The organism is Deltaproteobacteria bacterium, assembly GCA_020848905.1.
GTDB lineage: Bacteria > Myxococcota_A > Polyangia.
Genome location: JADLHG010000015.1, coordinates 1 through 49666, shown reverse-complemented (window position 1 = coordinate 49666; position 49666 = coordinate 1). Strand labels below are relative to the sequence as shown.

Annotated in this window: 38 protein-coding genes, 1 rRNA gene and 1 pseudogene; 12 read left to right on the top strand and 28 right to left on the bottom strand. The window is 69.5% G+C overall.

Annotated elements, in window-relative coordinates:
- The 3 genes from IT371_07100 to ftcD form a co-directional block, all read right to left on the bottom strand.
- Positions 1 to 735: ribosomal RNA gene (locus IT371_07100) — 16S ribosomal RNA — on the bottom strand; the annotation flags it as partial.
- Between the two features lie 462 nt (positions 736 to 1197).
- Complete coding sequence (locus IT371_07095; protein MCC6747407.1) at positions 1198 to 2241, bottom strand: hypothetical protein; 1044 nt, start codon at positions 2239 to 2241, stop codon at positions 1198 to 1200.
- Positions 2242 to 2346: 105 nt separating this feature from the next.
- Positions 2347 to 4023 (bottom strand): glutamate formimidoyltransferase, encoded by a 1677-nt coding sequence (gene ftcD / locus IT371_07090; protein ID MCC6747406.1) that lies wholly within the window; start codon positions 4021 to 4023, stop codon positions 2347 to 2349.
- A gap of 163 nt (positions 4024 to 4186) precedes the next feature.
- On the opposite strand from ftcD, the gene IT371_07085 reads away from it, so the two are divergent.
- Positions 4187 to 6748: a hypothetical protein gene (locus tag IT371_07085; GenBank protein ID MCC6747405.1), complete on the top strand. Its 2562-nt coding sequence runs from the start codon at positions 4187 to 4189 to the stop codon at positions 6746 to 6748.
- Positions 6749 to 6867: 119 nt separating this feature from the next.
- Entirely contained in the window at positions 6868 to 8130 is a 1263-nt protein-coding gene (locus IT371_07080; protein ID MCC6747404.1) for a protein kinase, read from the top strand.
- 23 nt (positions 8131 to 8153) lie between these two features.
- Here IT371_07080 and IT371_07075 read toward each other — a convergent pair whose 3' ends face one another.
- Positions 8154 to 9023, bottom strand: a complete 870-nt coding sequence (locus IT371_07075) for a hypothetical protein (GenBank protein MCC6747403.1) — start codon at positions 9021 to 9023, stop codon at positions 8154 to 8156.
- 112 nt (positions 9024 to 9135) lie between these two features.
- Between IT371_07075 and IT371_07070 the strand changes: the two genes are divergently transcribed.
- Positions 9136 to 9705: a YqgE/AlgH family protein gene (locus tag IT371_07070; protein ID MCC6747402.1), complete on the top strand. Its 570-nt coding sequence runs from the start codon at positions 9136 to 9138 to the stop codon at positions 9703 to 9705.
- 45 nt (positions 9706 to 9750) lie between these two features.
- Here IT371_07070 and IT371_07065 read toward each other — a convergent pair whose 3' ends face one another.
- From IT371_07065 to IT371_07055, 3 genes are read right to left on the bottom strand one after another with little or no spacing between them, the layout of a single operon-like run.
- The gene (locus IT371_07065; GenBank protein ID MCC6747401.1) at positions 9751 to 10704 is read right to left on the bottom strand and encodes an NAD-dependent epimerase/dehydratase family protein; all 954 of its coding nucleotides are present in this window, start codon (positions 10702 to 10704) and stop codon (positions 9751 to 9753) included.
- Positions 10704 to 11522 carry an acyltransferase family protein gene (locus IT371_07060; GenBank protein ID MCC6747400.1) on the bottom strand — a complete coding sequence of 273 codons (819 nt, stop codon included), beginning with the start codon at positions 11520 to 11522 and terminating at the stop codon, positions 10704 to 10706. Before IT371_07060 ends, IT371_07065 begins: the two co-directional genes overlap by 1 nt.
- Positions 11523 to 11548: 26 nt before the next feature.
- Positions 11549 to 11821 carry a cupin domain-containing protein gene (locus tag IT371_07055; GenBank protein ID MCC6747399.1) on the bottom strand — a complete coding sequence of 91 codons (273 nt, stop codon included), beginning with the start codon at positions 11819 to 11821 and terminating at the stop codon, positions 11549 to 11551.
- 216 nt (positions 11822 to 12037) lie between these two features.
- Here IT371_07055 and IT371_07050 point away from each other — a divergent pair, with 216 nt between their 5' ends.
- On the top strand, positions 12038 to 12325 hold the full coding sequence (locus tag IT371_07050) for a hypothetical protein (protein ID MCC6747398.1): 288 nt from the start codon (positions 12038 to 12040) through the stop codon (positions 12323 to 12325).
- 5 nt (positions 12326 to 12330) lie between these two features.
- Here the strand turns inward: IT371_07050 and IT371_07045 are convergent, their stop codons facing one another.
- Entirely contained in the window at positions 12331 to 12948 is a 618-nt protein-coding gene (locus tag IT371_07045; protein ID MCC6747397.1) for a hypothetical protein, read from the bottom strand.
- Positions 12949 to 13007: 59 nt separating this feature from the next.
- Positions 13008 to 13628, bottom strand: a complete 621-nt coding sequence (locus IT371_07040) for a hypothetical protein (GenBank protein ID MCC6747396.1) — start codon at positions 13626 to 13628, stop codon at positions 13008 to 13010.
- A gap of 205 nt (positions 13629 to 13833) precedes the next feature.
- On the opposite strand from IT371_07040, the gene IT371_07035 reads away from it, so the two are divergent.
- Positions 13834 to 14568 (top strand): translation initiation factor IF-3, encoded by a 735-nt coding sequence (locus IT371_07035; protein MCC6747395.1) that lies wholly within the window; start codon positions 13834 to 13836, stop codon positions 14566 to 14568.
- A gap of 199 nt (positions 14569 to 14767) precedes the next feature.
- Here IT371_07035 and IT371_07030 read toward each other — a convergent pair whose 3' ends face one another.
- Together IT371_07030 and IT371_07025 are read right to left on the bottom strand one after the other, a co-directional pair.
- The gene (locus tag IT371_07030; GenBank protein MCC6747394.1) at positions 14768 to 16009 is read right to left on the bottom strand and encodes a GGDEF domain-containing protein; all 1242 of its coding nucleotides are present in this window, start codon (positions 16007 to 16009) and stop codon (positions 14768 to 14770) included.
- A gap of 130 nt (positions 16010 to 16139) precedes the next feature.
- Complete coding sequence (locus tag IT371_07025) at positions 16140 to 19493, bottom strand: AMIN domain-containing protein (protein ID MCC6747393.1); 3354 nt, start codon at positions 19491 to 19493, stop codon at positions 16140 to 16142.
- A 130-nt stretch (positions 19494 to 19623) separates the two neighbouring features.
- On the opposite strand from IT371_07025, the gene IT371_07020 reads away from it, so the two are divergent.
- Positions 19624 to 20349, top strand: a complete 726-nt coding sequence (locus IT371_07020) for a hypothetical protein (GenBank protein ID MCC6747392.1) — start codon at positions 19624 to 19626, stop codon at positions 20347 to 20349.
- A gap of 38 nt (positions 20350 to 20387) precedes the next feature.
- Entirely contained in the window at positions 20388 to 21554 is a 1167-nt protein-coding gene (locus IT371_07015) for an MFS transporter (protein ID MCC6747391.1), read from the top strand.
- A 12-nt stretch (positions 21555 to 21566) separates the two neighbouring features.
- Here IT371_07015 and IT371_07010 read toward each other — a convergent pair whose 3' ends face one another.
- From IT371_07010 to IT371_06995, 4 genes and pseudogenes are all read right to left on the bottom strand, one after another.
- Positions 21567 to 22508, bottom strand: coding sequence for a hydroxymethylglutaryl-CoA lyase (locus IT371_07010; protein MCC6747390.1), 942 nt, complete (start codon positions 22506 to 22508; stop codon positions 21567 to 21569).
- A pseudogene (locus tag IT371_07005) lies at positions 22505 to 24528 on the bottom strand (acetyl-CoA carboxylase biotin carboxylase subunit). The gene IT371_07010 and the pseudogene IT371_07005 overlap by 4 nt, the downstream one beginning before the upstream one ends.
- A 1-nt stretch (position 24529) precedes the next feature.
- A complete protein-coding gene (locus IT371_07000; protein MCC6747389.1) occupies positions 24530 to 25345 on the bottom strand; it encodes an enoyl-CoA hydratase/isomerase family protein in 816 nt (271 codons plus the stop codon).
- Positions 25346 to 25356: 11 nt separating this feature from the next.
- Positions 25357 to 26964 carry a methylcrotonoyl-CoA carboxylase gene (locus IT371_06995; protein ID MCC6747388.1) on the bottom strand — a complete coding sequence of 536 codons (1608 nt, stop codon included), beginning with the start codon at positions 26962 to 26964 and terminating at the stop codon, positions 25357 to 25359.
- A gap of 450 nt (positions 26965 to 27414) precedes the next feature.
- On the opposite strand from IT371_06995, the gene IT371_06990 reads away from it, so the two are divergent.
- Positions 27415 to 29892: a hypothetical protein gene (locus IT371_06990; protein ID MCC6747387.1), complete on the top strand. Its 2478-nt coding sequence runs from the start codon at positions 27415 to 27417 to the stop codon at positions 29890 to 29892.
- Between the two features lie 11 nt (positions 29893 to 29903).
- Here the strand turns inward: IT371_06990 and rfbB are convergent, their stop codons facing one another.
- The 3 genes from rfbB to rfbC are packed head-to-tail and all read right to left on the bottom strand — an operon-like array spanning position 29904 to position 32520.
- A complete protein-coding gene (rfbB, locus tag IT371_06985; protein MCC6747386.1) occupies positions 29904 to 31067 on the bottom strand; it encodes a dTDP-glucose 4,6-dehydratase in 1164 nt (387 codons plus the stop codon).
- Positions 31064 to 31939 carry a glucose-1-phosphate thymidylyltransferase RfbA gene (rfbA, locus tag IT371_06980; GenBank protein MCC6747385.1) on the bottom strand — a complete coding sequence of 292 codons (876 nt, stop codon included), beginning with the start codon at positions 31937 to 31939 and terminating at the stop codon, positions 31064 to 31066. Before rfbA ends, rfbB begins: the two co-directional genes overlap by 4 nt.
- Complete coding sequence (rfbC, locus tag IT371_06975) at positions 31936 to 32520, bottom strand: dTDP-4-dehydrorhamnose 3,5-epimerase (protein ID MCC6747384.1); 585 nt, start codon at positions 32518 to 32520, stop codon at positions 31936 to 31938. Before rfbC ends, rfbA begins: the two co-directional genes overlap by 4 nt.
- Before the next feature lie 234 nt (positions 32521 to 32754).
- Between rfbC and IT371_06970 the strand changes: the two genes are divergently transcribed.
- Positions 32755 to 34191, top strand: coding sequence for a trypsin-like serine protease (locus IT371_06970; protein MCC6747383.1), 1437 nt, complete (start codon positions 32755 to 32757; stop codon positions 34189 to 34191).
- On the opposite strand, the gene IT371_06965 is transcribed toward IT371_06970, so the two are convergent.
- Genes IT371_06965 through IT371_06950 form a run of 4 tightly spaced genes read right to left on the bottom strand, consistent with a single transcriptional unit; the run spans position 34108 to position 39688 of the window.
- Positions 34108 to 34971, bottom strand: a complete 864-nt coding sequence (locus IT371_06965) for a serine/threonine-protein phosphatase (GenBank protein MCC6747382.1) — start codon at positions 34969 to 34971, stop codon at positions 34108 to 34110. The genes IT371_06970 and IT371_06965 overlap by 84 nt on opposite strands.
- A gap of 42 nt (positions 34972 to 35013) precedes the next feature.
- Positions 35014 to 36513 (bottom strand): SpoVR family protein, encoded by a 1500-nt coding sequence (locus tag IT371_06960; GenBank protein ID MCC6747381.1) that lies wholly within the window; start codon positions 36511 to 36513, stop codon positions 35014 to 35016.
- Positions 36514 to 36515: 2 nt separating this feature from the next.
- A complete protein-coding gene (locus IT371_06955) occupies positions 36516 to 37625 on the bottom strand; it encodes a DUF444 family protein (GenBank protein ID MCC6747380.1) in 1110 nt (369 codons plus the stop codon).
- Complete coding sequence (locus IT371_06950; GenBank protein MCC6747379.1) at positions 37622 to 39688, bottom strand: serine protein kinase; 2067 nt, start codon at positions 39686 to 39688, stop codon at positions 37622 to 37624. Before IT371_06950 ends, IT371_06955 begins: the two co-directional genes overlap by 4 nt.
- A 204-nt stretch (positions 39689 to 39892) precedes the next feature.
- Here IT371_06950 and IT371_06945 point away from each other — a divergent pair, with 204 nt between their 5' ends.
- On the top strand, positions 39893 to 41035 hold the full coding sequence (locus tag IT371_06945; GenBank protein MCC6747378.1) for a hypothetical protein: 1143 nt from the start codon (positions 39893 to 39895) through the stop codon (positions 41033 to 41035).
- A 66-nt stretch (positions 41036 to 41101) separates the two neighbouring features.
- On the opposite strand, the gene mltG is transcribed toward IT371_06945, so the two are convergent.
- Genes mltG through IT371_06930 form a run of 3 tightly spaced genes read right to left on the bottom strand, consistent with a single transcriptional unit; the run spans position 41102 to position 43309 of the window.
- Positions 41102 to 42196 carry an endolytic transglycosylase MltG gene (mltG, locus tag IT371_06940; GenBank protein ID MCC6747377.1) on the bottom strand — a complete coding sequence of 365 codons (1095 nt, stop codon included), beginning with the start codon at positions 42194 to 42196 and terminating at the stop codon, positions 41102 to 41104.
- Positions 42193 to 42621 carry a Holliday junction resolvase RuvX gene (gene ruvX / locus IT371_06935; GenBank protein MCC6747376.1) on the bottom strand — a complete coding sequence of 143 codons (429 nt, stop codon included), beginning with the start codon at positions 42619 to 42621 and terminating at the stop codon, positions 42193 to 42195. Before ruvX ends, mltG begins: the two co-directional genes overlap by 4 nt.
- Positions 42622 to 42652: 31 nt before the next feature.
- Entirely contained in the window at positions 42653 to 43309 is a 657-nt protein-coding gene (locus tag IT371_06930; protein MCC6747375.1) for a DedA family protein, read from the bottom strand.
- Between IT371_06930 and IT371_06925 the strand changes: the two genes are divergently transcribed.
- A complete protein-coding gene (locus IT371_06925; GenBank protein MCC6747374.1) occupies positions 43296 to 44201 on the top strand; it encodes an LD-carboxypeptidase in 906 nt (301 codons plus the stop codon). The genes IT371_06930 and IT371_06925 overlap by 14 nt on opposite strands.
- Before the next feature lie 24 nt (positions 44202 to 44225).
- Here the strand turns inward: IT371_06925 and IT371_06920 are convergent, their stop codons facing one another.
- The 3 genes from IT371_06920 to IT371_06910 are packed head-to-tail and all read right to left on the bottom strand — an operon-like array spanning position 44226 to position 48313.
- Positions 44226 to 44966, bottom strand: a complete 741-nt coding sequence (locus tag IT371_06920) for a hypothetical protein (GenBank protein ID MCC6747373.1) — start codon at positions 44964 to 44966, stop codon at positions 44226 to 44228.
- Positions 44967 to 44980: 14 nt separating this feature from the next.
- The gene (locus IT371_06915) at positions 44981 to 46894 is read right to left on the bottom strand and encodes a potassium transporter Kup (GenBank protein MCC6747372.1); all 1914 of its coding nucleotides are present in this window, start codon (positions 46892 to 46894) and stop codon (positions 44981 to 44983) included.
- A gap of 6 nt (positions 46895 to 46900) precedes the next feature.
- On the bottom strand, positions 46901 to 48313 hold the full coding sequence (locus tag IT371_06910; protein ID MCC6747371.1) for an amino acid permease: 1413 nt from the start codon (positions 48311 to 48313) through the stop codon (positions 46901 to 46903).
- A 190-nt stretch (positions 48314 to 48503) separates the two neighbouring features.
- On the opposite strand from IT371_06910, the gene IT371_06905 reads away from it, so the two are divergent.
- Positions 48504 to 49666: carbon starvation protein A (locus IT371_06905; GenBank protein MCC6747370.1), on the top strand; the 1163-nt coding region annotated here is incomplete at its 3' end.

The following is a 49666-nucleotide window of genomic DNA, read 5'->3' as shown; positions in this document are numbered from 1 at the left end:
GTGTTCCTGTCGATATCTACGAATTTCACCTCTACACCGACAAGTCCGCCTTCCTCTCCGGGACTCTAGCCATGCGGTTTCGAGTGCACTTCCTTGGTTGAGCCGAGGGATTTCACACCCGACCTGCTTGGCCGCCTACATGCGCTTTACGCCCAGTAATTCCGAACAACGTTTGCACCCTCCGTATTACCGCGGCTGCTGGCACGGAGTTAGCCGGTGCTTGCTAAGGAGGTACCGTCACTGCAATGGGATATTAGCCCACTGCTCGTTCTTCCCTCCCCACAGTGCTTTACGACCCGAAGGCCTTCATCACACACGCGGCGTGGCTGGATCAGGCTTTCGCCCATTGTCCAATATTCCCCACTGCTGCCTCCCGTAGGAGTCTGGGCCGTGTCTCAGTCCCAGTGTGGCTGATCATCCTCTCAGACCAGCTACCCGTCTTAGCCTTGGTGAGCCATTACCTCACCAACTAGCTGATGGGCCGCGGACCCCTCTTCTGGCGATAGCTTACAAGTAGAGGCCATCCTTTCCCGGTAACAGCCAAGGCCGTCACCGACGTATGCGGTATTAGCAGTCCTTTCGGACTGTTGTCCCGCGCCAGAAGGCAGGTTATCCACGTGTTACTCACCCGTACGCCGCTTTACTCACGCCCCGAAGGACGCTTTCTCGCTCGACTTGCATGTGTTAAGCCCGCCGCTAACGTTCGCTCTGAGCCAGGATCAAACTCTCCAGTTTATTGGTGAGTTTGCTGCGGAGCCGAAGCTCCGCGACTCTTCAAAAAGGGGTGTCCGTCCGAAACTGCTTGGACAGACGGGATACGCACTTAACGCGTCTTGCTCTCGCGGACCTACTATTCAGTTTTCAAGGATCGACGTGCGGTGCGTTTACTCGCACGACCCAGAGATGCTGTCAACTGCCTTTTTCAGCACCCAGGATCCACCGCAACCAGGCCCACTATCTATAGCGACAACCGCGAGGTCGTCAAGGGCCAAGCTGCGTGTCTGCGGTGCCTACAACCCGCTGACGAGGCAGAGTCACTATCACCCTGTGCATACCCGGTCAACAAAAATAGTTTCGCGATATCCTGGCTCGCCAACGGGCTGATATTGCGCTGCATTCCAAGGAGCCTCCCAGGGGCATCCGGCGGTCGTCGCGCCGCGACAAATGGCGCAGCAGTGATCGGGGCGAATGCCACGGTTACGCTCCCTTAAAATCGATCTTCACGACCACCGCCTGTCCCCCTTTGCCGGGGGGGGGGAGCTTCCAGGAAGCCGCTTTCTGGAGCATGCAGTCCAACAACCGCTCGTCCCGCACGTCCATCCACTCGATGGCCAAGCTCTGAACTTCGCCTGTCTTCTTGAGCCGGACACGGAGCCCCATGGTGGAAGACAGATCCGCGCGCTCCTTCTTGAAACGCCGGTAGCAGCCGTTTATGAACCCGCCGTACTTGCGCATCAGGTCGTGGTAGACCTTGTTCGTGTATTCCTCGACCGGCTCAAGTTCGTGGAGCCGCGCCTCGAGGCGAGTTTGCGCGGCAGACCGCCGCATTTCCAGCTCCTCCCATGAAATATAGGGGTTATCGGCGGTATCGTCGTCCGTCATCGGGCCCCGGTAGATCCCATCGCATCCGCGGATCCCACTCATCGCCTCGGTGACCTCTTTGTCCGAGGCGGCCCGGCCTATGCGAAGGCGGTGCACCATCTTCACCTTGGCGGCCTCTAGCGCCGTGCGCAGGGCCGCGACGTCCTCCGTTGCCAGATGAGAGAGCAGGTTTGAGATCTCCACCGAGATGTTAGCTCGAACCTTCCCTTCCTTGACCAGGGCCACCTCCGCGGCCTGAATGCGCGCGTCGGAAACCTTCAAGTCGCGCACTTTCTGCCCATATTCGCCGCAGAGCACGTTCCGCTGCTTCACCAACTCCTCGAGCTCGGCCTTGTCCTGCGGGCGAATGCTCTTGAGGCCGATGTCCGCGGTGAGGGGGTTCACCTTCTTCCCCCACTCGCGCCGAAGATCGCACCATCGTTGCGTATCCTCCCCCTCCCCCGCAGCAGGGGTCTCTCCTCCGCCGGCGCTGCGCTTAGAGTAGGCAATGTATCCCCCCACCCCGAGGACGCCCGCCCCCAAGAGAACCAGAACGATTACCACCAGTCCCGAACGACCGTGTCGAATAGGCGTGTCCAGATCCATCGCGTCGCGCTCCCGTAGTAGCTCGTATCCCGACAGCAAGGCTGAGAAGGCCACGAGTATACACACGCGAGCAGCGCCACGAAAGGACCCACCGAAGCCGCGGCGGGCCCCGGTTGGCGGCATAGGCCGACGGGGAGCACAGACGACAGAAAGCGGGCGCTACGCGCCGGAGAGACGCTCCACGACGAAGCGATGCAGGTCCCGCGACAGGGTCTCGACGCGCTCGCTCGCCTCGTCGGTACGACGGCGAGCGTCGGCCGACCACAGCGGATCGTCGAGGTCCTTCAGATTCGCTATCACGTTGTAGAGCGCACCGGAGGCCCCCGCGCGCGCCACTAGGCCAGCCACGCCGGCGTCGCTCACCGCGTTCGGATTCCCCTCGCGCGCGACGGCCGAGGCGAGCTCGAGGAGCTCGGGGCACCGCTCGAGCACGGCCAGCGGTACCGCCGCCGCCCACCGCGTCGCCTCGCGCACAGCGCTCGCCCGCGCGTCCTGCTGCTCGGCGGTCACCTTGGGCAAACGCGCGGCGGCCATGAGCGCGTTGAAGGCCGCGGTGTCCTCGTCCACGGCAGCAAGGCACTCCGCCTTCAGCTCCTGCGCCCGCCGCCCCCACTCCTCGAGGCGCGCGTCGAGCTCCCGATCCGCGCTGCGTCCGTGCGACAGGGCCGCCACCATCGCCGTCAGCGAGGCCGCCAGGGCGCCCGAGAGAGCTGCCACCGAACCGCCTCCCGGCGTCGGCGCGCTCGAGGCGACGTCGTCCACGAAGCCCGCGACCGTCCGTCCAACGAGTGGCCGCCCTTCTGCCACGCGATACTCGATGATCTTCTGGCGCGGGTCGAACGCCGCGACGTCGTCGAGGCCCAGGCTGAGCCGAGCAGCGCGCACCAGCTCGTCCTCGGAGACGCCCGTCGTCGCCCGCTGCTTCCGCAGGTAGTGCTCTCCGGCCATGAGCACCGCGCGCCTCGGGACGAGGCCCACGATCTCGCTGCCGGTCACCCGCACCCCGAGCCCCGACGCCAGCTCCACCACCCGGTCGAACGCGATGTGTGGGGGCGTCACCTCGTAGTCGGTGAGGTTCATCGTGACCTGGGCTCGCCCGTACTCGGCGATGTACCAGCCGGTGGCCTTGCAGCAGGGGAGGCCCGGCACCCGGACGAGCTCTCCGTCGGCGCCGTAAACCTTCTCGCCCCGTTCGTCCCGCGCGGCCCGCCCCGCTTCGCGGATGGCCAGACCGATCTCCTTGGCCAGCTTCACGTTCTGCGTGGCGAGGTTCACGTTGTAGGCGATGAGGAAGGGGCGCACTCCCACGACGGTAGCGCCCGCGCGCGCGTGGAACTCTGAAGGCCCGTAGTCCGGGGCCCACTCGGGGCGACGCAGCTTCTCGGCGAGCGCCTCGTACTCCCCCGCGCGAAGGTCGGTGAGGCTGCGCCGCTCGGGTCGCGTGGCCGCGGCCTCGTACAGGTAGACCGGGATCGCCAGCTCGCGGCCCACTCGCTCCGCCAGCGCGTGGGCCAGGGCGACGCACTCCTCAGTCGTTACCTCGCTCACGGGGACTAAGGGGCAGACGTCGGTCGCACCCTGGCGCGGGTGGGCGCCGCGGTGCACGCGCATGTCGATGAGCTCGCTGGCCTTGCGGATCGCCCGGAAGGCAGCCTCCGCGACGGCGCCGGGCTCCCCGACGAAGGTCATCACCGTCCGATGCGTGGCTTCACCCGCGTCCACGTCCAGCAGTGTCACGCCCGCCACGCCCCGGATCTGGGAGGCGATGGCCTCGATCACCTCGCGGTTTCGTCCCTCGCTGAAGTTCGGCACGCATTCGACCAGCCTGGCGCTCATGTTCGCGTTCTCCCTCCGTCGCGGTGCGCAGCGCGCATACCGGCAGGATAGATAGCAGGCCGCAAAGCCCGCTGTCACGACCGCCGGGCTGTCACCACGCAGATCCGGCGAGCCCCGGCGCGGGATCGTGAAGTCGCTGGGCCATGGTATGTTCCCGAGGCTCATGCCCACGACCTCGGCCGATCGCGAGCAGCTTGCCGAGTGGCTGCGGGACCTCTTCGCCGCCGACGCGACGAAGGTCGGTCTCTCGGCCGTCATCATGCTCTCTTTGCTCCCCTTCACCTGGGTCGACCGCGCCGCACCCGTCTTTTTCGGTATTTTCGCCATCGAACTGACGCTCCGCGTCCTTGTCCTGCGTCAGGAACTTCGGCGTCGCAGCGTGAACCGCGCGGAGGTCGCCGTCCTGGCCTTCGACGCGCTGGCGACGCTCAGCTTCCTCCCCCTCGAATCCATGGTCGGCGGCATCCGCTACCTCCGCATCTTCCGCCTGACCCGGATGCTGCTGCTGCTCAGCTATTGGAGCGCCATCGTGCGCGACATTTGGGTCATCGTGATGAAACGCGAGCGCCGGTACCAGCTCGTCTTCGTCGCGTGCCTGGTCGTGATGCTGTCGTTTGCCTCGGCAATCCTTGTCGCGCACTTCAACACCCTCGGCGTGGATTTCAACGAGGACGGTCAGAAGGACAACGACGGTGGTTTCTGGATGGTGGCGTGGTGGTCCTTTCGGCAGATGCAGGACTCGGGACATCTGCTGACCACGCCCTCGCTGAGTCTCGTGTTTCTAGTCTCGGTCGTGCTCTCGCTCTCGGGCGTTTTCGTCGTCGCGTTCCTGATCGGTATCGGCACCTCGGTCGTGGAGGAGTTGGTGCAGGAGGGGCGTCACCGACGCATCGGGCTCCGGCGGCATTCCGTCATCGCCAACCTGGGCGCCCACTCCCGGGTCCTCGTGGCCCACCTGGTGCAGTACTACACGAAGGCCTTTCGCTCGCCCCGCATCGTGACGATGGGCCCCGCGCCCACGCGCTACGACTACATGTACGAGGATGCGCTGCGGCGCGTGCGGTACCGCCAGGGGAAGCCGCTGTCGCAGCACGACCTGGCCAAGGTCGACGCCGATCGCGCCGTGCGGGTGATCCTCCTCGGGGGGAACGACGCCGACCGATCGGACGCCGAGGTCATCGCCCAGGTGCTCGCGGTACGCGAGGCCAACGCCGCGGGCTGGATCTACGCCGAGCTCTTCCAGGGCCAGAACGTCCAGGCCGCGCTCACGGCGGGCGGTCCGAGGACCGTGCCCGTGATGGCCAGCCGGCTCGGAGCCCTGCTCCTGGCCGACATCATCGCCGACCCCGGCGTCGAGCGGATTTATCGGGAGCTCCTCTCGTCGGAGAGTGACGAGATCTACACGTGTCTCTTCGAGTGGGGACAGCTACAGGGGCACACCCCCCCCTCGGGAGCACTCATCCCCTTCGAGCAGTTGCTCGAGCGGGGGCACCGCGCGCACGGCGTCGTGCTGCTCGGGTACCTCGTCGAGGACGAAGCGTCGACCGCCGGCTTTTCGACGGTCCTGAATCCAGTGGCCGGTGGTGAGCCGGACCCGGCGGCTCCCGACGTCCGCCGGCTGCGCGGCTTCTGCGGCATAGCCCCTCATTTCGGCAAGCTGAAGGAACTCGTCCTTAGTCTGCCGGACGTGGCCCGACCTGAGCCCGCGCCACCCGATGCGCCGGTCCCGCGGCTCCGCCTCGATCCTGCCCGGGGCGCCTTCCGACACGTGCTCGTCTTCGGCGCCCACGCGGGCCTGGCCGACCTGTGCCAGGCGCTGGCGACTTTCTCGGAGGCCGTACAGATCACCATCGTGCTCCCGAGCGAGGCGCACCGCGTGGAGCTCCTGGCCCGGCTCGTGAGCCTGTCGGCCGGCGACGAGCCTGCGCCACCCACGCCGGGAAGGGGCACCGAACACGTCACCTTCGTGGACCGCGGCGGGGGACGCCTGGACGGCGTCACCCCGGGCGGCGAGCATCCGCGCGCCCGGGTGCAACTCGTCGTCGGAGACTGGGCCGACCAGGGGATGCTCGCGCCGCATCGCCCGGCGCCCTTCCACGTCGCGGAGGTGGACGTCGTGCTCTTCACCTATTGCCAGGGGGACGAGGACCCCGACGCCCGCACGGCCGTCGGCCTCCTCAAACTCATGAGCCTCCGCGAGCATCAGCCCGATCGCTTCCACCCGGCACTTCGCGTGCTGGCCGAGGTGCAGCGGGCTGAGACCGCGCGGCTGCTGGAACGCCGCTTTCCCGCGAGCCACGCCGAGAGCGCACCGGCGAAGAGCGGAGTCACCGTCCTGCCAGCCGAGTCCGTGCGCAACGCGTTTTTGGCCCAGGCGGTGTTCGTTCCCGGGATCGGTGAGATCTACGACGAACTCCTCTCGGCGCGTGGGCAGGAGATCTGCCGGCTCGCCGTCTTTGGCCCGGTAGCGCCCGAGACCCAGCTGACCTTCGGACAGCTTCTGCGGACGCTCCCGAGGCGCGACGGCGTGGTCCCGCTCGCGATCGAGCTGCAGCAGGAATCCGAGGCACCCCTCCGGCTCGTGTTCAACCCGGACTCCCGTTCCCCCGAGTATCGCTTCCTCGCAAGCGAGCTCCGGGCCGTGTACGTCCTGGCTGACGCGGACCGGCTGCGCGAGCACCCGTCGCCGACTTCGGACGATCCCCCGACGGCTCCCCTCCTCTGATCAGCCCGATTTCCGCTGCACTCGTCGTGCGGCCTGTGGTATCCCCGGAAGGAATGGCCCGAACGGAAAGCAGCGGAAGCCGCTCCCAGAGACGTGCGGCGGCGAGTTCCGCGGCCGACATGACCCGTGGCGACCAGGGGCCGATCCCGCTCGGCATCGTTCTCGACAGCAAATACAAGGTCCGCCGGGTGCTCGGACGCGGATCGATGGGCATCGTCTACGTGGCTCAAGATCTGCACCTCGAGAGGGAGGTGGCGATCAAGGTCCTCGCGCCGCACTACGCCGCCAACGAACGGGTCGCCAAGCGCTTCAAGCGCGAGGCGGTGGCCATGGCGAGCGTGCGCAACGAACACGTGGTGCAGATCTTCGCCTTCGGGGACCACGAGGGCTATCCGTACTTCGTGATGGAATACGTTCCCGGCTACAACGTGGCCACCCTCATCGACAGCGCCGCGGAGCGAGGAGAACAGCTGTACCTGGACGTGGTGATCGGCATCCTCCGCCAGGTGTGCAAGGGGCTCGAGGCTGTCCACGCGGCCGGGATCGTCCACCGGGACGTGAAACCGGCGAACATGCTCATCGGCCCGCGCTTTCGGGTCGCCGTCACGGACTTCGGGCTGGTGGAGATGATCCAGCAGGCCACCGAGGGCCGCGACCTGGCGGGAACGCCGCTCTACCTCGCGCCCGAACTGATCCGCCGCCAGCCCATTCCGCAAGAGCAGCGGCACCTGAGCGACATCTACGCGCTCGGTGTGTCGACCTACGAGATGCTCACCGGTGAGGTGCCCTTCGACGGGGAGACGATCAAGGAGATCCTGCGCCGCCACATCGAGGCACCGCCACCGGTCGTGGCCGAGCTGCGCTCCGACATACCGGCGGCCGTCGATCAGGTCCTGCACAAGGCGCTGGCCAAGGATCCGGCCGGCAGGTATCAGACCTGCGAGGAGTTCATCACCGCCCTCGCGGCAGCCCGGACGGGCGAGGAGGAAAAGGCCCCCCGCACCGGCAACGTCAGGGTCCTCATCGTGGACGACGACCCGGAGACCCGGACCGTGTACAGCACGGCCCTCAAGGTCGGCTTCCCCGACGCGATCATCCTAACGGCGGACGACGGGAGCCTGGCGCTCGACATGGCCAAGAACGCCAAGCCGGACCTGGCGATCGTGGACATGAACATGCCCGGCATGAATGGCCTCGAGCTCTGCGCCGCGCTCCGTGGCGACGAACTGCTCGCCGAGGTGCCCATCGTGGTGGTTTCCGGCACGACAGGCACGGAGGTGCGGACGCTGCTGAAGTCGCTGGGGGTGAAGGACGTGATCCGCAAGCCCATCGAGCTCACGCACCTGCTGAACCTGGCGCGCCGGTACCTGAGAGCGGAATAGCGGCTGCGGACGCGAGGTCGGTGCTACTCGAGTGGTCCCTCGCGGAGCATCCGTCCCACGTCGGCGAGCGAGCATCCCTCGCTGCCCACCAGCGTGGCGGGCCTGAGGCCGTCGAAGCCCCAGTCCTTCGGCTCGCCGCGGGTGACGGCGAAGGGGCCGTCGGTGATGCGCCCCACCACCGCGTAGCCAGCCGTGAGCGCGATGCGGGCCATCTCGCGCACCTTGGGGAGCGCGCCCACGTCCACCTCGACGAGGCCGCCCTGGCAGCTCAGCACGAGATGGTCGCCGATGAGGCGCCGCTCGAGCATCAAGACGTTCCCGAGGGGCGAGCTGAAGACCTTCTGCCAGGGCTGCGCGCCGCCCGGCTTCACCTCCACGGTCGGCAGGTAATACAGGCCGTCGTCGACGGTCCGCCGCGCGAGAAGGCCCGTCGGCGTGGGCAGGATCTCCACCAGCCCGCGCTCGTGCAGGGCCACGACCTCCTCGTCGTGTACCCACCAGCTCCCGGGTTGATGGGGCGTGCAGCCGAAGAAGACGCTCTTGTCCCCCGACAGGCGCACGAAGCCGGAAACCAGGGCCGCCACGTCCACGAGGCTCGAGAGCGCGCCGATGCGGCGGTCGCCATTCACCACCGCCACTTCCCGCCCGAGCGGATGGACCGCATCCACGTAGTAGTAGCGCCCCGCGAAGGGCCACGGGAGCGAGAGCTTCGTACCCACCTTCAACCGGGGAACGTCGTCCGGGTGCTCGGCCAGCGCGAGATGCACGTCTCCCTGCGCGTCGAGAGCCAGGAAGAGGAGCCCTCGCGGATCGAAGCCGTCTCGGTAGAGCTGCTTCAGCCCGCGGCTCATGGCGAGCGGACTGTGATAGTGCAGAATCGTCGTCGGAATCATCGCGCACGCCTCACGCCCGGCCCTGGGCGCCACCTACCACCGCCCTTCAAGACCACAATTGTGCCAGGGCGTCAATGTTGCTTGTGCTCGAGCGGTGCGCTAAACGTCGAGTATGTCGTCCTCCCTGGAGACGCTGGCGCCGGGGTTGTTGATTGCAGCCCCGTCGCTCCGGGACCCCAACTTCGACCACGCCGTGGTCCTCATGTGCTTCCACAACGACCAGGGGGCCATGGGGCTCGTGATCAATCGCCCGGCGCCGGTCACGCTGGCGGACATCATGGGGCAGATGGGGATCGGCTTCGACGGGGACATGTCGCAAGTGGCGATGGTGGGGGGCCCCGTGGCGCTGGACAGCGGCCTCGTGCTCTACGAGATGGAGCCCGACGCGTCGTCACGGGAGGACGAACTCCGCGTCGCGGAGCGGCTGCGCGTCTGTCCCAATCAGGATCTGCTCCGCGCCATCGGCCAGGGTGACGGCCCGAGCCGTTTCCACATCTTCCTCGGGCACTCCGGCTGGGCGCCGGGGCAGCTCGAGAGAGAGCTCGCGCAGGGCGCGTGGCTGCCGGGCCGCCTCGACCTGGAGCTGATCTTTCGCACCCCGGTGGACGCGCGGTGGGAGACGGCGCTGCAGGCCGAAGGCCTTCATCCGTCGCAGTTCGGCGCCTTCCGCCCGCAGAACTGACGAGCTCGCGGCGCCGACTCGAGGTCGCGCGCGCGGCGGGGCAGCTCATCCCCCGACGGGTGTCGCGCCGCGAACTCCCACGGTCGCACGGACGGCTTCGAGCTGCCCGATCTCGGGCTCCCACGACGCGGCCCGCCGGAAGGCGTCGTCGGTGATCACGCAGGGGTACATGAAGAAGTTGATCAAGTACGGCGGGAAGGCCGCCGACCAGAGCCCGGCCAGGCGGAGGTAGGCCGAGGCCACCGGCGACGGGACGGGGATCTGCAGCGACCCGGTGGCGGACAGGGCCTCGCGCCAGGGCACGGTACCCCGCCCTGCCACGTTGAAGACCCCGACGGCATGCCCCTCGATGGCGGCGAGGAGTGCGCTCACCAGGTCCCGCTGATCGATGAACTGCACCATCGGATCGAACCCCATCATGAAGGGGACCGCGGGCATGCGCAGGAAGTTGCTCATCGCGTTCTGGATCTCCGAACCGATGACGTTGCAGGGTCGGAGGATGACGGTCGGCACCTCGGGGTGCCGGTAGAGCCACTGCAGCGCCTGGTTGTCGAGCTGGATGGCGTCGGCGAGCTGGGGGAACTCGGCCCCGGCGCGCAGCGGCTCCTCCTCGTTGATCGGAATGTGATTGTGCGGGTGGGCCCCGTAGATGTGGAACGTGGAGAGCACGACGAGCCGCCGCGCCCCGTACTTCAGCGCCAGGTCCATCACCTTGCGGCTTCCGATCACGTTCAGGTCGAAGCGTTTCCCCATCTGCTCCTTCAGGTTTCCCACGCGCCCTAGGTGGAGCACGACCTCGGGCTGGGCCTGGCGGAACGCGTCCTCGATGTAGGTCTTGTTGTAGCTGGCCTGGACGAACTCGGCGGGGTACCCGAGGGGCGCAGGGAGGGCACGGTAGTCGACCCCCACCACCCGGTAGCCGCGCCGCTGCAGCGCTCGGCCTGCCTCTCGTGCGAGGCCACCGGCGATTCCGGTGATGAGAGCGGTGCGCTCGGCCATCAGCCGAACACCGAGGGCCGGTCGCTCAGCCCGCGGTCGAGCATCTGCTGGATTCGATTCATCACGGTTTGCACCTTCTCGTCGATCAGCCGGTCCTCGTCGTCGAAGGGACCGGAAAAGCGCATCGGCTCCCCGAAGGTCACGTAGAACCGGGTCGGCAGGGGCAAGAACGCGAGCGGGCCCAGGAGGGGCAGCAGCGCGGGGACGGGGAAATAGGGCATCCCGAGGAGTCGCGCCACGCTCTTCGCGTTGTGCAGGCTGACGATCGATTCCTCGGCTCCGACCACCGCCACCGGCACGATGGGCGTGTCGGTCTGCAATGCGAGCCGCATGAAACCCCGGCCGAACGGCACCAGCCGGTAGCGGTGATCCCAGGTCTTCCCCGAGCCCCGCGCCCCCTCGGGGAAGACGAGCATCGCGTTCTCGGCCTCGAGGAGGTTCCGGCAATTAATCGGATCACCCACCGCGACGCCGGCCCGACTGAAAGCGACGTTGACGTACGGCAGCGTCGGGAACCAGCGTTCCGCCATCGGTCGGAGCAGGCGCGGCGGGTGCGCGTGGAGCAGACAGGCCATCGAAACGACCAGCCCGTCGAACGGCAACTGTCCGGAGTGGTTCCCTATCACCAGAACGCGCCCGGGCGGCAGGTTCTCGAGGCCGGTCACCACGGGGCGGAAGTATCGATAGATCCAGTACGCGAGCGAGTAATAGACCTTGCTCTGCTCGGGGCTGAAGCCCCAGGGGTCGTAGCCCGTCACGCCCGTGGGAATGGCGTCTATCGCCGCCTCGACCTCGGGCACGGACGTCAGTTGCCGAATGGATTCGCGCAGCGATTCGAACAAGGTCACTCCATGACGTAGACCTTGCGGACGGGCACGTGAACGGTCCAGGTGCACCGCAGGCCCTGCGGGAAGAAGACGAGGTCTCCCGCCCCGAAGGTCACCTCCTGCCCGTGCTCGGTCCGGACCGTGACGCGACCCGCCTTGACGTAGGCCGTCTCGTCGGAGGGGTACTGCCAGTCGAAGGTCTCCACCCCGCACTCCCAAGTGCTCCAGGTCTCGACCGCGAGTTCCTTCAGTCGCTCGGCGGTGGGTTTCTCCACGCGAATCGACACCATGCCTCGCCTCCTGCGCAACCGGTTCGTTCGCGGCAGTATAGCTGGCCTCCCCGGTTGTGGTGAAGGCTCCTCACCTCCCCACCCACCTGTGGAGTGGACCCCTCACGGTCTTCGGGGCGCGAGAGTGTGAGACCGCGGACTTATGACGTCCAGGACGGCGGCACACCTCTTGAATATTACCGGGGTCGGGTTGCATCGACAGGAGAAGGAGGAGTCATGCGGGTGATGACGCAGAAGCGGCACCAACCGGAGTTGGAGGCCCGCGAAACCGGCGAGACGGAGGCGCTGAGCCCGACGCTCGCCGCCGTTCCGTGCGATACCGTTCTCGTCGCACCAAGGACGACGCCGGTGCACCTGCTACCGAACCAGCGCGCGATGCAGTCCTTCGCCCAGCGCATCGCCCTCACCGGGGTCTCGATCCGCGAGGGGGAGAAGCTCGTGTTCGCCGGGTGGGACCGCTTGAGCCAGCGCCCCGTGCGCGTCGTGATCGAGGAAGAGGAGTAATCCCCTCAGGCCGGGCCGAGGTCCGTGCGGATCTTGCTGATGACCTCGGAATACGAGGTGTTCTGGACGAGGCTCGCCAGCGCGTTGGTGTACCGCTGCACCAGGTCCGAACGGTTGCGCTCCTTCGCGTCCTTCAGCGCGTGATACATCGTGACGAACGCCCGCTCGCTGTTGATGAAGTACTCGAGCGCGGCGAGAGTCGTCACGATGCTGGAGGCGATGACGCTTCGCGACGCGTGCGTGAAACGAAAACGCTTGTCGTCGGAGTTGGCCACTTCGACCGTCACCTCGGCCTTCGAGTCGGTGCCGGCATAGCCCCGCTTGCTGCCGAGCTGCGCTTGAACCGTGAAGGCGGCGAAACGGATCGTCCTCAGCGACGGGTACTCGGTCGCGAACCGATCCGCGACGCCTTGGAAGAACGCGTCGATGACGCCTACTCCCTTGCCGGCGATCACGCTCTTCTCGCCGGTGGCTTCGTTGATCACCTCGCAATTGATCTCCGTCGTCTCCTCGTCGAGCTGTTCCTTGATATCGACGCGTCGCACCTGCAGGTTCGTGTACGACTCGCGCAGAACCTCTCGCATGAGGGCGATAGTCTCGGTCTGACGTAGGGTGTCTCCCATTCGCGCTCCTCGGCACGACAGGTGCCGCGCCCTTTGTCCTTCCTAACGTTGCCGCAGCCCTACTCCTTGCGCAAGGAGACCCGTGGCGTTTGCACCTGCTCATCGGGGCAGAAGGCGCGAACCGTCCCCACCAGCTTCAGATCCCCCTCCCGCTCCAGATCGAGCTCGGGGTCGGGGAGCTGGACGTTGTCGTCCACGAGTTTGATCAGGATGCGCGTCCACGGCTTCTTCTCCCGACAGGGAGTGCATCGACTCACGTCACACCGCGCGTTGCTGCCGCCGGGGCCGCGACCGACGCAGTCCTTCTCCGTCGTGCAGCGGTCGTCGGCGCATTCCTCTTCGCGCTGCTCCTCGCGTTGCTCCCCCCGGAGGTCCCACGTGGCGTTCGACCCTTTCGTCCGGGTGGTGCCGGTCCCGATGAACCGCTTGCCGTCGGGCTGCAGGGACAGGGTGATGTCGCTCGTGTCGCCCGCGCAGACGATGGTGCCGTTCCAGCGCCCGCGGAGCGCTTCCGACGACGCGCTTCCGCACCCGCCCGCGCAGGCTGCAACCGCCATGAGGAGCGCCCCGGCGACCCAGCCGCGGCGAATCCCCCGGGAAGCCGACCTCTGCCGCCGCCGGGAGGGCTCGAGACGCAGAGCGAGCACTGCCCTGCCGGAGGAACCTCTGGATGAGCGCATCGGCTCATCACAAGCGAAGCTGGCCCGCCTGTCAATCCTCGCACTGCCAGGGTTGCACCTTGATTTCTGCCCTTGCCTCTGAGACGCTCCCCACAGCTCAGCGCCTGAGCCTCGAGCGCCAAGGGGCCGCTCGCGCGCTGGGAAACCGGGGAAATGCAATACAGGAGGTGCGCCCATCCCACCGTTCAACCGTCACTCGCGGCAGATGCCGACCGACACCCACCGCGTCAACAAGGCCATCATGGCCCGGGAGGTGCGTGTCATCGGCGAGGATGGCAAGCAGCTCGGCGTCATGCCGACGCACATCGCTTGCCGCATCGCAGAAGAGAAAGGCATGGACCTGGTCGAGGTCAACCCGAAGGGTACGCCTCCGGTCTGCAAGATCATCGACCATGGCCGGTTCAAGTACGAGGAAGCCCGGAAGAAGCGCGCCAGCAAGAAGAAGCAGGCGGTGGTCGTGGTCAAGGAGGTGAAGCTGCGCCCCAAGACCGACAAACACGACCTCGACGTCAAGGTGCGCAGCATCATCCGGTTCCTGGCCGAGGGGAACAAGGCCAAGCTCGTCGTCGCGTTCCGCGGACGAGAGATCGTCCACCCCGAGACCGGCAGGGCCGTCCTGCTCAAGGTACTGACGGAGCTCGGAGACTACGCGGTCGTGGAGCAGATGCCGCTGATGGACGGGCGCCGCATGACGATGCTCGTGGCACCCAAGCCGGGCGCCAACATCCCGCTGCCGAAGAAGACGGAAGCGGAACGCACGAAGGCACCTGGCGCGAGCGATGAGGACGAGGATCGCGACGAGGACGACGTCGACGACGATGAGGACGACGACACGACCGAAGGCAGCGAGGGCGAGGACGCACCCGCCGAGAAGGCCGCACCAGACGAGGCCGCACCCCTGACGGGCGAAGCCGGAAGCGAAGTCAACGCCCGCCCGTAGGACCCCCGCGGCCCACCGCAGGTCACGATACATCCAAGCACGCAGAGACACCCTGTGGCGCCATGGGCCTTGGGCGCACGGGGCGCGAGACGCCTGCGAGGGGACCGTCGTCCGGTAGCGAACAGAAGCATCCGGGCCGCGCGGTGAGCCCACGTGCACCGTAGTCTGACGGACTAGCTTGCGACCGACGTCGTCTCGCTCAGGTCCCGGCGCGGCGGGACGGCGCTTCCGGAGGGACCTCGCGCCGCGTCTGGTCACGCCCGGCCTGCTTCGCGCGGTACAGCGCCCGGTCGGCGCGGTCGAAGAGCTCGTCCGGCGTGTCCTCGGCCTGCGCCGTCGCGACACCCGCGCTGAGCGTGAGCCCCGAGACCCGGCCCCCGGCCAGCGCGGCAGCCTTGACCCGCTGGCGAAGCTTCTCGGCCACCTGAACGGCAGCCTCGCCCGAGGTGTCCTTGAGCAGAACCACGAACTCCTCACCGCCGTAGCGAGCCACGACGTCCGACTGTCGAACTCCCTCGGTGAGCAGGCGCGCCACGTCCTTGAGCAGCTCGTCTCCGACGAGATGCCCGGCCTCGTCGTTGTAGCGCTTGAAGTGATCGAGGTCGAACACGACGATCGACATCGGCTGGCGTCCTCCGCCAGACGCGCGTAGAGCCCGTCGCAGCTCCTCCTGGTAGTGCCGGCGGTTGTAGACGCCCGTCAGGCCGTCGACCTCCGCCATCGCCACCGTCTGCGCGTGGAGTCTCCCGCGGTCGATGGCCAGCGCGGCCAGGTTCCCCATCGCATGGAGCCGGCGCAGGTCGTCGGATTCGACGGGCGGTCCGAACCTCGCGTTGTCCGCCACGATGGCGCCGATGACGCGGTCCACTGCGAGCAGCGGCACGATCGCCACGCGCCGGAACTCCAGGATCTCTCCCGCCGCGCCGCCGACCTCGTGTCGCAACGTCAATGCGTTGGAGCAGAAGGGCGCCCGGTTCACGAGGCAGCGCGCCATCACCGTGACCAGCGGCGCTTCGCTGTGCAGGATGAGGACGTGCGGCGATGCCGCCAGTGCATCGAGACGATGCAGCGGCAGGGCGAAGTTCGCGAGCTGGGCGGTGAGTGCCTCGGAGGCCGGGTTGTGGCTCGGCGTCTTGAGCCGAGCCAGAAGGTTCGCGTAGCCCCCCCGGGGGCCGGCGCGCGCGGCAACCCGCGTCTCGCTCGCTACCGCCGGGTCGGGGCAGGTCAGCGCCAACCGCGCACGCAACGTCCGGCCAGCGTCATCGTCGAGAAAGACGCACGCTCGGCGGAAACCAAGACCCTCGTCGGAGGTGATGCTGGCGAGAATCACGCCCAGGATCTCGTCGAGGTCTAGCGTGCCGAGAATGGCCGTCGTGACCGCCACGTGGAACTCGAGCTCCAGGACGGCCTTCTCGAGCTCGGTGAGATTCCTGCGGTCCATGGCACGGTAGACGAACGGGGTCGGCTGACGCTCGATCCCCGGAAAGCACCCGAGCGCATACTTGCGCGGCGCGGACGACGAAGTCAATCGAGGGGGAGGTACGGCGGTGCGGCGAGGGGAGGTACAGCGTTCAGGGAGTGTACGAGAGCTCGAGGTCCACGTGTTCACCTCGCCGGAGCAGTCGTACGGTGGGCCGGGCCGGCTGCGAGAGCTCGACCACGATGCGAACCGCCCCCAGATGGAGGGGCTCCGCGGAGACAGAGGAAACCACCGCCCCGTTCACGGCCATGACCGTCGTCGGGAGCCGCAGGGCGTCGCGTCCCGAAAGCACGATCACCGTGCGGTCCCAGCTCGTGCTGAGCTGGTAGCGCGCGCCGCCGAGGGGCACGATCACGCGTTCGGCGTGCGGCGAGACCGAGACGGTTGGGCGAGAGCTCGGCGGCTCGGCGGGCCCCGTCGGTGCCGCCGGGAGCCCGCCGACCGACGCGTATAGCGGACGGGGTGGCGGCGACACGACCTTGGCCGCAGCCATCGGGGCCCTGGCCAAGGGGAGCGGGGCAGCGGGTCTCGGCGCGGTGGTAAGCTGCTCCCTGCCCCGGGCTCCCATCGCGCTCGGCGCGAGCTTCGCGGCCGCCAGCGCGCGCCGCAACCTCTCGGCCTCCTCGCGATAGCGCGCCGCCTCGCTCTGTGCTGCGAGCGCCACGCGGCGCTGATCCTCGGCCGCCCGGCGCTGCTCACCCTCCGCGCGCCGGTGATCCTCGGCCGCGCGACGCGCGACCTCCGCCGCCCGACGCTGCTCCTGGCTCATTCGGCGCTCCTCGGCGACACGCCGCGCGACCTCAGCGGCACGGCGCTGCTCGCCCTCTGCGCGCCGGTGATCCTCGGCCGCGCGACGCGCGACCTCGGCGGCACGCCGCTGCTCCTCGGTCGACCGGCGCTGCTCGGCCGCCCGCCGCGCGACCTCGATCGCGAGCCCTCTCGCCTCCAGCGCGCGACGCTGCGCCTCCGCCGCCTGCCATCGCCGCCCGGTCTCATCCACCGCCTTCTGCAGGCGGTCGCGGTCGGCCTTCAGACGCGACGCCTCGGCCACCCTGCGCGCCGCCTCCTCCTGGGCTCGCATCAGGGCCCGCCGCTGCGTCTCGAGAGCTCGCCTTTGCACCTCCGCCGCCTGCTGCTGGCTCTCCGCTGCCAGCCGACGCGTCTCCGCAGTCTGTCGCTTCGCCTCCTCGACGGCCCGACGCTGCTCGGCGAGGACCCGGTCTTGCCGCAGCGCCTCCGCCGTGGCCGCCGTCTGGGCGCTCTTCATGGCCGCGCGCTGCTTCTCGGCCTCGACCTTCAAACGCTGAGCCTCGGCGAGTCGCTCGGTAGCCGCACGCTGCGCGCGCTCGGCCGCCTGGCGCTGCGCCACGGCCGCCTCCTTGTCCCTTTGCGCCTCCAGCTGCACCCGACGGGCCTCGGAGAGGAGGGACTCGGCGCGGCGCTTCTGCTCCGCCAGGACAGAACGCTCTGCCTGCTCTTGCCGCCGCTCCTGGCCCTCCACCTCGGCGCGCAGGCTAGCCGCGCGAGCTGCCGCTGCGCGCGCGTCGGCGAGCATCTGCTCGGCTCGGCCCTTCGTCGCGGTGGCGTCCCCTTTCGCGCGCTCCGCCTCGGCACGCAGGCGCCGTGCCTCCCCGAGTTCGCGCTGGGCCTGCGCCTGCAGCGCTGCCGCCACCGACCGTTCCTCCCGGTCCTTGGATCGCTGCGCCTGCCGCGCCCGCTCCGCGGTCCGCTGGGCCTGCGCCTGCGTCTCGAGCGCCCGCGCCCGGAGGGCCTGCCCCTCGCGTAGCAGCTCCCCGGCTCGGTTCAGCGCGCGCTCACCGTCGGCGCGGGTTCGCTGTGCAGCCGAGAGCGCGCTCTGCGCCTTCGCGGCCATGGCCAGCGCGGTCGCACGCTCGGCGGCGGCCTGCTTGGCCAGCAGTCGTGCGTGAGCTGCCTCCGCCCGCGCGTCCTGCGCCGCGCGCTGAAGCGCTCCGACGGTGACCCGCACGCGCGCCGCCTCCGCGCGTGACGTCTCGGCCTCCCCACGCGCCTGCGCTGCCTCCTTCTGCGCGGCGAGCGCCCGCTCCGCCAGCCGCTCCGCCGCCTGTTTCTGCGTCTCGACACGACGCGAGAGGTCCGCCGCGGCGCGCTGGGCGCTGGCCGATGCGGCCTCCGCCGCACGGCGTGCTTCGACGCCCGCCCGCTCCGCCCGCGCGAGCGACTCCTTCGCGTGACGGGCAAGCGCCTCCGCGCGGTCACGCTCCGCTTGCGCCCGCTGCGCCAGGCGACGATCCGCCTGCGCCTGGCGAGCCAGCGCGGCCGCCTTCGCCGCCTGCGTTTGGGAGTCCTGCCGGGCCGCCTCGGCCAGCTCCGTCGCGCGACGCGCACCCGTCGCGAGGGCGAGAGCCCGGTCCTTCTCGGACTGCGCCTGGGCCGCAAGCTTCCGGCTCGCCTCTTCCGCCAACCGCGCCCGCTGCGCCTCCAGTTTGGCCTGCGCGGCCTCCTGACGGGCACGGCTCACCGTGTCGCGAAGCGCCTCGGCCTCGCGCCGCGCCTGCTCGGCCTGTCGCTGCGCCGTCTGTTGAGCGGCCTTGGCCTCGCCCACCGCGCGATCGGCATCGCGGGAGAGCCGAGCGACCCGCTCCTTCTCCGCCGCCAGCGCCGCTCGCGCCTGCCGCGCTGCTCCGCCCGCCACGCGGGCCTTCGCCAGCTCCAGCTCCTTCGCCGCCGCAAGCCTGCGCGCCCCGTCCGCCTCGCTTCGCGCCCGCTCGGCCTCCCGCGCGGCTCGCTCGGCCTTGCTGGCGAGCGCCAGCGCCAGCTCCCGCTCCGCCTGCGCCCGCTCGGCGCGCACCCGGTGCGCCTCGCCGTCGCTCCGCGCTCGTAGCGTCTCTTCGCGCGCCTTTCTGGCTTCTGCGCGGGCTCGCTCCGCCTCCGCCCGCGCCCGCTCCACCTCGCTTCGGGCCTCCGCGACGAGCGCTCCCGCCTGCGAGCGCACCTTCGCCGCATCGCTCCGCGCCCGCTCGAGGGCCGCCCCCTGCTCGGCGGCCGGTTGCGCAGGAGTCGCAGGCGGCGGGACCAGTGAGAGGACGCGCACGACCACGTCTCCGCCCTCCACCTTCACGCGGGACACCGCCCGTCGCCGGAGCTGCACGGACACGCGCAGCCCCGACCAGCTCTCCCGCTGCACCGTGGCCACGGTGACCTGCCCCACGGCCCAGCTCCCCACGTCGCTCCAGCGGGCCACGCTCCCCGGCGTCACGTTCGCCAGGTCCACGACCAGACGGGGTGGGTCCTCCAGCCGAAAAACCGAGAAGGAAGGGGTCCTGCCGCAGTGCAGGCGAAGTACCGTCTCCCCGTTCGCCCCCTGCTCGGCTCGCATGCTCACGAGCTCGTTCCCGGCCGCGCGGGCCGCGGCGGGTGCGAGGACGTACAGGCAGACCGCGAGTCCAATCCATCCTGCGCGCATGGTGCTCCCTCCGGTGGAGGCTCCCAGGGTAGCCCCCGACCACCTTGGGGCAACTTCTTGTCCAAAACACCGGCTCGTGGCACGAACAGGGAGGCACGTCAGCGCCCAGCTCGGGCGCAGGGAGGTGGGCATGCGAGCGAAGGCCCGAGGAGTCACGCTGAAGCTACTGGCCGGGAGCGTCGTGGCCCTGCTGCTGGGCGGCGCGGTCTACGCGCTGACCGTGAGATGGGCGCCCCGACGCGCCCCCGACCCCGAAGGCCGGCAGCACGTGATCCGCACCTGGGGAGCTCTCGCCCTCGCTCCCCCCGCGGGCCATGCACGCCAGGGAGCGGACACCGCCGACACGCCCCCCGCCGTCGAGGCTGCCGCCGCGCCCCCTGCCTCCACGGCCGACGCCCCGCCCGCCACACCGGCGCCAGAACGACGCCTGGAGTTCGCGCCGGTCATGCTGGAGCGGCGCCAGGCCGCCCCGCGCGTTCATCGCACCGCGCGTCCCCCGGGGCAGTCCCGGCCCCGGGCGGCGGACCCGCGCCCCGCCGCACCGCCGCCCGAGGAGGCGTCGTCCGACGACCGCGGAGCACTCCCGCCGCTGCGACCCGAGATCGACCGAGCCGCCGTCTCGCGCCTCATGGCGGCGATCCGACCCGAGGTCCAGCGCTGCTACGACCAGGGGATGATGCCGGGAGACGTCGCCCTGACCGTCACCGTCAAGGGCGCGACCGGCAAGGTGCAGCAGGTCGAGCTCTCCGCCGAGTCCAGCACCGCGAGCTGCGTCCAGAGCGTCGTGCGCGGGCTCCGGTTCGAACCTTTCCGCCAGCCGCAGCTCCGCTTCCGCTACCAGTACCGATTTCGTTAGCCGCGTCGTCCGGCGCACCGCGCCGGCGTGAAGGCCCCATGACCTCTCGCCGCGTCGCTCGCATCGCTCTCCTACGTGTAGCCGCGGTCTACTTCTTCAGCTTCGCCGCCCTCGGCTCGTTCTTCCCCTACCTGCCGCTCCTTCTCGCCGCGCGCGGACTGCGCCCCGCCGAGCTCACGACGGTCATGACACTCCTCCCCGTGGGCAACATGCTGGTCCCGCCCCTCTGGGGCTTTCTCGCCGACGCGCTCCGCCTGCGCAGCGTGTTGCTCGTCGTGGCCTGCGCGGGCTGCGCCGGGTCCGTCTTCCTTTTCCAGCCCGCCTGGCAGTTTGCCGGGCTGCTCCTGGCGGCCGCCGTCCTCTGCGCCTTTCGCGCCCCCATCTCGACCCTCGCCGACGCCACCACCTACACGCTGCTCGGCGCCGATCGCCACCGCTTCGGCGTCGTCCGCGTCTGGGGTTCCGTGGGCTTCGGCGCCGCTGCGCTCGTAATGGGGCTCCTCGGGGGTGCAGCGCGTCCGACCCTGCTCGTCGTCGTGTGCGCCGGGTGCTACGCCGCGAGCGCCCTCGCGGCCGTCGGGCTGCCGGAACCGGCGACCATCGAGCGACGAGGACTCCTGGCGCGCGCCGCCCACGCGGCGTGGCGCGCTGACACGCTGCTGCTCCTCCTCGCGACGGGTTGCTACTACGCGGGGCACGCCTGCTTCGACGCCTACTTCACGCTCCACCTCGGCCAACTCGGCGCGACGTCCGCCATCACCGGTGCCGCGTGGGGTCTGGGCGTCCTCACCGAGATCCTGCTGATGGTGTTCGCCCAGCGGCTGCTCCAGTCCTTGCCCGGGGCCAAGTTGCTCGCCGCCTGCGCCGGCGTGGCGACGCTGCGCTGGCTCGTCCTCGCCTTCACGACGACTCCCGCGCTCCTCTTGATCGCGCAGCCCCTCCACGGCATCACCTTCGGCGTATGGTATCTGTCCCTCGTTCGAGAGGTGCAGGAGCGCACCCCTGACGACCTCCGCACGAGCCTGCAGGGCCTCACCACCTCCGCCACGGGGGTGGGCATGGTGGTCGGTTACGTCGGGGGAGGCAGCGTGTTCGCCCACTGGGCCGGCCGTGGACTGTACGCGTGCGCCGCGGGCGCGGCCGCCCTCGCGCTCGCGCTCTACGCGCTCCGAGCGCGGCTCCTCGCCCGGGCGGCTGCCTCGTAGAACATCGAGCGGTCAGCCGTCTTCGACCGGCAACGCGCTTCGCGGAACGAAGGGCCCCGCGGCGAGATAGCGCGAAGGGAGCGTTCTGCCGAGGGCGACCCCCATCCTCCGGGCCGCCGCGCTGAGGCGCGCGAGGTCCACCCCCGTCGAGATCCCCATGCCCTCGAGCATGTAGACCAGATCCTCCGTCGAGAGGTTCCCCGCCGCGCCCGGCGCAAAGGGGCAGCCGCCGAGCCCTCCCGCCGAGGCGTCGATCGTCGCGATGCCGCGCTCGAGCGAGGCGAGCACGTTCGCCAGGGCCGTTCCGCGGGTGTCGTGAAAGTGCACGCCCAGCTGATCGGGACGCATCGTTTGCAGGAGCCGCTCGAGCAGCAGCCCGACCTCGCGCGGCGTGGCAGCGCCGATGGTGTCCGCCACCGAGACCTGGTAGCAGCCCAGCGCAAGTAGGTGCTCCGCCACGCTGGTCACGGCCTCGGGATCCACGGCGCCGGAGAACGGGCACCACCAGCACGTGGAGACGTAGCCGCGCACCATCAGGCCCGCATCCGTGGCCGTCTCGACGACCTGGCGGTACGTCGCGAGCGACCCCTCGATCGTCATGCCGAGGTTCGCCAGGGCGAACTCCTCCGAGGCCGCCGTGAAGACCGCGATCTCACCGATCCCGGCCGAGAGCGCCCTCTCGAGTCCCCTCAGGTTCGGCACGAGGGCGGTGAACCGGGTGGGCGACCCCGAAGGAAGCTGCCGGACCACCTCTTCGCTGTCGGCCATCTGCGGCACGCGATCGGCACGCACGAAGGCTCCGACCTCCACCACGGGGAGCCCCGCGTCGGCCAGCTCGCGGATGAAGGCCACCTTCGTCGCGAGAGGAACCACGCGCGCTTCGTTCTGCAGGCCGTCGCGCGGCCCCACTTCTACGACGCGCACGGCCTCCGGCAGCCCAGCGGACCCGTTCACTCCTGCGCCTCGTCGCCCGCTGACCCCGCGAGCTCCCCGAGTTCGTCGAGCTCGACCACCACGGCGCCCCCCTCGAGCTGCGTTCCCAGAGCGGCGTGCAGCGCCTTGACCCGCCCGGCGCGCGCCGTGCGGACGATCGTCTCCATCTTCATGGCCTCGACGCCGAAGAGCGGCTGCCCCGGCTCCACGGCCTGCCCGACCTCCACGAAGAGCCGGCTGAGCACCCCCGGCATCGGCGCCCCCAGATTGTGCTCTTGCGCCGCCGCCTGGCTGCGCCGCCTGAGACGCGGGTCCACGAGCTCGAAGACGTACGTCTCCCCGTCGAGCCCGAGGTAGGCCCGCGCGCCGTCGGCCGCCCAGTGCACGAGCCGCTGGCCGCCGTGCGACCGGAGGCCGAAGACGCCATGGCCCCAGGGGACGAGCCACAGCTCCTGCTCGGCCCCATCCTCGGTCACACGACAGCGCTCCCCGTCCCAGACCACCCGGAAATCGAGCGTCCGTTCGCCTTGGCGAAGGGAAAGCGAACGACGGTTCACCCCATGCGGAAACCCTCCAATCGTCCCCACGGGTCGGGCCGTGGGCTCTCGGGGGTCTCCGCCCCCTCGCTACGGCGCTCGCCTCGCGCCCACAGCGCCGCCGCCAGCGCGCCGATCGCCGCGTCCGGGGGATGGCGCCGCCAGCCGTCGAGGTGCTGCCGGAGGAACTCGGTCGACAGCTCCCCCGCGGCGAAGGCCGGGTGCTCGATGATGGCCCGCAGGTAGGAAACGTTCGTGGCCGGCCCGAGCACCACGTACCCGAGCAGCGCCTGCCGCATCCGCGCGATAGCCCGCGCGCGATCGGGCGCCCACACGATGAGTTTGGCCAGGATCGGGTCGTAGTGGACGGGGATGCGCTGCCCGGCGCGAATGCCGGAATCGATCCGCAGCCCGACGAGGCTCGGCTCCGAGAGGTGCAGCACCACGCCGGGCGAAGGCACGAAGTCGCGCTCGGGATCTTCGGCGTAGATTCGGCACTGGATGGCGTGCCCGCGAAAGCCGATCGCCTCCTGCGTAAGCCCCAGCGGTTCGCCGGCCGCGATGCGGAGCTGCTCGTGCACGAGGTCGAGGCCGCTCACGAGCTCGGTCACCGGGTGCTCGACCTGGAGACGCGTGTTCACCTCGAGGAAATAGAACGATCCATCTTTATCGAGCAGAAACTCCACCGTCCCGGCGTTCACGTAGCCGGCCGCGCGGACGACCTTCAGCGCGGCCTCCCCCAGCGCTCGGCGGAGCTCCGGCGAGACCGCCACCGAGGGCGACTCCTCGAGGATCTTCTGGTGCCGGCGCTGAAGGCTGCACTCGCGCTCGCCGAGGTGCACCGCGGCGCCGTGGGCGTCCGCCAGCACCTGCACCTCGATGTGTCGCGGGGCGACGAGGAACCGCTCGAGGAGCACCCCGTCGTCGCCGAACGACGCCTTGGCCTCGTGCTGCACCGACCCCAGCGCCGCCTCGAGCTCCTCGGGGCGGTGGACGACCCGCATCCCCTTGCCGCCCCCCCCCGCCACGGCCTTGAGCAGCAGGGGGTAACCGATGGCCTGCGCCGACCTCGCCGCGTCAGCGGTGGAGCCGCGGACCAGCGCACCGCCCGGGACCACGGGCACGCCGGCTCGCTCGGCCAGCGCACGCGCCGCCGCCTTGTCCCCCAGCGCGGCGATGACCTCCGCGGGCGGGCCGACGAAGACGAGCCCCGCGTCGCGGCACGCCGCCGCGAAGGGCGCGTTCTCCGAGAGGAAGCCGTAGCCGGGGTGGATCGCCGCGGCCCCCGTCCGCCGGGCGGCGTCGAGAAGCTGGTCGCGATCGAGATACGACTCGCGCGCGGTGGCACCCGCGAGGGGCACCGCCTCGTCGGCGAGGAGCGCGTGGGGCGCATCGGCGTCGACCGTCGAATACACCGCCACCGTCGGCAGGCCGAGCTCGCGGCACGCGCGCAGCACGCGTACGGCGATCTCTCCACGGTTCGCGACGAGGACCTTGCCTAGCATCTCAGGCGCTCCCCGCGTCGGTGCTCCGCCCCTTCGCGGGCTCGGTCACCCAGCGCGGTTTCCGCCGCTCGAGGAAGGCGCGCATCCCCTCCTGCCCCTCCTCGCCGCAGCGAAGGCGCGCGATCAGCTCCGTGGTCACGCTGGCCGCCTCGCTCGTGCCGAGCTCGCGCACCCGGCCGAAGAGCACCTTCACCGCCGCGAGTGCGTTTGGCCCCCCCTGCGTGATCGCCGCGCACCAGCCGTCCACCGCGCCGTCCAGGTCCGTGGAGACGGCGTTCACAAGTCCCATCCGCTGCGCCCGCTCGGCGTCGAAGCGCTCCCCGGTGAGCGCCGCGCGGAGCAGCTCGTGCGGCTGCACGCGCCGCGCGAGGTAAGGAAAGATCATCGCGGGCGCCAGGCCAAGCCGCACTTCCGTCAGGCCGAACTGCGCCTCGGGGGCCGCGACGGCCAGGTCGCACGCCCCCACCAGCCCCATCCCCCCGCCGAGCGCCGAACCGTGCACGCGCGCGATCACCGGCACCGGCGCGTTCGCGATCGCCTCCAGCAGGTCCACGAGCCGGCCCGCGTCGGCGCGGTTCTGCTCGACCGACGCCTCGGCCAGGCTTCGCATCCACTCCAGGTCGGCCCCCGCGCAGAAGGACTTCCCCGCCCCGGCGAGCACCACGCAGCGTACCGAGGGGTCCTCGCCGAGGGCCCCGAAGGTTTCCGCGAGCTCGTCGATGAAAGCGTCGTTGAGCGCGTTGTGCAGCTCCGGCCGGTCGAGCGTGACGGTCAGACGCTCTCCCGAGCGTTCCGTGCGTACGTGGCGCTGTGGCATCGGCGATTCCTCTACATGCGAAAGACGCCCGGCCGCATCCCTTCCATCGGAGCGTTCAGGGAGGCCGAGATCGCCAGGCCGAGCACGTCACGGGTCTGGGCCAGCTCCACGATGCCGTCGTCCCAGAGCCGTGCCGTGCTGTAATAGGGGTTCCCTTCGCTTTCGTACTTCTCGAGGATCGGCCCGGCGATCCCCCGCTCCTCCTCCGGGGAGAGAGCGCTCCCTTCGCGAGCGAGCTGGTCCCGCTTCACGGTCGTCAGCACCCCCGCGGCCTGCTCGGCCCCCATCACGCTGATGCGCGCGTTCGGCCACATGAAGAGGAAGCGCGGGTCGTAGGCCCGGCCGCACATGGCGTAGTTGCCGGCGCCGAAGGAGCCCCCCACGATCACGGTGAAGCGCGGCACGCCGCAGGTGGAGACGGCGTGGACCATCTTCGCCCCGGCACGGGCGATCCCTGCCGCCTCGTATTGCTTCCCCACGATGAACCCGGTGATGTTCTGCAGGAAAATGAGCGGGATCTTGCGCTGTCCGCAGAGCTCGACGAAGTGCGCCCCCTTCTCGGCGCTCTCGACGAAGAAGACCCCGTTGTTCGCCACGATCCCGACCAGCATGCCGTGCAGGCGGGCGAAGCCGCAGACCAGCGTCGTGCCGTAGAGCGCCTTGAACTCGGCGAAGCAGCTCCCGTCCACCAGCCGGGCGATGACCTCGCGCACGTCGTAGGCCTGGCGCGGATCGCGAGGGATCACCCCGTAGAGCTCCGCCGGGTCGTACGCCGGGTCCTCGGGGGCCACCACGTCCAGCTCGACGCGCTTGGTGCGATTCAGCGTCCCCACCACGTCCCGCAGGATCTGGATCGCCTCGCGATCGTCGTGCGCGTAATGGTCCACGACTCCGGACCTGCGCGCGTGGACGTCCGCGCCCCCCAGCTCCTCGGCGGTCACGTCCTCTCCCGTGGCCGCCTTCACCAAAGGCGGCCCCCCGAGGAAGATCGTGCCGCTCCCCTTGACGATCACCGCCTCGTCGCTCATCGCCGGGACGTAGGCGCCCCCCGCCGTGCACGAACCGAGCACGGCAGCGACCTGGGGCAGCCCGGCCGCCGAGAGCCGCGCCTGGTTGTAGAAGATGCGCCCGAAGTGCTCGCGGTCGGGGAAGACCTCGGCCTGGAGCGGCAGGAAGGCCCCGCCCGAGTCCACGAGGTACGCGCAAGGCAGGCGGTTCGCGAGAGCGATCTCCTGCGCGCGCACGTGCTTCTTCACCGTCAGCGGGTGGTAGGACCCGCCCTTCACCGTCGGGTCGTTGGCCACGATCACGAGTTCGCGTCCCATCACGCGCCCGATCCCCGTGATCACGCCGGCCGAGGGCACGTGCCCGTCGTACATCTCCCAGGCGGCGAGCGCCGAGAGCTCGAGGAAGGGGGACCCCTCGTCGAGCAGCGCCTCCACGCGCTCCCGCACCGGGAGCTTGCCGAGGTCGCGCTGCCGGCGCTGGGCCCGCTCTCCTCCGCCGAGGCGGACCTGCGCGAGCCGCTCCTTGAGCTGGGAGGCGAGCGCCAGGTGATGCTCCCTGTTCTCCGCGTACTCGCTGGTCGTGGTCCGAAGCTGAGACTCGAGTCGGTGCATGGCGTCGCGTATGCTAGGGCCCAACCCCTCCGCTGTAAACGTGGGAGTGCGCCGAGCTTCGCCGCCCCACAGCGCAACCCCGGGGGCCCCAGGGCGGTCGAGTTCTCGGAGATGGGGGTATGGAGGGGGCGGTGCGCTCGGGTGAGCCGGAGAAGGAGTGAAGCTCCCCGGGCGCAGCAGCGCGGCGAAGGCCTTTGCATCGATCCCTGCCGCACACCACCGCTATCACCCCGTGGTTCCCTCGAGCCCTCGCGCGCGGTCCACCCGCCCCGCTGCCGGCTCATGCAAGCGGCGGCGTCCGCCAGGGCCCGCGTCACGAGCGCCCTAGGCCCTCCCCGGGTTCTTCCATCCGCAGAACTCGATTGCCCTGCCGGGGGCCCCACCCCCCCTGTCCAAGAACCCGACCGATATGCTATCGAGAGGCCGATTTCACCCGGTGAGGACCGTTCCATGCCTGCCACGTCAGCAAGCGCCGCACTCTGCCTGCGGGTCGCCTTCTGCGCTGCCCTGCTCGGAGCGGGGTGCTCCTCCACCACCCCCCCCACCAGCGACGGCCAACTCGGCGACGGCGGCCTGGCTCTCGAAGGGGGAGCCGGCGATAGCGCTGCGACGGACGCCACGCGCCCGCCCGACCACCGCTCCTCGGACGCGCTCCTCTGCGGCGCCGCGCCGTGCGACGACGGCCTTTCGTGCACCGACGACGTCTGCGACCAGGGGAGCTGCAAGCACCCGCTCAAGGCGGGTTTCTGCCTGATCGACGGCGCCTGCCACGCCGCCGGCTCCGGGCCGAGCGGAAGCTGCAGACGGTGCGAGCCGAAGTCCTCGACCGTCGCCTGGGCCGAGGACGCAGCATTCTGCCCCGACGACGGCGTGAGCTGCACCGAAGCCACCTGCACCGCGGGACAGTGCGGCGTCCGGCTACGTCCCGGCTTCTGCCTCGTGGGGGGCGTCTGCATCAAGGACGGCGAGCGGGACCCCGCCAACGAGTGTCAGTTCTGCGACGTCGGCACGGCCACAAGCAGCCTGCAGGTGGCCAAGGACGGCACGGCTTGCGCCGCCGACGCACTGGGCTGCACCGACGACGTCTGCTCCGCGGGGAAGTGCCAGCACCCGCTCCAGAGGACAGCGTGCCTCATCGACGGGGCCTGCTATGCGCAGGGCGAGGTCAACCCGTTGTCGGACTGCCAGGGCTGCGACGCGCGAGCGAGCCAGACCGCGTGGAGTCTGCGCCCCAACGGCGGAGCCTGCACCGACGACGGCCGGGCCTGCACCGACGACGTTTGCCAGACAGGGAGCTGCACGCACCCCGTGGCTGCGGGGAGCTGCTTGATAGGCGGCAGCTGCTTCAAGAACGGCGACACGAACCCTGCCGCCGAGTGCCAGCGCTGCGACCCCGGGCAGGCGGCGACCGCCTGGAGCCGGAAGGCCGACGGCACGGCGTGCACGGCGGACGCGCTCACCTGCACGGACGACGTCTGCGGCGCGGGGTCGTGCACGCACCCGCTCCGGGCCGCTCAATGCCTGATCGGTGGGGCCTGCTACGCCGCCGACACCCCGCAGCCCGGGGTCGACTGCCGCTCCTGCCGCCCGGCTCTCTCGACGAACGCGTGGTCCTCGGCGCAGGACGGCGCCGCCTGCTCCGCGGATGGACTCACCTGCACCGACGACCGCTGCACCGCGGGGAGCTGCGTGCACCCCCTGCGGAGCGGCAATTGCCTGATCGGCGGGACCTGCTACGCCGAGGAGGTGCCCGTGGCGGGTAACGCGTGCACGCTCTGCGTCCCCGCTCAGAGCACCACCGCCAGCACCTTCGTGGAAGGGATGCAGTGCAGCGACGGCGATAGCCTCACCTCGCTCGACATGTGCCTCGCCGGCAGCTGCCGCGGCCTGCGAGCCTTCCAGTGGGAGTGGTATTCGAGCGACACGGCGACCAGCCTCTCCCGCGTCGGGGTTTTGCCCGGCGGAACCACCTGGGTCGTCGGCCGCTACGCGGACGGCGCGGTGACCCGCGGGATGCTCGGGCGCCTGAACCGCGCGGCCACCCCGAGCGCGCTGATCGACGCCGCGGCCCCCCTCTCCGGAGTCCATCACCGCACGGCGGTGGGTGACTCCGGCCAGGTCTTCTTCCACAACGGAAGCACCTGGAACGCAGCGGGCGGGGCGAGCTCGCACCTCGGCGCCGCCCGGGTGAACGCGGTCTGGGGCGCCTCCGTGGGCGGGACCGAGACCTTCTACCTCGCCGCCGACGGAGGGCGCATCGCGCGCTGCACCACCCCGGACAACGGGCTGAGCTTCACCTGTGCGGACGGCACGGGGATGAGCGGTGCTGCGAATCTGGTCGGCGTCTTCGGCACCCTCTCGGGAAGCACGCAGGGCCCCCTCTGGGCGATTCGGGGAAACACCTACGAGGACATCTACCACCAGACCGGCGTGGGCGCGGCGTGGGGGCTCTCCCCGCCGGGGGGCTGCTCCGACGCCTCGGGCACCCCCTGCAGCAACACCTCCGGCCGGCTACTCGACCTCTGGGCGGGGGGGGCCAACGAGGCCTGGGTCGTCGGAGAGCAGGGGCTCGTCCTGCGCTACGACGGCAGCGGATGGACCCGCGTCTCCATCCCGTCCCTCGCCAACCCGGGACAGTCGAGCTACACCTTTCGCGGCGTCTACGGCCACGGAGACCTCCGGATCCTCGTCGGCGAGCGCGACGACAACGGCCAGTACCTCGACCTGGTCGCCGTGGCCTACAACCACAAGCTCGCGCGCTGGTTCCCACCGCGGGTGGCCCTCTACACGACGTACGCGGACCCGAACAAGGCCAGCTATCGCTTCAACGACGTGGGCGGACCTTCCCTGAGCGAACTCTACGTCGTGGGAAGCATCTGGAGCAGCTCCGCGGCCGAGCAGCGGGCCCTCTTCCTCGCTATGCCGTAAAAAATAGGCCGCTAACCGGGCGGGGTGCGCGCCTGGTCACGACGCGCATAGTGTTTGTCGATCCAGTCCCGATAGGCACCCGAGGTCACGTGGGCGCACCAGTCGGGGTGGTCCAGGTACCACCGGACCGTCTTCTCGATCCCCGTGGCGAAGGTCTCTCGCGGTCGCCACCCGAGCTCGCCCCGCAGCCGCGCATCGTCGATCGCGTAGCGGAAGTCGTGCCCCGGACGATCCGTGACGAACCGGATGAGCTCGGCGTAGCTCCCCACTCCGAGCCCCCGGCTCGACGGAGGAACGAGTCGGTCCAGGTGCGCGCAGATCGTCTCCACGACCTCGAGGTTCCGCCGCTCCTCGCCTCCCCCTACGTTGTAAGTGCGTCCGGGGGCTCCCCGCTCGAGCACCGTCCAGAGCGCGCGGCAGTGATCCTCCACGTAGATCCAGTCGCGGACGTTCTGCCCCCGCCCATAGACCGGCAGCGCCTCACCGGAGAGGGCGCGGGTGATGATCAGCGGAATGAGCTTTTCGGGAAACTGATACGGGCCGTAGTTGTTGGAGCAGTTCGTGACCAGCGCCGGAAGACCGTAGGTCCGCTGATAGGCGCGTACGAGGTGGTCGGCCCCGGCCTTGCTAGCCGCATAGGGGGAGCTCGGGTCGTACCGCGTCTCCTCGGAAAACCGCCCCTCCTCGCCGAGCGACCCGTAGACCTCGTCGGTCGAGACCCCCACGAAGCGAAAGCGCTCCGCCTCCGCCGAGGTCACACCCCCCAGGTGCCGGCGCACCGCCTCCAGCAGGGTGTAGGTACCGAGCAGGTTGGTCTCGATGAAGGCGCCGGGGGCGTCGATGGATCGATCGACGTGCGATTCGGCGGCCAGGTGTAGCACCGCCCGCGGTCGAAACTCGTCGAAGACGTGCCGCACGAGCTCCGCGTCGGCCACGTCGCCGCGCACGAAGGCGTGGCGAGGTTCCCCCTCCAGGTCGGCCAGCGACTCCAGATTGCCCGCGTAGGTGAGTTTGTCGAGGTTGACGACGCGCACCCCGCACTCGCGTACGAGGAGGCGGACGAGGTTTCCACCGATGAAGCCGGCGCCGCCCGTGACCAGCACGCACGCGTCGTCCGCTGCCCCCTTCGCGGCGAAACCGTCGGTGGAATCGCTCTCGGCCCCGGGATCGGTCATCGCGGCTTCGCCTTGCAAAGCTGCCGCAGGTACTCGCCGTAGCTCCCGCCGGAGAACGCGCGCGCCAGCCGCTCGAGCTGTTCGAGGTCGATGAAGCCCATGCGGTAGGCCACCTCCTCGACGCAGGCGACCATCAGCCCCTGGCGGTTTTGGACCGTCTCGATGAAGGCGGCGGCCTGGTGCAACGCCTCGTGCGTCCCCGTGTCGAGCCAGGCCGTTCCCCGGCCGAGCTCCACCGCGCGCAGCGCCCCCTGGCGCAGGTACCATCGGTTGACGTCAGTGATCTCGAGCTCCCCTCGGGCCGAAGGCGTGAGCCCGCGCGCCACCTCGACCGCGCGCTGGTCGTAGAAGTAGAGCCCCACCACGGCCAGATTGGACTTCGGCTCGCGTGGTTTCTCCTCGAGATCGACGACGTTTCCGCTCGCATCCAGCTCGGCGACGCCGTAGCGCTCGGGGTCTCGCACCCGATAGCAGAAGATCGTCGCGCCCTGGTTCTCCCGCGCCGCCGCGGCCAGGCTCGTACCGAGGCCGTGCCCAAAGAAGAGATTGTCCCCGAGGGCCAGCGCCACGGGGGAGCCGGCCAGGAAGGCCTCGCCGAGGAGCAGCCCCTGCGCCAGCCCCTCGGGCCGCGGCTGTTCGACGTAGGAGAGCGCGAGGCCCAGGCGCTCCCCGTCCCCCAGGAGCTCGCGATACGAGGGCAGGTCTCGAGGCGTGGAGATGATCAGCACCTCTCGCACCCCCGCCATCATCAGGGTGGAGAGCGGGTAGTAGACCATCGGCTTGTCGTAGACCGGCAGGAGCTGCTTGGAGACCGCATAGGTACTCGGGTAGAGACGGGTCCCCGAACCGCCCGCGAGGATGATGCCCTTCACGCGTGTCCTCCAGTAGGAAGCCCCAGGCTGGCGGAGGACGGGAGGTCCCCCTCGGCCAGCTCCGCGAGCCGCGGCAATGCCCGATCGCGCGCCGAAACCGCCGGGCGCTCGATGGGCCACTCGATCCCGAGGTCGGGATCGTCCCAGGCGACCCCGCGTTCGTCGGCGGGCGAATAGTACGCAGAACACTTGTACTCGAGGTCCGCCTCGGTGAGCGCGCAGAAGCCGTGCGCGAAGCCCGCGGGGATGAAGAGGCTCGCTGCCTCGTCGGCGCTCAGCACGACCCCGACCCATCGCTTGAAGGTCGGCGAGCCCCGTCGAAGATCCACTGCGACGTCGAAGACGCGGCCACGGGTGACGCGCACCAGCTTGTCCTGCGCCGCCGCGCCCCGCTGGAAGTGGAGCCCCCGCAGCACTCCGGCGTGCGAGCGGGAGCAATTGTCCTGCACGAAGGAGCTGGCGATCCCGGCCCGGCGATACCTCTCCGCCACGTAGCTCTCCAGGAAGTAGCCGCGCTCGTCGTGAAAGACCCGGGTGGGCACGAGCAGCACCTCGGGGATCTCGGTCGGGATCGGCTTCATCGTCTGGTCCGGGCTACGCGGGAATCGGAGGCCGGCCTGGGCCCCGCGACGCCGGACAATAGCAGCTTCCGGGCACTCAACGGCAGCGGGTAGCCCGGAAGGGGGCCCGCACTCGAGCGGGGGCATGTGGTGCGGAGCCCACACTCCGGGGCCCGCTCCCCCAGGCCCAGCAGACTAAGCTGGCGGAATCACGCCGGGCACCCCTCGGCGCGCCCCTTGCTCTATTCGGCCGCCATGACGCTGCGTCGCGGGCTGGTCCTCTCCTGCTTCGCCCTCCTCGGCTGCGAGGGATCGAGCGAGCTCGGCCTGCGCCTCTGGGAGGCGCCGATCGTGAACGGCCAGACCTACGGCGGACACCCGTCGGTGGGCCTGCTCCGCATCGGCGCCCAGAGCATCTGCACTGCCACCCTGGTGGGCAAGAAGACCGTCCTCACGGCCGGCCACTGCGTCGTCGTCGGGGCTCCCGCTTCCGCCTACGTGCTGGAGCTGGGTGGCCAGCGCTACCCGGCCGCCAGTGTCGTGCGGCACCCGGAGTTCAGCCAGAACAGCAAGACGAGCCCCCCGCAGAAGGACCTCACCGTGGTCCTCCTCGCCAGCGCGCCGCCAGTCACCCCCTCGGCCATCAGCGCGGTGGCCCCTGCCGTGGGGCTCGAGCTCACGCTCGTGGGCTTCGGCGTGATTGCAGAGCCTCCCGCCGGGCAGCAGGGAGAGGGCGCGGGCACGAAGCGCATGGCCAGAAACAAGATCGCCAGCGTCACCGAGACGGAGGTCGTGTTTGTCGGCTCGACGGGCGCCGTCGGCAACACCTGCTACGGAGACTCGGGGGGCCCCGCCTTCGCCACGATCAACGGCCAGGAGGTTCAGGTGGGCGTCACCTCCTGGGGGAAGGCCCCCTGCGGCACCGAGGCCCACGACGCCCGGGTAGACCGCTATGTCGACTGGATCAGCCAGACCGCCGGCGGCGACGTTGTGACGGGGGGTGCGGCGCCTGTGGCCGACACGCAGCCCCCGAAGGTGAGCATCCTCTCGCCCGGCACTGGAGCTGCCACCTCGGCCACCGTGACGGTGAAGGCCGAGGTCACCGACAACGTCGGCGTGGCGAAGGTGGAGCTCTATCTGAACGATCGCTTGAAGCAGACGCTGAACGCCGGCCCCTTCGAATTCCAGCTGAGCCTCGGCGCGGGGGCCAACAACGTGAAGGTCGTGGGCCACGACGCGGCGGGCAACAAGGGCGAAGCCTCGATCCTTCTCGAGCTCGCCGCCGGGCCGACGCCCGGGACGGGGCCTGGGACCGACCCCAAGACCGCGGAGCCGCCCAAGCCCGGCGAGTACGGAGCGACCTGCAAGGACCCCGGAGAGTGCAAGAGCGGCCTCTGCGCCGAGGACCCGGCGGCCGCCGGCAAGTACTGCACCGACCGCTGCACCCCCGGCACCGCGACGGGCTGCCCCGGCCAGGCCGAGTGTCTTGCGACCGCGAAGGGGGACGAGCACGTCTGCAGTGCGCCGCCGGCCGGTCAGAGCGCCCAGTCGGGAGGGCTCACGGCTGGCCGGCTCTTCGGCGGGTGCGCCGTGGCTGACGGGGCGGGGTCACCCGGGGCGCAAGATCTCGCCGGTTGGCTCGTCCTCGGGCTCGGGCTCGGGTTCCGCCGGCTCCGTCGCCGCCGCAGCTAGGTCCGCCAGCCCGTCCTCGGCCCCGTCGCCGTCGTTCGCCAGGTAGACCACCGCCACGGTGATGTTGTCGTCTCCGCCGGCCTGGTTGGCCTTCCCCACCAGCACCGTCGGCACCTCGGCGAAGTACCAGCGGTTGAGCAGCTCGCGCAGCTCGTCAGCGTCGAGATAGTTCGACAGCCCGTCGGAGCAGAGGAGAAAGCAGTCGCCCGGCAGGACGGGCAGCACCTCCAGATCCACCATCACCTCCCGCTCGAACCCCACGGAGCGCGTGACGATGTGTCGGAGCGCGCTCTCCTGCGCCTCGGCCGGGGTCATGAGCCCCGCGCGCACCTGCTCTTCGATCCAGGAGTGGTCCACCGTGACCTGCACCAGGCGGTTGTCCCGCAGCAGGTAGGCGCGGCTGTCGCCGACGTGTCCGAAGTAGGCGCGCCCGCGACGGATCAGGAGCGACGTGAGCGTGGTCCCCATTCCGGCCAGGTCGGCGTCCTCCGCCGCGCGGTCGTAGATCTCCTGGCCCGCCTTCTGCGTGGCCGCGGAGAGCGCCTGCGCCACCGCGTCGCTCGCCCCGCCCCCGAAGCCCCGCTCGTCGGCAGGCATCGACGCGCGCAGCTCCCGCTCGAGAACCTCCACGGCCATGCGGCTGGCCTGGTCGCCCCCCATGTGGCCCCCCATGCCGTCGGCCACGGCGAAGAGCCCCAGCTCCGGACGCAAGAGCAGCGCGTCCTCGTTGTGGTCTCGCTTCATCCCGACGTCGGTGAGCCCCCAGACGCAAAGCCTCATCGCCGCGCCCCACCTCCCGGCGCCCTTCGAGCGCACCGGGCCTCAGGCATTGGACGCCGTCCGCTCCGTGTGGTCCTTCCCGTCGAAGCGGAGGAGCTTGCCCGTCTCCTCGAATTGCGTGAGCAGGCAGACCGGCCGCCGCCAGATCCGATAGAGGTTGCTCAGCGTGTCTCGCGCCCAGTCGATGCGGAGGTCCGTCCCCTCGTGGCGGTGGCGGATCAGCAGCTCGCCGCGGTTCTCGAAGTTACCGTCCTCGACGAAGACGAAGGGGTTGCCGAAGTTGGTCAGCATCCCGAGGAGCTTCTGCTTGATCTCGCGGTACTCGCGGCTCTGGATCTCCCACTGCGTGTTCCGCTCGTTCCAGCCGTACGAGTAGAAGAGCTGTTCCCGGCAGAACTCCTCGGTGAAGAACTCGTCGATGAAGGTCACGTCGTTGTAGATGGCCCGGACCTGGAAGATCTTCTCCTTGCCGAGGCCGAGCTGGCGATCCCACGCACGCTTGGCCGCCAGGTCGTCGCACTCCTCCCACTCCTTGCCGAAGCGCCCCATGTTCCAGCGCTCTTCGATGTGTCGGAAGAGCTCGACCCCGATCTTGTAGGGATTGAGCGTGCGCCCGCCGGCAAGCACCGACGACGCCTGGTCGGCGTAGTCGATGATCTCCGCCGCGGTCAGCACCTTGCGCGTCATGATCTGGGAGTGCCAGTACGTGGCCCACCCCTCGTTCATGATCTTGGTCATCCCCTGCGGCGCGAAGTAGTAGGCCTCCTCGCGCACGATCTCGAGCACGTCGCGCTGCCACGGCTCGAGCGGAGCGTAGTCGAGCAGGAACTGGAGCACGTCGCGCTGCGGCTGGGCCGGGATCTTGGGCGGACGCTCCGGCTCGGGAGGCCGCTCGGGGAGCTGCTTCTCGAGCGCCTCGGGCGGGTTGATGAAGCGGTCCATGTACGACTTGGCCTTGAGCTTGATGACCTTCGGCTGCTCCGGCTCGACGGTCTCCTGCCCCTCCACCTTGCGGCGCTTGTCGGCCTCGCGCCGGATGAACATCGACATGGGGTCGATCAGGTTGTCCACCGACAGACAGACGTCGATGAAGCTCTCCACGCGCTCCACGCCGAACCGTTCCATGTGGCGCCTCACCCGCGTCGAGTGATTCGCCATCTCGTCGATCATCTTCCGGTTCGTCTTGGAGAAGTAATAGTTGTTCTTGAAGAAGTCGTTGTGCGCGCAGACGTGGGCCATCACCAGCTTCTGCTCGACCAGGCTGTTCCCCTCGAGCAGGTACGCGTAGCAGGGGTCGTTGTTGATGACCATCTCGTAGATCTTCTGCAGCCCGTACGCGTAGCCCTTCGAGAGGCGCTCGTAGTCCATGCCGAAGCGCCAGTGCGGGTAGCGGGTCGGGAAGCCCCCGTAGGCCGCGACCTCGTTCATCGTCTTGTAGTCGAGCAGCTCGTAGATCTGCTCGAAGGTGTCGAGGCCATACTCCCGCGCGTACCCCTCGATGTCGCGCTGGATGTCGTAGAGATAGGCCGGTAGCGGCGGCATGCTCACTTACCTCGCCCGAGGAAGGTCTTGATCGAGTCCACGATGGCCTCGCGCCCGGAGATCTCCGAGGTCACCACGCCGTCCGTCTCCTCGTCGAAATGCTCTCGCAGGTCCTTGATGAACTGACCGCTGCCGTAGGGGCTCTCGACCTGGCCGTAGCAGAACATGTTGGCCGCCGTCAGCACCTGTTCGCGCAGGATGCGGATGCAGAGCGCCGTGTCGTCCACCGACCAGTTGTCACCGTCGGAGAAGTGGAAGGGATAGATGTTCCACTCCAGCGGGCTGTACTCGTCTTCGATCATTCGGGCGCACAGCTTGTAGACGCTCGAGATCATCGTGCCGCCGCTCTCGCGCGTGCGGAAGAAGGTGTCCCGGTCCACTTCCTTCGCCGTGGCATCGTGGATCAGGTAGCGGGCCTCGATGCCGTCGTATTGCGAGCGAAGCCACGTATCGATCCAGAAGGATTCGATGCGCACGATCTCCTTCTGCTCGTCCCCCATCGACCCCGAGACGTCCATCATGTAGATGATGACGGCGTTCGTCTCGGGGAGCGGGTTGGTCTTCCACGAGCGGAAGCGCAGGTCGTCCCGCACGGGCACGATCACGGGATTCTTGGGGTCGTAGTTCCCCATGGCGATCTGCCGGCGGAGGGCGCGCTTGAAGGTGCGCTTGAAGTGCCGGAGCGACTCGGGACCCGTGCGGCGAATCGACGTGTACCGATCCTTGCGCGAGATGATCGCCTCTTTGCCCCGGGGCTCGATGCGCGGAAGCTCGAGCTCCTCGCCCAGGATCTCGGCGAGCTCCTCGAAGGTGACCTCCACCTCGACGCCGTGCTCGCCGGCCTGGTCCCCGGCCTTGCCCGAGCCCTGCTGGGGGTCCCCCTGCCCCAGCGGGTCCCCGACCTCGCCGTCCCCCTGCCCCACGCCCCCCGACTGCTTCGCGCCGAAGCGGAAGCGCGGGATCTCGATCTGCGGCAGGGGGATGTGGACCGTGTCCTTCCCCTGCCGCCCCACGAGGTCGCCCTTCGTGATGTACTTGCGCAGGTTCTGCTTGATCTTCCCGCGGACGATCCGACGGAACCGGCTGTGGTCTTGGTCGATCTTCTGGCTCACGACTTCACGTCACCACGCGCGAAGATCGAGGCCACGAAGCTGAGCACGTCGGTGGCGCAGATCTCGCAGTAGCCGTAGTTGCGAATCATGCGGTTCTTCACCACGTCGATCTTCTCCTGGGTGTCCTTGTCCACCACGGCGGAGACGAGCGAGGTGAGCTTGATCGAGTCCTTCTGGTCCTCGAAGAGCTTGAGCTCGAGCGCCTTGTGCAGCCGCTCGTTCGTGCGGTAGTCGAAGGTCTTGCCGTCGATCGCGAGGGCTCCGATGTAGTTCATGATCTCCCGGCGGAAGTCGTCCTTGCGGCTCTCGGGGATGTCGATCTTCTCCTCGATCGATCGCATCAGGCGCTCGTCGGGCTCCTCGTCCATGCCGGTGTACTTGTTCTTGACCTTCTCCTTCTGGGTGAAGGCCTTGACGTTGTCGATGTAGTTCGCGCAGAGCTTGGCCACCGCGTCCTCATCGGCCGAGATCGCGCGCTGCACCTCGTTCTTCACCACGTCTTCGTACTCTTGCTTGACCACGCCGAGGAGCTCGGTGAACCGCTTGCGCTGCTCCTCGCTGCTGATGAGGCTGTGCGAGCGCAGGCCGCTCTCGAGCTCGTTCAGCACCAGGAAGGGGTTGATGCACCCCTCCCCCTTCTCGCTCACGAGCGAGTTCGAGATCTTGTCCTGCACGTAGCGCGGCGAGACGCCGTCCATCCCCTCGCGCGTGGCCTCCTTGCGCAGCTCCTTGATGTTGTCCTGGGTGAAGCCGGGCAGCGTCTTGCCGTCGTAGAGCTTCAGCTTCTGCAGCAGCGTGAGGTTGTGCTTCTTCGGGTCCTCGAGGCGCGTCAGCACGGCCCACATCGCGCCCATCTCGAGCGTGTGCGGGGCGATGTGCTTCCCCTTGATCCGGTCGGGGTTGTAGTCCTTCTGGTAGATCTTCACCTCCTCGGAGAGCCGCGTGATGTAGGGGATGTCCACCTTGATCGTGCGGTCCCGGAAGGCCTCCATGAACTCGTTGTTCAGGAGCTTCTTGAACTCGGCCTCGTTGGTGTGTCCGAGGATGACCTCGTCGATGTCCGTCTGGGCGAACTTCTTGGGCTTGATCTTGTGCTCCTGCGTGGCGCCGAGGAGGTCGTAGAGGAAGGCCACGTCGAGCTTGAGGATCTCGATGAACTCGATCACCCCGCGGTTGGCGATGTTGAACTCGCCGTCGAAGTTGAACGCGCGCGGGTCGGACTCCGAGCCGTACTCGGCGATCTTGCGGTAGTTGATGTCGCCCGTGAGCTCGGTCGAGTCCTGGTTCTTCTCGTCCTTGGGCTGGAAGGTGCCGATGCCGACGCGATCCTGCTCGGAGAGCACGAGGCGTCGCACCTTCACGTGCTTGACCACGCGGGAGAAGTCGCCCTTGTAGCGGGAGAGCAGCTTGTTGAAGATGTAGCGGCAGGCCGGACACAGATCGCCGTCGACGTGAACCGGGTAGGTCGACTCCTTGAGGCCCATCCTGCTGATGGCCTGCGGGCGCCACGCGAGCGGAATCAGCTTCAGCGGCTCCTCGTGCATCGGACAGGGAAAGACCTCTTCCTCCTTGCCCGGGTCGGTCACCGCGTCTCCGGTCAGGTGCCAGCTGAAGGTGTAGACGGCACCGTCGGGGGTGCGCGAATACTCCTCGGTCCCGCGCTTGAGCAGCCGCGCGATGGTGGACTTGCTGCTCCCCACCGGACCGTGCAGGAGGATCACGCGCTTCTCCGTGCCGTAGCCGTGGGCCGCGCTGCGCAGGATGTTCACGAGCTTCATCAGCGGAATATCGAGCCCGTAGATGGCGTCCCGCCCGCCGTGGTGCTCGTCCCGGAAGAACGGATACCGGACAAGCTTCTTCTTGGCGTCCATGTACTCTTCGCGGCCGTACGACAGGATCATGTCGTAGAGCCGCTGGAAGGCCGAACGCGCCACCTGCGGGTTGTCGCGCACCACCTTCAGGTAGTCGTCGAAGGTCCCCTCCCAGTGCAGGTCGGCGTAGACGTTGTAGTCCTGGAGGCTGGCGATCTGCTGCACCAGCGAGCCGTGGTCATCCATTCGCATCGCTCCTTCAAAGACGCGGGCCCCACGCCGCGGGCGGTGGGCAGCAAACTTCGCGTTTTTAGAATGCACCGAAGGTAGCATGGCGGCCGTGGGCGCAGCAAGGAGCCCCCCGGGGGTGGGTGACCGTGGCTGGGCACGCCGCGTCCTGCATGGACAGGCCCACCGGCACGCTGCTAACGTGGCGCTCCGTCGGAGGACTCGGTGATGCGAACGAAGCGACTCGCTCTAGGGATCGGCATGGGACTGGCGCTCGTCGGTGCGAGCGCCTGCGGAGACAAGGGCCAATCGGGCGGCGACGGGGGGAACCGGGGGGATGGCTCGGGACAGGCGCCGGACGACCCGGTGGCCCGCGCCGCGGCGAAGGGCGCGTACCTCAAACGCATCGAGGCCTACTGCGCCCACGTCTTCAAGTGCTGCGGGGCGCCGGAGATCGACGTCGCGTTCAAGAAGCGGTTCACCGACCTCGCGGGCTGCAAGCAGTACTACGAGTTCCTCGAGCGAACCGGCATCGCGGCGATGGAGGAGGCGGCCGGGAGAGGCGCGCTGGGTGTCAACGCGGCGGGCCTCGAGAAGTGCACGAAGGCGTGGGCCGACATGGTCTGCGACATGCGCTACTTCCCGCCGACCGTGACGAGCACGATGCTTCCGAACACCTCGGGGCCGAAGGCCTGCCTGCTCGAACAGGTCTTCTCGGGCAAGACGCCGCAGGGCCGCATCTGCCACAACCAGTTCGAGTGCGCTCCCGGCAGCTCGTGCACCCTGGCCTCGTATACGGACCTCAAGCTCTGCCGCGCGCTCGGGAAGGACGGCGACCCCTGCGAGGTGTCGAGCAACTGCGAGACGGGGCTCGGCTGCTCCACCCCCAAGGCGGGGGGCGCCCCCACCTGCCGGCCCTACGCCAAGGACGGCCAGCCCTGCGCCGACACGAGCTGCGACCCCGAGGTGGTCGACCTTTTCTGCGACCGCGACACGACGCCGGATAATCCCGTGTGCGCCATGCGGCGACCCGTGGCTGGCCCCTGCACGCTCAACTCGCACTGCCTGACGGGGCTCTGGTGCGACACCCTCGCGGACCCCACCCACGGCCTGTGCGTCGAGAAGCGGAAGGTCGGCGAGGCATGCAAGTCGGGCAGCTCGGTCGAGACCTGCGTGGAGGGCCACTACTGCGACGCCGTCACGACCCCCGGCAAGGCCGTCTGCGCGGCGAAGAAGGCCGAAGGCGCCGATTGCACCGCCTCGTCGCAGTGCCTCTCGGAGTCCTGTTCGGTGACGACGAAGAAGTGCGTGCCGGCCACGGCGTCGACGCGCCCGACGTGCAAGGGAGCGACCCCACCCCCACCGCCGTAGACCAGGTCGGCTGGGCCGCGATCCCTCCCGCGGGACGTCGCCGCGCGCCCGCCGTCAGCCCCCCCATCAGCCCCCCCCGCCCCGCTGGTACCGATTGACCGCCGCCTCGTGCTCCGAGCGCGTGGCCGAGAAGTGGTGCGTCCCGTCGTTCTTCGAGACGAAGTAGAGGTAGCGGGACTTCTTGGGCGCGAAGACCGCCTCGAGCGCCGCACGGCCGGGGTTCGCGATCGGCCCCGGCGGCAGCCCGAGGTGCTTGTAGGTGTTGTAGACGTTCTCCTTGTCGTCGAGGTGGATGCGACGGATCCGCCCCTCGAACTTGCGACAGGCCTCGGACTTCTCGTCGGGCACCGTGCAGCCGTAGACGATCGTCGGATCGGTCTGCAGGAGCTTCGGCGAGAAGCCGGGGAGCGTGAGCCGGTTCAGGAAGACGCCCGCGATGAGGGGGCGCTCGCCCGCCTGGCCGGTCTCTTTCTCCACGATCGAGGCCATGATCACGATCTCGCGTTGGCCCCAGCCGAGCCGCTTGCGGAGCGCCTTGAGCTGCGCCGGGTGGGCGGCGCAAAGCTGGTAATAGACCCTCTTGTGGCGGGCGAAGAGCTTCTCCAGCACCTCGCGCGGCGGAGAGTGGGCCTTCATCTTGTAGGTGTCGGGGAAGAGGTAGCCCTCCATCGTGTCCCCGCTGATGCCGAGCCGCCGCAAGAGCTGCGGGTCGCGCATCTGACGGAGGAGCCCCTCCCTGGACGCGACCTGCGCGCGGTCGAGGAGCTCCGCCACCTCCAGCATGTTCTTCCCCTCGGGGATGAGCACCGTGACCTGCGGCGCCGCCACGCCGGTCACGAGCACCGAGAGGAGCTGGCGCGGCGTGATGGAGGTCGAGAGCTCGTAGTCCCCGTGTCGGATCTTCGAGGCCTGCCCCTTGTAGTTGGCGTAGAAGCGGAACGCCGCGGCAGAGGAGACGAGTCCCTGGTCCTGCAGGATCCGCACGACCTCGGGGAAGGCGAGCCCCTTGCCGATGGTGAACTTCACGCGCCGGCCGGGGGACTCGGCCGGTCGGTCCTGGAAGCGCAGGGCGTACCGGTAGGCCACGTAGGCTCCCACGGCGAGCAGAAGCGCCGTGAGGCCGAACACCAGCCAGGCCCGGCGCATGGCGCGCACGCTCACGCGGCGCCTCCCAGAGCGACCTGCCGGTCGAGGAAGAGCTGCAGCAGCAAGGTGGCCGCCACGTGGTCGATCACGGTCTTGCGGCGGCGGCGACTCAGATCCGCGTCGATGAGCACGCGCTCCGCGGCCACCGTAGTGAAACGCTCGTCTATGTAGTGGACGTGGCAGCCGAGGGAGCGCGCGAGCGAGCTGCCGAACTCGCGCACCCGCTTGGACGCCGCCCCCTCGCGCCCGTCGAGGCCGAGGGGAAGCCCGAGGACCAGCGCCCCCGCCTGCACCTCTGCGAAGGCCTGCCGGACGCTCTCCACGTCGTGCGCCCCCCCCTTGCGCGCGAGCGTACGAAGCGGCGTCGCGACGCGCCCCTCCTCGTCGGAGACGGCGAGTCCGATGGTCTTCGTCCCGACGTCCAGACCGAGGTGTCGCACCCGCGAAATCTGCCAGCCGCGATCCGCCCTGTCAACGTGGGGGCTCGTCGGTCGGGCCCGACGTCCGGGCCGCCCGCCGCCGCGCCCGCCACCTGAGGACGAGGAAGACCGCGACGCCCACCCCGAGCGCCCCCCAGGCGATGAGCGCGTAGCGCTGGAAGAGCAGCTTCAGGCGATCCCAGTTCGCCCCGACGGCGTAGCCCGCGCCGAGGATGAGGGCGTTCCACGCCGCTGCGCTGAGGAGCGAGTAGAAGAGGACCCAGCCCACCTTGAGGCGCGACATGCCGGCGGCGATGAAGATCACGGCGCGCGCGGCCGGGAGGAACCGGTTCAGCACGATGTAGAGCGCCCCGTGGCGCTCGAAGGCGAGCAGCACCTGATTGATGCGTCGCCTCACCGCCTCGCCCTTGAAGATGCGCCCCTCCACGTAGCGGCGCGAGATCCACACGCCGATGCCGTAGTCGAGGAGCGCGCCGACCCCCGAGCCGACCATCACCGACGCGTAGACCCAGGGCATGCTCCAGCCGTGCCGCACGACCAGGAAGGCCCCGAAGAGCGTCACCGTGTCACCGGGGAAGGGAGGGAAGACGTACTCGACGAGCGCCGACAGCCCGAGCAGCAGGAGCCCGAGCGGGTTGTTGTTGTGCGAGACGAAGCCTGTTATGGCTTCGGCGATGTCGTTCAGCATGGCACCCGGCGCGGGCGTCGCGGTCGTGGCGCCCGCGGGCCCCGTGGACCCGACCATCTACCGCGACGGCCTGCGCATCCTATCGGCTCGCTACCGGCTCGTCCACGCGTTCGAGCCCCCTTTCTCCCCGGGGGACGAGCTCCCCTACCTCGCCGGGGGTGACGCCGCCCGGTGCGCGGCGCTCCAGCAGGCGCTCGAGGACGAGCGGGTGGACGCGGTCTTCTGCGCCCGCGGCGGCTACGGTGCGATGCGGCTCCTTCAGCGCCTCGATCCGCGCGCGCTCTCGGCGCGGCGCGTACCGCTCGTGGGCTTCTCCGACGTGACCGCCCTGCACGCGTGGGCGAGCCGCGCGGGGATCCCGTCGGTCCACGGCCCGGTGGTGACGCAGCTCCCGCGGCTTCCGGAGGTTGAGGTCCTGCACCTCTTCGAGCTGCTCGAGGGGAAGCGCCTCCCCGAGCTGCGCGGGCTGACGCCGCTCCGGCCGGGCCGGGCCCGCGGCCCCCTGCGCGGCGGCAACCTGACGCTGCTCTCGCACCTGCTCGGCACCCCGTATTTCCCCGACCTCACCGGGGCGATCCTGCTGCTCGAGGACGTGGGCGAAGCGCCCTATCGCCTCGACCGGATGCTGACGCAGCTCCGGCTGGCAGGCGCCCTGTCGGGGGTGGCGGGCATCCTCCTCGGCGAGTTCACGGACTGCGACGAGCGTGCCGGGGGGTCGTCACCTCTCCTCTCCGCGGCGCGGGTGCTCGAGGAGCGGCTCGGGGAGCTCGAGGTCCCGGTCCTCGCGGGCGCCCCCGTGGGGCACGGGCGACACAACGAGGCGCTCCCTCTCGAGTACGTGGCGGAGCTCGACGCCGAACACGGGACCCTGCGCGTCCTCGGACCTCCGTAGCGTTCCGCAGGGGCGCCGCTACGGCTACCTCTTCTTCTTGCGGCGCGACCGCGTGCGACGCTTCTTCTGCGCCCGGTCGTCTTCCGTCTCACCGGCGGCGCCGCGCTCTCCCTCCGGCTCCCCCTCTTCCTCGTCACCGGCCTCGGCCACCCCCGGACCCTCGCTCTCCTCGGGGGGGAGGTCGGCTTCGACCTCGAAGATCTCCACCTCGCCCGGGTCGCTCGCGTGGGCGGCAGCCAGGATCGCCGGAATCGGAGCCATCTCCACCGTCGGCGCGCCGTGCCCGCGCAGGGTCTTGCTCTGCTGCCAGTCGGTGGCCACCGCCTGCTCGTCGAGCTCCGCCAGCTCCTCAGGGGAGGCCACCTCGGTGAGGGAGGTGTGCGCCGCGGTCGCGACGGCGGGCTCCGCGGGGGCTGGCGTGGAACTCGCCGAAGGAGGCAGAGGAGACGCCGCCGGGACGGGAAAAGGCTCCAGCTCCTCGACGAGCGCTCGCCAGGGCGAGAGCGCCTCCTCGAAGAGGAGGGTCATGCCCGGGAGCTCTCCCTCCGCGAGGCGTCCCTTCCGCGGCTGCTCCACGACGGCCCCCACGCGGGCCGTGCGCGCCGGCGCGTCACCGGCTGTCCCGGGGCGCAGCTCGAGCCGCGTCCCCACGGGGAGCGGACTCGCCGTGGGGAGGAAGGCCCGCTGCTCCGCATCCAGGCGCAGGCCGCTCCCGTCCAGAATGCGAATCCCACGATAGAGCACGTCGACCCGTACGAGCTGCATGGCTCACCCCGCTGTCAAAGCTCGATCTGTGTGCCGAGCTCCACCACCCGGCTCGGCGGGATCCCGAAGAAGGCCGTCGCCGGCCGCGCGTTCCGCGACAGGAAGCCGAAGAGCGCCTTGCGCCAGCGCCACAGCCCGGACTTGCCCGTGGTCAGCAGCGTCTCCCGGCCGAGGTAATAGCTCGTCTCCTTGGCCGCGCAGATGAGCCCCTTGGCCTGACACAGCCGGAGGATCTCTGGCACGTTCGGCACCTGCATGAAGCCGTAGGTGGCCACCACCTCGTAGAAGCCATCGCCACGGTCCGTGATCTGCACGCGGTCCGCGCGGCGAACCTGCGGGGTGCCGGCCGTCACGACGCTCAGGAGCACCACCTGCTCGTGCAGCACGCGGTTGTGCTTGAAGTGATGCAGGAGCACGGGGGGAATGACCGCGCGATTTCCCGTCATGAACACGGCGGTCCCCTTCACGCGCAGCGGCGCCTGCAAGGGAAGCTCCGCCATGAACTTCTCCACGGGGACGAAGGACGCGCGCAGGTGTTCCACGAGAGACGAGCGCCCGCGCTTCCAGGTGGTCATGACCACGAACAGACCCAGGCCCACTACGAGAGGGAACCAGCCCCCGTGCGCCACCTTGGTCAGGTTCGCCCCGAGAAAGGGCACCTCGACGGCCAAAAAGAGCGCCAGGAGCCCCGCGGCGCCGAGGACGTGCCAGCGCCACACCCCATGCGCGACGGCGAACATCAGGATGGTGGTGATGAGCATCGTCCCCATCACCGAGATACCGTACGCCGCGGCCAATGCGGACGAACTCTTGAAGTTGAGGACCAGCGCCACACAGGCCACGAGCAGCAGCGTGTTCACCTCCGGCACGTAGATCTGACCGCGGGCCTGGCTGGAGGTGTGCACGATGTTCAGGCGCGGCGAGTAGCCGAGCTGGATGGCCTGCTGCGCGATGGAGAAGGCTCCCGAGATGAGCGCTTGCGAGGCGATCACCGTGGCGATGGTCGCGATCCCCACCACGGGGTAGTGCAGCGCCGTCGGGGCGAGCGAGAAGAAGGGATGCGCCACCACCTCGGGGTCGGCGCCCCGAAGGAGCAGCAGGGCGCCCTGGCCGAAGTAGCTCAGCAGCAGGGCGGGAAAGACGACCACGAACCACGCCACGCGGATCGGTCGCGGACCGAAGTGGCCCATGTCGGCGTAGAGCGCCTCCGCCCCGGTGATGCAGAGCACGACGGACCCGAGGACCGCGGCGCCGTGCCACCCGTTGTGGACGAAGAAGCGCACCGCGTTGATGGGATTCACGGCGGTGAGGATGCCTGGCGCGCGCAGGATCCAGGGCAGGCCGAGCGCGGCGATGGTCACGAACCAGAGGAGCGTGGCGGGGCCGAAGACCGCCGCCACCCCGGCCGTGCCGCGCTTCTGCGAGACGAAGAGCAGCACCAGGATGGCCACGGTGACGGGCACCACGTAGGGCTTGAAGACCGGGGTCGCCACCTCGAGCCCTTCGACGGCCGAAAGCACCGAGATCGCCGGCGTGATCATGCCGTCGGCGAGCAGCAGCGCCGTGCCGAAGAGGGCCAGCAGCACGAGCGCCGCCGTGCCTCGGACGTGTTTTCGCCCCTCGGGGGACTCGGCGAGCAGGGCCAGCAGGGCCATGATGCCGCCCTCCCCGTGGTTGTCGGCCCGCATCACGAAGATGAGGTACTTCACGACCACCACCAGCACGAGCGACCAGAAGACGAGCGAGAGCACCCCGAGCACATTCACGGGGTCGAGCGTCACGGCGTGGGGGCCGTTGAAGCACTCCTTGAGCGCGTAGAGCGGCGAGGTCCCGATGTCCCCGTAAACCACGCCGAGCGCCCCCAGGGCCACCTTGAGCAGGTCGCGCGTGGACTTGATCTCCGGCGTATGTGCGGCTTCGTGCTGCATGGCAGCTCAGCGTTTCCAGTACCAGTAGAGCGGCAGGCCCACGGCCACGAGGAGCAGGCCGAAGAGAGCGTCTCGCGGGTTGCCGACCAGCGAGACCACGACGTACACCACGGCGAGGAGCACGAAGACCACCGGAACGACGGGATAGCCCCAGACCCGGTAGGGGCGCGGCAGGTCGGGGAAGCGCACGCGCGCCACGATCACGCCGAGCGCGCCGAGCGCGTAGAAGATCCAGCTCACGAAGATCAGCATGTCCGTGAGCTGATCGAAGGTGCCGGTGAAGACGAGCAGCGAGGCCCACGTCCCCTGGCAGACGAGCGAGATAGCGGGCGTGCGGAAGCGCGGGTGGAGCCGGCCGAGCGGGGCGAAAAAGAGGCCGTCGCGGGCCATCGCGAAGTAGACCCGCGCGCTCGACAGGACCGCGCCGTTGGCCGCCCCGAGGGTCGAGAGCAGGACGAGCGCCGACACGAACGCCCCACCGCCGGGGCCGATGGCCTCGCGCATCACGTCCGCGGCGACGAGCTTGGAGCCCGACATGCGGTCGAGCGGCAGCACGTAGAGGTAGGCCAGGTTCGTGAGCAGATAGACGCAGGCCACCACCAGCGTGCCGAGGAAGAGCGCACGAGGCACGGTGCGGCTGGGGTTTCGGACCTCGCCGGCGATGTAGGTCACGTTGTTCCAGCCGTCGAAGGCCCAGAACGCCCCGGAGAGCGCGAGGCCGATCGCGCTGACCAGCCCGCCCGCCCCCAGCGCCCCGACGGAAGGTGTCCCCGCGGGAGGGGTGAGGTGCCCGAAGCTCCCCGACCCGGCGGAAAACGAGAGCAGGATCACCGCGCCGATGGCGACGAGCTTGGCGGTCGTGAGGACGTTCTGCACCGCGCCGCCGGCGACCACCGCCGCGACGTTGATCCCCGTGAGCAGGGCGATGCCGCAGACGGTGAGCAGCTTCACGCCGATATCCGCGAAGGGGGTGATCTTGATGACCCCGAGCAGGGTCACCGAGACCTCCTCCCACTCCTTCGAGAGGCGGGGCAGCGGCACGAAGTAGCCGGCGTACTCGGAAAAGACGTAGGTGATGGACGCGATGGACCCGGTCTGGATCACGGCGAAGATGGCCCAGCCGTAGAGGTAGCCCACGAAGGGGCTGTAGATGCGGCGGAAGTAGACGTACTGGCCCCCCGCCTCGGGCATCATCCCCGACACCTCGGCGTTCGAGAGCGCGCCGAAGCAGGTGATGAGGCCCGCGGCGAGCCAGATGAGGAGGAGCAGCGTGGGCGAGGGAAGCTGCGCCGCCATCACGGCCGGCTTCTTGAAGATCCCCGAGCCGATCATCGACCCGATGACGACCATGGAGGCCGTGTAGAGCCCGAGACGGGCTACCAGCTCTACGCCGCGAGAGTCTTTCTTCTCAGCGTCCATGGCGTCCCAAGGTCGGCCCGCGGTGCACGGCCCAGGAATGACGACCCGAGGCCCGAGGCCACTCTAGCCCGAAGCACGCGTCACAATCCACTCCCGTCGCCGGCCTTGTGGCCCGGAGCCCTCGAGCGCGTTGACACGCTTCCCGGAGCAACGGTATGCAGGACGGCCTACTGCCGCGGACCCGAGCGCGATGCACGCCCTGCCCCTGATGATCGGCGCTCTCTGCGTGGTGGCGATCGCCTACCGCTACTACGCAGCCTTCATCGCGGCGAAGGTGCTCACGCTCGACGACCGCCGCGTCACGCCGGCCCATCGGCTGAACGACGGCCACAACTACGTGCCGACCAACAAGTGGGTCCTCTTCGGGCACCACTTCGCGGCCATCACCGGCGCGGGGCCGCTCGTGGGCCCCACCCTGGCGGCGCAGTTCGGCTACCTGCCCGGCTACCTGTGGATCCTCGTCGGCGTGGTCCTCGGCGGGGCGGTCCACGACTTCGTGATTCTCACCGCCTCGATGCGGCGCGACGGCAAGTCCCTCGCCGAGATCGTGCGCGCGGAGGTGGGGCGCGAGATGGGGTGGGTCGCGGGCTTCGCGATCCTCTTCATCGTGATGATCGCCATCGCGGCCATGGCGAAGGTGGTGGTGAACACGCTGGCCGAGAGCGCCTGGGGCACCTTCACGATCGGCGCGACGATCCCGATCGCGCTGCTCATGGGCCTCTACATGTACCGCTTCCGGAAGGGCAAGATCGGCGAGGCGTCGGCCCTGGGGGTGGTGGCGCTCCTCTTGGCCGTGGTCTTCGGCAAGACCGTCGCCGAATCCTCGGCGGGCTCCGCGTTTCTCCTCTCGCCGCACCAGCTCACCCTGACCATCGCCTTCTACGGCTTCATCGCCAGCGTGCTGCCGGTCTGGATGCTCCTCTGCCCGCGAGACTACCTCTCGTCGTACATGAAGATCGGCACCATCGGCTTGCTCATCGTGGGCATCATGGTGGTGAACCCCGAGCTGCGCATGCCCGCGCTCTCGCAATTCACGGGGGGCGGCCCCGTGGTGCCGGGGAAGATCTTTCCCTTCGTCTTCATCACCATCGCGTGCGGGGCGATCTCGGGCTTCCACGGCCTCATCGGCAGCGGAACCACCCCGAAGATGATCGACCGCGAGAGCCACGCGCGGATGATCGGCTACGGCGCGATGCTGATGGAGGGGATCGTGGGCGTCGTGGCCCTCATCGCCGCCAGCTCGCTCGCCCCCGGCGACTACTTCGCCGTCAACACCCCCGCGGACAAGTTCGCCGCGCTCGGCCTCACGCCGGAGAAGCTCCCCGAGCTCAGCCAGCAGATCGGAGAGGAGCT

Coding starts and splice junctions, on each gene's coding strand:
- IT371_06930 (MCC6747375.1), bottom strand. CDS start 43,309: ATGCTGAACGACATCGCCGAAGCCATAACAGGCTTCGTCTCGCACAAC.
- ftcD (MCC6747406.1), bottom strand. CDS start 4,023: ATGAGCGCCAGGCTGGTCGAATGCGTGCCGAACTTCAGCGAGGGACGA.
- IT371_07015 (MCC6747391.1), top strand. CDS start 20,388: ATGACCTCTCGCCGCGTCGCTCGCATCGCTCTCCTACGTGTAGCCGCG.
- IT371_07070 (MCC6747402.1), top strand. CDS start 9,136: ATGTCGTCCTCCCTGGAGACGCTGGCGCCGGGGTTGTTGATTGCAGCC.
- IT371_06995 (MCC6747388.1), bottom strand. CDS start 26,964: ATGCACCGACTCGAGTCTCAGCTTCGGACCACGACCAGCGAGTACGCG.
- IT371_07040 (MCC6747396.1), bottom strand. CDS start 13,628: ATGCGCTCATCCAGAGGTTCCTCCGGCAGGGCAGTGCTCGCTCTGCGT.
- IT371_07055 (MCC6747399.1), bottom strand. CDS start 11,821: ATGGTGTCGATTCGCGTGGAGAAACCCACCGCCGAGCGACTGAAGGAA.
- IT371_07075 (MCC6747403.1), bottom strand. CDS start 9,023: ATGATTCCGACGACGATTCTGCACTATCACAGTCCGCTCGCCATGAGC.
- IT371_06910 (MCC6747371.1), bottom strand. CDS start 48,313: ATGGACGCTGAGAAGAAAGACTCTCGCGGCGTAGAGCTGGTAGCCCGT.
- IT371_06965 (MCC6747382.1), bottom strand. CDS start 34,971: ATGAGGCTTTGCGTCTGGGGGCTCACCGACGTCGGGATGAAGCGAGAC.
- IT371_06970 (MCC6747383.1), top strand. CDS start 32,755: ATGACGCTGCGTCGCGGGCTGGTCCTCTCCTGCTTCGCCCTCCTCGGC.
- rfbC (MCC6747384.1), bottom strand. CDS start 32,520: ATGAAGCCGATCCCGACCGAGATCCCCGAGGTGCTGCTCGTGCCCACC.
- IT371_07085 (MCC6747405.1), top strand. CDS start 4,187: ATGCCCACGACCTCGGCCGATCGCGAGCAGCTTGCCGAGTGGCTGCGG.
- IT371_07065 (MCC6747401.1), bottom strand. CDS start 10,704: ATGGCCGAGCGCACCGCTCTCATCACCGGAATCGCCGGTGGCCTCGCA.
- IT371_07045 (MCC6747397.1), bottom strand. CDS start 12,948: ATGGGAGACACCCTACGTCAGACCGAGACTATCGCCCTCATGCGAGAG.
- IT371_07000 (MCC6747389.1), bottom strand. CDS start 25,345: ATGCCACAGCGCCACGTACGCACGGAACGCTCGGGAGAGCGTCTGACC.
- IT371_06915 (MCC6747372.1), bottom strand. CDS start 46,894: ATGCAGCACGAAGCCGCACATACGCCGGAGATCAAGTCCACGCGCGAC.
- rfbB (MCC6747386.1), bottom strand. CDS start 31,067: ATGACCGATCCCGGGGCCGAGAGCGATTCCACCGACGGTTTCGCCGCG.
- IT371_07035 (MCC6747395.1), top strand. CDS start 13,834: ATGCCGACCGACACCCACCGCGTCAACAAGGCCATCATGGCCCGGGAG.
- IT371_06920 (MCC6747373.1), bottom strand. CDS start 44,966: ATGCAGCTCGTACGGGTCGACGTGCTCTATCGTGGGATTCGCATTCTG.
- IT371_06960 (MCC6747381.1), bottom strand. CDS start 36,513: ATGCCGCCGCTACCGGCCTATCTCTACGACATCCAGCGCGACATCGAG.
- IT371_07030 (MCC6747394.1), bottom strand. CDS start 16,009: ATGGACCGCAGGAATCTCACCGAGCTCGAGAAGGCCGTCCTGGAGCTC.
- IT371_07020 (MCC6747392.1), top strand. CDS start 19,624: ATGCGAGCGAAGGCCCGAGGAGTCACGCTGAAGCTACTGGCCGGGAGC.
- IT371_07025 (MCC6747393.1), bottom strand. CDS start 19,493: ATGCGCGCAGGATGGATTGGACTCGCGGTCTGCCTGTACGTCCTCGCA.
- IT371_06925 (MCC6747374.1), top strand. CDS start 43,296: ATGTCGTTCAGCATGGCACCCGGCGCGGGCGTCGCGGTCGTGGCGCCC.
- IT371_06945 (MCC6747378.1), top strand. CDS start 39,893: ATGCGAACGAAGCGACTCGCTCTAGGGATCGGCATGGGACTGGCGCTC.
- IT371_07080 (MCC6747404.1), top strand. CDS start 6,868: ATGACCCGTGGCGACCAGGGGCCGATCCCGCTCGGCATCGTTCTCGAC.
- IT371_06950 (MCC6747379.1), bottom strand. CDS start 39,688: ATGCGAATGGATGACCACGGCTCGCTGGTGCAGCAGATCGCCAGCCTC.
- IT371_07050 (MCC6747398.1), top strand. CDS start 12,038: ATGCGGGTGATGACGCAGAAGCGGCACCAACCGGAGTTGGAGGCCCGC.
- IT371_06990 (MCC6747387.1), top strand. CDS start 27,415: ATGCCTGCCACGTCAGCAAGCGCCGCACTCTGCCTGCGGGTCGCCTTC.